Source organism: Allobosea sp. 67-29, from assembly GCF_001898115.1.
Classification (GTDB): domain Bacteria; phylum Pseudomonadota; class Alphaproteobacteria; order Rhizobiales; family Beijerinckiaceae; genus Allobosea.
The window spans coordinates 110711-151303 of the sequence record NZ_MKSQ01000019.1; the positions used below are offsets into that span (position 1 = coordinate 110711).

A 40593-nucleotide genomic window follows, 5' to 3' on the forward strand; every position below is an offset into this window, starting at 1 on the left:
GCCGAGGTAGCGGGCCGGTCGCCGTTTGCGAGCGGCGAGCCCGGCCCGCCAAGCCGGCGTCGCGGCCAATCCGGGGCCGCCGTCCCGGCCTGCTGCACCCTGCCGCAGCAGCCTGACCCTAGGATTTCGGAGCGGGCGTGTTCGAGACCACGAGCTGCAGACGCGGCCCCTTCTGCGGGGCCGGCTGGAGCGGCTTTCCGGACCTGATCCCGATGCGCCTGATCCTGGCGCGGCGAAACGCAACCGAGAGCTTGTTTCCTGCTTTCATCTGACCGCTTTCCGATGCCGCGCGAGCATCGTCGCAGCGCGCGGGCCCGGGCGCGCCCCTCATTTGATGGAGGCGCGGAATCTTTCGGCCGCCGTCACCATCCGAAGGCTCACCATTGCGGCCAGGTATCCGACAGACGGTAACCCGCCGGATAGGGATCGGCCGGGTCGAGCATGAGCTGGCGCGTCTCCGTGACCCAGGCGCTGCCGGTGATGCGTGGAACAACGGCCGCCGCCGTGCCGACCTGGGTGAGACTTTCGATCATGCAGTCGAAGCGCGAGCCGATGATCGAGAGGCCGACGAAGGGCTCGCCCACGGCAAGCTGGCCGCGCGCGTGCAGGACGGCCATCCGCGCCGAGCATCCCGTGCCCGTGGGCGAACGGTCGATCTTGCCGGGCCGGATGGCGACGGCGTTGCGACCGGTCAGGACACCGTCGACCCGCTCGACCGGCGCTGCGAACTGGCAGAAGGAGATGTGGTTCCAACCGGTGTCGCCGGGATGGGCGAAGCCCAGCTGCTCGTTCGCCGCCCGGGTGATCCGCATGCCGATCTCGGCGAGATCGCGCGCCTCGTCGGGAGCGATGGCGAAGCCCAGGGCCGGCGCGTCGACGATCACGAAGCTGTCGCCGCCATAGGCGATGTCGACCGCGAGCGTGCCGAGGCCCTCGATCTCGAGAGCGGCGTCGAGCTCGGTCGCGAAGGAGGGGACGTTGCGCAGGCTGATGCTCTGCGCCTTGCCGTCCCGGCAGGCGGCGCTGATGGCGATGAGCCCGGCAGGCGCCTCGAGCACGAGCTCGGTCGTCGGCTCCTGCATCGGCACGATACCGGTATCCAGCAGCACCGTGGCGACGCAGATCGCGTTGGAACCCGACATCGGTGGCGTGTCGGCCGGCTCCATGATGATCCAGCCCATCCGGGCGCGCGGATCCTTCGGCGGCACCAGCAGGTTGACGTGGCGGAAGACGCCGCCGCGCGGCTCGTTCAGCACGAAGTTCCGCAGAGTCTCGTCGCGCGCGATGAAGCGCGACTGCTCCCACAGCGTGTCGCCCGGCGGAGGAGCGACACCACCGACGATCACGTCTCCGACCTCGCCGGCGGCGTGGCAGCCGACGACATGAACGATCCTGCCGCTGCGCATGGGCACCTCCTGCATGGCTGAGCGAGCCATGCTATTCGGTTTGCCGCCGGCTCAGAAGTGGCTTCAGGCGCGCCTGCAGCCGGTTTCCGGCGCCGTTCCGCAGGCGTTTCGCTGCCGCTCCTCCAAATGAATGAGGCGTGGCATTCTGGCATCGGGTGCAATGTCGGCACCGGTGTCGGGCGGGCGGCGATGACGAGCGATCCAGCGATCAATCCCTATGACGCGGTGGCCTATCCGGGGCACTCCTTCGCCCAGACGCATCCGGCGCGCCTTGGCACGATCGCGCATTTCCACGGCATGCGCCCGGCTCCGCCCGCGGCAATGCGGGTGCTCGAACTCGGCTGCGGACGGGGCGGCAACCTCATCCCGATGGCGGCGCAGTATCCGGAAAGCCGCTTCCTCGGCATCGACCTGAGCGGCGATTCGATCCGAAAGGCGAACGAGGCTGTGACGGAGCTCGCGCTCACCAACATCGTCTTCGAGCAGGCCGACATCCTCGCGCTCACCCCCGAGATCGGCATCTTCGACTACATCATCGTCCACGGTGTCTATTCCTGGGTGCCCGATCCCGTGCGCGAGCGGATCATCGCCCTGTTCGGCACCTTGCTGGCGCCTCAGGGCGTCGCCTATGTCAGCTACAACGCCCTGCCGGGCTGCCGCTTCCGCGATCTGGCGCGGGACGTCATGCTGTTCGAGACGCGGGACATCGCGGATCCGCGCGAGCGGGTCCGCGTCGCGCGGGCGGCGCTGAAGGCCTATGCCGAGGCGAGCGACCCCGACAGCTATCACGGCGCCATCCTGCGCCAGCGCGAGAAGCAGATCGAGGACACGCCGGACAGCGTGCTCTACCATGACGATCTCAATCCGATCGCACGGCCCTTTGCGCTGCACGAGGTGCTCGCGGCGGGCGAGCGTCACGGGCTGCAGTTTCTCGCCGAGGCTTCCTTTCCGAACCCGTACGGAGCGGCGAAAGGGCCGGCGCAGCGGATGCTTGCCGAGATTCCTGCCGATCCTCCGCTGGCACGCGAGCAGGCGCTCGATCTGCTGATCGGCCGGGCCTTCCGCGAGACGTTGCTGTGCCGCGGCGATATCAGGCTGCGTCGCGGCATCGGCGCCGGGTCGCTGGAACCCTATTGTCTCGCTGCCGATGTCCGGCCGGTTCGGGAGAGCGAGGAGGAACGCAAGCCCGGCGTCGAACGCTTCGCGTTCCAGGAAGGCGTGAAGCTGTCGGTGGATCTGCCAGCCTGCAAGGCCGCGCTCGGCATTCTCGGCGAGGCCTGGCCGGCGAGCATTGCCTATCCCGATCTCATGCGGCGGTCGCTCGATGCCGCCGCGGCCGAGGCCGCTGCGGGTCTCGACCGGGAGCGCGAGGCCGCGCGGCTCGACGAGGCGCTGATCGCGATCTTCAAGACCGGCCTGCTCGACGTCCGCCTCGTGGCCCCGCCGCTCGCCGCCAGCCTCGGCGAGCGGCCCGTGGCGAGCCCGGTCGTCCGCTGGCAGGCCTCGACCTCCGCCGAGGTCACCGATCTGCGCCATCGCACGGTGATGCTCGACGGCGTGCTGGTCCGGAAGTTCGTCTGCCTGCTCGACGGTTCGCGCGACCAGGCGATGCTGCTCGACGAGATGAACAGCTTCCTCGACGAGGCGCGGGCGGCCGGGCCCGCGGCGTCGGGGTTGCCCGACCGGGTGACGGAGGCGGAAGTCGCGATGCATCTGCAGGACGTCGTCCGGCTCGGGCTGCTGCATGGCTGACGATTGTCGCCCGCAGCCGGGAAGCATAACCTTAGGTTACATGAGGAGAGGGCGCGGTTCGTCGGGATGAGCGAGCGCTTCCGCCAGTTTCAGATCGCCTTTCCGGAGGAGGCCTGCCTCGCCGCGCTGATGCGCCTGCGCCATGGCGGCACCGCGATGGCCTGCCCGGCCTGCGGCAGGCCGGCGATCTTCGAGGCGCGCCCGAAATTGCGGGGCTTCGCCTGCAACCACTGCAATTACCTGATTCACCCGGCCGCCGGCACGCCGCTGGAGAGCCGGCGCACCGCGCTGCAGCACTGGTTCTTCGCGGTGAAGCTGACGGCGGAACAGCCTGGCAAGGCCGCCGCGACAGCCCTGACGCGCGAGGCGGGGCTGCCCCAGCTTGCGGCCAAGCGGATCGTCGACGAACTCGCTGCACTCGGTGCCGCGGGCGAGCCGGCCTGGCTTGCCGGGCTGAGGCGGCTGGTCACCGGCGAGAGCGATGCGACATCCCCCGGCGCAGCCGCCGTTCCGGCCCTGCCGCCTGCCCCGGAGCGCCCGGCTCTCCGACCCGCTCCATCGACGGCGGGACCGCCAGCAGCCGCGCCGCGCGGCATTCCGGCGGATGTCCCGCCACGTCCCGCGTCGGCCCTGGCCCCCGCTGTAGTAGTGCCCGCCGGGTCGCCGCAGCCGCAGCGAACCGCCGCCGCGAGCCCATCGGTTTCCGATCCGCCCGCGGCACCGAAGAAGGGGCCTTCGGGCCGGATGGCGATCGTGGCCGTGGCCGTCGGCGTCGGCTGCGTCGTCGCGGCGGTGGTCGGGCTCGCCTATGCGCGGCTGCAGCAGCAGGAGCCGGCCCGGGACGAGGCCGAGTTCGCCGCCGACCGGATGATCCCGTCGCTCAAGGACGCGCCGGCGCGGCCGTCCCTGATCCTGTCCTCGGTCGAGCAGGACCTGGAGGGAGCCCGGCAGGCCGCGCAATTCGCGCTCGACAACGATCCCTCGCTGGCCAACATCAAGCCGCAGGAGGAGGCGCCGACGCAGCAGGTTCCGGTCAACCAGCTGCAATTGCCCTCGAACATCCTGCTGGTGCCGCCCAAGGCCGGCGGGATGCCGGGGGCGGGACCGGTCTCTCCCAGCGGCGCCCCGCAGCCGCCTCCGGTCATATCCAGCGGCGATCCCGACCAGGTGCTGACCTTCGGCCCGATCAAGATCCGCCGCCACCTCGTCGACACCATCGTCCGGGCCAGCAAGGTCGTGGGCGCCGACCCGACGCTGCTGATGGCGGTCGCCGACAAGGAATCCTCGTTCTCGACGGCGGTGAAGGCGCAGACCTCCTCGGCGACCGGGCTCTACCAGTTCATCGAGCAGACCTGGCTCGGCGTGATCTACGAGTTCGGCGCCAGGCACGGGCTCGCGGCCGAGGCCAAGCTGATCGGCAAGTCCGGGCGGCAGTTCGTCGTCACGGATTCGAGCCAGCGCCAGCGCATCCTCGACATGCGGCGCGAACCCTATATTTCGGCACTGCTGGCGGCCGAGATGCTGAAGCGCGACACGCTCAGGTTGGAGCGGGCGCTCGGCCGGCATCTCACCGGCGGCGAGATCTACCTGATCCATTTCCTCGGGCCGGATGCGGCACAGACCTTCATCGAGACGATGGAGGAGCAGCCCGGCGTCAAGGCGGCGGAGCTGCTGCCCAAGCCGGCCCAGGCCAACCGGCCGATCTTCTATGCCGATGCCGGCGGCGAGACCAAGACGCTCTCGGTGTCCGAGGTCCACAAGAAGTTCAATGACATGATCAGGATCAGGCTCGATCGCTACAGCGCGGTCCGGCCGACAATGGGGCCGGGGATCGCCCGGCCGCAGCCGAAGAAGTGAAGAGTTTCAAGGACTGCCTCGTGTCGCAGGCAAACCCGTCTGTGGCGTTTCATTCCCCGCCGGGGCCGGGGCTTGGGAAGGAGTGGTGACCATGGCGGGCAACCGTTTCGAACAGGTCGATGAACCGCAGGCGGATGCGATCACGCTCAGCCTGTCCGAGCGCGGCGGCGAGGCCTATGGCCGCGTGCATTGCCCGGCCGAGCTCGCCGCCGGGCAGCTCGTCAACGACTTCGTCAGCGACGAGATGGCGGCGAAGGATGCCTTCCGCACCGCGATCCGACTGGCGAACGAGATTCGCGCGCCGATCGTGGTGGCGGATGCGGCCGGCGTCTGGCAGGACGAATGGGGCGTGCTCTATCGCGAGATGTGAAGAGCGGGCCGCCTGTCCGCGAGGCGGGCAGCCGGCCTCGGCTCCCGTCTCACTCGATCCGGAAATACTTGATGCCGAGGCCGAGCTTCCCGGTCTGGCGGGCGAGATCGAGCTTGAGGTTCCTGAAGAACTCGGCGGCGGGCGCCGGGTTGGGGCCCGAGAGTGCCGGCAGGGGCGCCTGGCTGACGAGCGCGAGCACCGTCTGCGGCCGGGCTGCGCCGCCGGTCGATTCGAGCTTCAGGTTGAAGGTCACCTTGTCGCCCTCGCGCTTCATGAAGCTCGCGAGGTTGTAGACGAGGCCATCGTCGCCGATCAGCACGATGTCGAGGTTGAGGCCGCCGCCCGCCTCGACCGAGCCGTTCAGAACCTCGCCGCTCTTCATGTTGAAGTTGCCGATCTGCAGCTTGACGCTGCGGTCGATCGCGACGCCGGGCTGCCTGAGAAACTCGGCCATGGGGCATTGCGCGGTAGTCAGCGGACGCAGGTTGATCTGTGCCTCGAAGCCCTGCGCGGCCTTGAAGGCGCCGTCGAAGGCGACGAAAGGCTCGGTGCCGCTGCCGAAGCCTTCGAGCACCGCCTTGCGGTCGCCGATCTCGAGCGGCCACAGGAAGAAGCAGGAGCCGCCGTCATAGTCCCGGATATAGCGCTCGACCCGCTCCGCCGGCGTACGCGGTTCAGCCTCCTGCGTGCTGGTGTTCTCGACCGGCGGCGGCTGGCTGGTGCCGGTGACGGGAGGCTTCGGGGCGGGAGGTTTCGGCGCGGCAGGCTTCTCGGTGCTGGGGGACGGAGGCTTCACGGCCGGCGGCTTCTCGGCGCTGCCGATGGTCGGCGGCTTTGCCGGCTGCGTCGTCTCCGGGGCGGGTGGTGGCGTGACGGGCGGTGGCACGACCGGAGGGGAGGGCGGATTCTGCGCGGTGTTCTCGTTGACGGCGATCTGGCTGCCGGCGGGCCTCTGCTGCTGCGGTGCGGTCGCCGGCGTCGACGTCGACCCGGCGGATGCCGGCGGGCTTGCCGGTTCCTGGGCCGCTTTCGGCGGGTTCAGGGTGCTGTTGCCCGGTGCGGGCGTTTCGGGCTTCGTCTCGGTCAAGACCGGGGCGCTGGTTGCGGAGGCAGCCGGCCCGGCGGCAAGGGGCTGCTCGGAAAGCGCCGGCGGGTTGTCGGCGGACAGCCTCGCCGCCTGCTCGCTTTTCCCCGGCCCGAAGACGGTCCAGGCATAGAAGCCGCCGCCGGCCAGCAGCGCGAGCGCGGCAATTCCGGCGACGAGCGGCAGGGCCGAGCGCCTCGGCGGATCGGAAGGGGAGCGAGCGGCGGCTGCCTTCCTTCCGGTCGTGGCCTGCGGCTGCCAGGCGGCAACCTCGGCCATGTCGGCAGGGCGGTTTTCAGGGTCGGGCGCCAGCATCCGCGCCAGCAATGGACGCAGGCCGGGGTCGACCGCCGACAGATCGGGCAGGCGGCGGCGCTTGTCGAGGATGTCGGCCTGCGAGCCGCCCATGTCGAGCGCGCGCCCGGTCAGCGCCTGCGCCAGCACCAGCGCGAAGGAGTACATATCGGAGCGGCCGCTGACCTCGCCGCCGTAGAGGCCGAGCTGCTCCGGCGAGACATAGTTGTACTTGCCCGCAAAACCCGAGCCGATCACCGTGCCCTCGCCGAGGATGCTGGAGCGGGCGATGCCGAAATCGATGATCTTGGCGCGCGAGGGGTCCCCGCCCGGCAGGATGATGTTGTCCGGCGAGATATCGCGATGGATGATGCCGAGCCGATGGGCGGCATGCAGGCCCGGCGCGACGCGCTGGCGCAGCACGTTGGCCTCTTCGGCCGTCAGCGGCCGCTCCTTTATGCGCTCGGAAAGCGGCTGGCCGTCGACGAACTCCATCGCGAGATAGGGCGTCTCGCTCACCGGGTCGATGGCGAAGACGTAGTAGCGGACGATGGCCTCGTTATAGAGGTTGTGCAGGGCGGCCGCCTCTCGCCGGAACAGGGCGAGCACGGCCTCGTCGCGCGCCATGTCGGGGCGGATCATCTTGATCGCCACCGCGTCACCGGTCTGGATGGCGCGGCCGCGATAGACTTCGCCCATGCCGCCGACGGCGATTAGGCTCTCGATCTGGTAGATGCCGTTGAGAGTCGTGCCGATGCGGGCGTTGGCGCGGGGCGCAAAGACGGTGCGCTCGGAGTCGTCGCTCATGACGGTGTGCTCCCTGGCGTGCGCCGGTTCGGCATCCAGCGTGTGCGCTCGGCCGTGCCTTGTCGATAGCGGACGATGATGACCGTGACGTTGTCGCGCGCGCCGCGCTCCAGCGTCAGCCCGAGCAGGGCGTCGCAGGCCGCCTGCGCGCTGCCGGCCTCGAGGGCGCCCAGGATCTCGGTGTCGGCGACATGCTCTGTCAGCCCGTCCGAGCAGAGGATGAAGACGTCGCCATCGGCGATCTCGCCGCTCTCGATGTCGAGCTCGGGCATGTCGTGGACGCCGATCGCATGGGTAATGACGTGCCGGCGCGGCGAGCGCTTCGCCTCGTCGGGCGTCATCAGGCCGCGATCCACCATGTCCTGCACCTCGGTATGGTCGCGCGAGATCTGGGTGATCTGCCCGGCGCGGACGAGATAGATGCGGCTGTCGCCCGACCAGACGCAGGCGAAGTGACGCTGGTGGACGAGCAGCACGACCAGCGTCGCGCCCATGGTGGCGCCACGCCGGCGGATCTCCTCGCGCAGCGTCTCGTTCGCCTTGAGCACGCTGTCCTCCAGCATGGCGAGGAGGTCCGATGCCGAAGCGGCCGCACCGACCCCTTCCAGGGCGGCGACCACGGTGGCGCTGGCGAGGGCACCGTTCTCATGGCCGCCCATGCCGTCCGCGACGGCCCAAAGGCCGAGCTCCGGGCGCAGGATGAAATTGTCCTCGTTGGCCTTGCGCACCTTGCCGGTGTGGCTGATGCAGCCGGTCTCGAAATCGGAAGTCTCGCGGGGGACGTCGTTCATGGCGCAACCCTCAGGAGCTGGCGCGTTCTGGTTCGAGATGGGCGTCGAAGCGGCCGGTCAGCAGCCCGGAGAAAAGGTGCGGGTCCGGCAGGGCCTGGCCGGTCAGCGCCAGCGGCTCGAAATTCGGTCCGCCCACGGTCCAGACATAGCAGGCATGGGCATAGGCGCGGGCGTGATCCTCGATGCGCAGCGCGGTGAGCCGCTCCGGGAAGCTGGAGCCCGTCGCGGCGCTGACGATGGTGCCGTCGGAGAGGCGGACCATGTCCTGCGGCGGGGCGGCAAGGTGATGGTCGTCGGGGATGGGCAGCGAAGCCAGCCGCTGCGCGACCGCCTCATAGCTCGCCTGCGGCTCGAGCGCCTGCAGCAGAAACTCCTCGATCGCCTCAAACCACCTGTCCTGCGGATCGAGCTCGGGCGGCGGGATCGCAGCGCCCGCACCGGCGGCGGCGAACACGGTGAGCGGGAAATAGCGGCCGACACCGTCGACGGAGGGCATGAACGCGCCGGCGACGGTCTGCCCACCATGCGCCCTCCCGAGCCAGAAGCGCCAGATCGGCGCGTTGAGATAGGCCTCCTGCCAACGTTGGCCGAGTTCGAGCCGGCTCGCCGTCAGCCCGCCCTGCAGCCATTTCTCGTAAACGGCGAGGAAGCCGGAGGGGGCGTTCAGCGCGATGAAGTCGCGCTTGGCGGGAAGCTTGCCGAAAAGGCCGCAGGACACGTGTCAGATTCCGGAAGGGCAGCGGATTTCCCGCAGCGCCGGCAAGATCAGCGGGTTCTTGAGCGAGCCGACGCCGAAGGCGTAGCCGACCTGCCGGCCGCCGGCATTGAGCGTGAAGCCGACATTGTCGCCCTGCTTCAGCACCGAGCCGGCATCGAGCAGGCGGAAGAAGGACCAGGTGCCGTCCTTCTCGAAGAGCTTGGCCTCGCCTTGGGGAGCGGACGAGCCGGACGAGAAGAAGCCGCCGCCGAACATGCCCCCCGAAGCGTTGCCGCCGCCGAGCGTCAGCGTGATCGCCGTCTTGCCAACGCCGCCGCCCGGCCACATCACCGGAGTCGGCGTGTTGACGCCCTGCTGGCTGGCGACGGTGAAGCCGTTGATCTCCAGCTTGGCGCTCGAAGCGTCTGCGGACAGGGCGGTCGGTGTCACCACCATCTGGAAGGAGGGCAGGTTGCCGCCGGTCGGGAAGAAGGCCTCCTTGATCTCGCTGGCGCGCTGGAACTCCCGCAACGTCGTCGGCGATAGCGCCCGGGCGACGCGGCTGTCGACGCGCCAGTTCCATTGCGGCTTGGAGGTATCGACGAAGGGCTCCAGTCGCTCCTTGTAGAACTTGTCCATGATCTGGCCGGGCGCGAACAGGCGAGCGAAGTCGGCGAGGGGCACGTCGCGGGCGCTCGCCTTGGTGAAGGGGTAGCGGTTGGTGACGATCTCGTTGCAGACGCCGGTGACCTGCTCCGACAGGGCCTGCCTGAGCAGCGCGACCGTGGCGCCGGTGGCATCGCCCTCGAAGTCGTTGACCGCCTGGACGATCATGCCGTCGAAGGGCGCGGGATAACGTGAGGAATTGGCGCGCAAGGTCGCGATCAACGGCACGAGCGCGGCATTCGCAGCTGCCGACTGGGCCGGATTGGTCGCCGCGGTGGCGAGGTTCTGGCTGATCTCGGAGAAGGTCTGCAGCAGCTGGTCCACCGGCCGGCGGCCGAGATCGCCGTCGACGAGCACGTGGAAAGGCTTGAACTGCGCCTCGATATCGGCGCCGAGCGAGACGTCGTTGCCGCCGGCAAGCACCCGGTCGACGCCGGCCGAGGCCATCGGCAGGCTGGAGCCGAGCCGGCCGAGCGCCTGGCTGGCACGCTGGTCGAGCGTCTGGGCGGCCTGCTTGGCTGCAGCCTCCGTTACGGCCTTCTTCGCGTTCGGGCGCTCCTTGGTGAGCTGCGTCTCGTCGCGGATCGATTCGAGGATTTGCTTGAAGGGCGATGTCGCGGCCGAGATGGCGCTGAGCGCGACATAGCGCGGCTTGTCGGCGTTGAGAGGCCTGAGCTTCAGCCGCTTCAACGTCTTCTGCCAGGTCGCGACATAGTCGCGGCTGTAGAGCTTCATCAGGTCCTGGAACAGCGTGGCGTATTGGGCGGTGATCGCCTGCTGGTCGGCATTCTCGCCCAGCACCCAGCGCTCCTTCTCGATCCGGTCGCCGATGTCGCCGAGCCGGCCGATGAAGGCGTTCTGGAAGCCGTCATAGGTGTAGAAATAGGGCACGCGGATCTGGTCGAGATCCTCTCCGCTCACGCCCTCGAAAACCAGCCGCACGTCGGAGCCGCCACGCTGCGAGGCGACCCAGTCCTTCGCGCTGTCGCTGCGCGACTGTGTCCGGAGGAGCTCGTAGGCCCGTTCGGCGATGCTGAGGCGGCGCAAAGTACGCTGGCTCTGCTCGATCAGCGACTGGTTGAGCTTGACCACCGGCTCGCTGTCGCCCTCGTCGAGGTCGAGCATGGCGGTGAGGTGCTCCTCCAGCGCCTCGCGGCCCTTGGCGTTGGCAGGGCCGGGGAAGAGGTTCTCGGCCCAGTCGAGCCGCATCCAGGAGGTGACGAGGTCGCGGTCCATCTTCGCCTGGCCGCCGATCATCATGTAGACCTTGAGCGCCTCGTAGACGAAGCCGGGATTGTTGGCCTGCTGCTCGAGCTGCTCCTCGAGCCGGAAGATGATGCGCGGGCGCAGCATCCGCTCCAGCGCCTGCTGATAGGTGATCTCGGTCGCGTTCTGGAGGCGCTCGCGCTGGCTCAGTCCGAAGGTGGCGAGGGTCGGTGTCGGCTCGCCTTGCGTGGCATAGCCCGTCGGCATGTTCCTGAGCTTGTGCAGCAGCGGCAGGACGCGGCTGAAATTGCGGTCGGAGATCGTGGTTTCCTGCAGCACGGGCGCGGCGGCGCTGCGGTAGTCGGCGAGACCGTAATTGGTCGCGGTGATCAGGTCGCTGTTGCGCGAGAAGCTCGTCCACCACAGGCCGAGCGCCGCCAGCGAGACCAGCGCCACCGCCGTGAAGCCGGCGATGCGCAGGGCTGTGGAGCGGCGGGCGGCGCCGAGATCGGTCGAGACCCAGCCGGACTCGCCGATGACCACCTTCTGGATCAGCTCGGTCAGGAAATAGCTCTTGCCCTTGCCGGAGTAGGAGGCCGCGCCGGCATGATCCGAACCGAAATTGCGCGAGAGCGCGCCGATCAGCTGGTCGATCGGCGTGCCCTCCTGCGTTCCCGAAGTGAAGTAGAAGCCGCGCAGCGTCGCGTTGGCGTGGTAGCGCGTCGGCTCGAAGACGCGGGTCAGGAAATCGACGATGGAGCGCTTCAGCGTCGCCATCTGGCTCGGGAAGCCGAAGATCTGGGCGCGCGCGGTCGGGTTGTGCTCGTCCTGCAATCGATCCGGCAGCCGCTCGTTCAGCCGCTCGATCAACGCGTCGTATTCCGGAGGCACGTCGCCGATCATGTTGCGGGTCTTGTCGGCGGTCTGGAAGGTATGGCCCCAGACCATGCGGCGCTGCGGCTCGGTCAGCGCGCCGAAGAACTCGTTGAAGCCGGCGATGAGGTCGGCCTTGGTGAAGACGGCATAGACCGGGAAATCGACCTTCAGGCGCTCATGCAGTTCGAGCAGGCGGGCGCGGATCGCGTCGGCATGGGCGGCGATCTCCTCGGGGCTCGAGGTCAGCAGGTCCTCGACGCTGATCGCGACGAGGACGCCGTTGATCGGCTGGCGCGGGCGATTGGTCTTGAGCAGGTCGAGGAAGGCGAGCCAGCTCGATTTCTCCGCCTTGGTGTCGGTGTCCTGCGTGGTGTAGCGGCCGGCGGTGTCGATCAGCACCGCATCCTCGGCGAACCACCAGTCGCAATAGCGCGTGCCGCCCGAGCCGGCGACGGCCGAGGGCGTGGCGCCGCGGGCCAGCGGGAATTTCAGGCCGGAATTGACCAGTGCCGTGGTCTTGCCGGCGCCGGGCGGGCCGATGATGACGTACCAGGGCAGGTCGTAGAGATAGTCGCCGCCCTTGCCGCGCGCGCTCTTCAGCGTGGCGAGCGCGTCCTTCATAGCGCTGGAGAGGGCGGCGCCGTCGCCGGTTTCCTCCTTTTCCAGTGCCTCGGTCAGCGCGGCGGTGGCCTTGCGGCGGCGGATGACGAGGATCGCGATCCAGGCGAGCGCGCCGAGCATCAGCAGCACGGCGATGGACAGCCGGACCCAGAAGGACTCGAACGGACGGACCTCGCCGAAAGCGAGGAAGGGACCGCCGAACCAGATCAGCGCGGCGAGCGCGAGCCCACCGATCAGGATGGCGACGATGCGGAGCCAGGTGGCGAGGTTCATGCGCGCCCCCTCAGTTCTGCCGCTGGATCAGGATTTCGACGCGCCGGTTCTGGGCGCGGCCGGCGGCGGTGCTGTTCGGCGCGATCGGCACGTCGGCACCCTTGCCTTCGGTGCTGATCCGGTCCGGCTTGCTGAGCTTGGCCTTCAGCAGGTCGCCCACCGCCTTGGCCCGGGCCTGCGAGAGCACGACGTTGGAGGGGAAGCGCGCGGTGCGGATCGGCACGCTGTCGGTGTGGCCGACGACCTTGACCGCACCGCCCTCCTGTTCAAGCACGGCGGCGATCCGCTCGATCAGCGGCTGGAATTCGCTGCGCACCGCCGCCTGGCCCGCCTCGAACAATGCGATGCCGGCCAAACGAACGATGATGACGTTGGGCGTGACCTGGCAGGTGATCGGCGGCTGCACCGCGGCGCAGACCTTGGGCGGCTGCGGTGGCGGCGGGGGAGGCGGCGGCGGAGCCGAAAACACCTTGCGCATGATGCCGATCTCGCCCTTGGGATGGACCGAGAGCAGGGCGGTCGAGGCCGCCTCGGCATTGCCTGCAAGCAGCGCGCGGAAGACGAAATAGACGCCGAGCAGGGCCACGGCCGCGATCGCTGCCACCGACCAGACGGGCACCTTGAAGCCGGCGAGCGCCTGCGCGATCGCCTGTCCGCGCCAGCGCGGCGAGAGTTCGGGGTCGGGCTGCTTCACCCGGCGCAGCGTCTCGAACAGGCTGCGCTGGATCATCTGCAGGTTGTTGGCGCCGCCGGCCGAGGTCCGGTGGATGCCCTGGAAGCCCAGTGCCAGGCAGGCATGCATCAGCTCCAGCAGGTCGTAGTTGACCGACGGGTCGGCCTTGGCCTTGTCGAGCATCTCGAAGAAGCGCACGCCGCCGATGCGCTCGCCGAAGAAGCGCGAGAGCATGCTGTACTGCGTCCAGACATGGCGGTCGTCGCCGGGGATGTTCTGGACGATGTCGTCGGCGCTGGCAGCGATGACGTATTTCGCGGTCTGTGCGGCTTCGTGCGAGACGCCGGCGGCGCGGACTTCGTGCTCGAAGGCTTCGATGGAATCGCCGACCTGCCCAAGGAGCTGGGCGAAGGGCGCATTCGAGAGGTTGGCGCGCATCCGTCCGAGCAGCAGCAGGAGCGGACCTGCGGCGCGCAGCAGCGGGTTGGCGTTCGGCGTCAGCAACTGGTCGCGGCGGGGCAGGGACTGGCCGCCGGCCGGAGGCGGCGGAGCCTGCCGCTGCGGGATCGGCGCCGGTTGCGACATCCATTCGTCGCCCGTGCCGGGCACGCCGGGCGAGGGCACTTGCGGTGGCTGATAAGGCTGGGGCGCCTGCGGCGCGCCCGGTGCGGGCGCGGCGGGAGCGGGCGGCAGGGGCGCGCGGCGCCCGCCGGGGTTCGGCCTGATGATGGTCCGCTCGGAACGGCCGAACGGGTCGGAAGGCGAACCCGGGTCGCTCATCGCCTGCCCTCCAGAACGGCCCAGAGCTCGAGCTCGAGATCGGGCCAGTCACCGGAAAAATGCATGCCGATCGAACTCGCCGTGCTGAACTCCGGCCAGAGCGGCGAGGTGCGGTCGAGATAGAAGTATACATGATCCGTGAGCGCGCGGATCTGCGGCGGCGGCGTCGGCAGATGGACGAGGTTGATGCCCGGCAGATGGGCATGGACGATCTCGTTCATCTTCGTGTTGGGGCCGACCTTGAAGAGCTGCGGGAACTGCGCCTGGATCTCCGTCAATGGCCGGCGCGCCGCGACTTCGAGAACCAGCGTCGCGTTGCGCACGAGGCTGCGGTCGCGGATCGTCGACATGAAGGCGTTCTGCGCGCGCTCGACGATCTCCAGCCGGATCGCCCGGCGGCCGAGATTGGCCGAAAGGAAGTCCTGGATGTCGCGCACCACCGGAGCGAAGCAGTTCTCCAGATCGTCGTGATCGTAGGCTGGATAGTCGCGGGCGCGGCGCTCGGCCGTGGTGAAGGTCGCAAGCTCGCCCGCCAGCGCCGCGAAGGTGGTGAACAGCCGCTCGGGATGGACGAAGCGCGAGCGGCGCATGTGCTTCAGAACCGGGATGTTGCGGTTGAGGAGCTGGAGCACGAAATAATCGGCGCTCTGCAGGCCGCCGCCGGCCGTCGGATCGGCGGCGTAGCGTGCGAGCTCCTCCAGCTTGTTGTCGATCCAGCCGATGACGCGGTCGAGCCAGCCTTCGATCACGGGATAGGCCGAGCAGACCAGCACCGGCGGAGCGAATTTCTCGTCGAAGAGCACGGCGCGGTCGCGCACTTCGAGGATGCGGCCCAGCGCCAGGCCGACATAGCCGGCCTTGGCGGTCTTGCGCAGTTCGAGCGCCAGGCGCGGATGGGCGACGTCGATGTCCTCCTCGGTGCGCAGCGAGGCGGTCGAATCGATCAACATCTCATTGGCCGGGAGATAACGGCTGGCCGAGCCGTTCAGCGCGTCATCGACCTCCCGCGTATTGGCGGCGGCAAGCGGCAGCGAAAGCCAGACGAGCTGGCCGGCGGCGTTCTCCGGCACCTCGATCGCGGCCGGCAGCGGCGAGTTGTCCGGCATCGCGAAGGGCGTGCCGTCCGGCATCACGCCGACCGCGCGGCGCAAGCCGATGCGGCTCTGCTGGGCCAGGTCGCGGTCGATCTCCAACACCGAGAAGCCCCAGGGATAGGGCGTGACGCTGCGGACGCGGCTTTCCAGCAGGTTCTCGAAATAGCGGTCGCTCTGCTGGAAATGATGCGGCCTGAGGAACAGCCCTTCCGACCAGACGACCTTGCTGTACCACGACATCCCGGTCTCGCTCACTCCAAGGCAGGCATCTTGAGTTTATCCGGGACATGTCCCAGCGTCACCAGCCGAAATGCTAGCGTCACGCGCGCGAGGCGCCGTCATTGACTTGAAGGATGCGGCTGGCGGAGTTTCGCGGCAGTCGTCAGGGAAGCGAGCCTGTCCACCGCCGGAGGCGATCATGCCGAAAGGTCCTGCCGCACGTGTCACCGACCCGGTCGTCCACCCGCTGCCGGGCATCCTGCAGCCGGGCCCCGGCAGTCCGAACGTGCTGATCGGCAACCTGCCGGCCTGGCGCGGGGTCCCGGCCGCGGCGGCCGCCGCGATGCAGGCGGCGAAGGCTGCCTCGGACGCGACGCTGCAGGCCGCTGCCGCCGCGACGCTCGCAGCCGCGGGCACTCCTGGCGCGCCGGCTGCTAAGGCGGCGGAGGAAGCGGCCAAGACCGCGGCGCTCTCGGCGATGAGCTCGACGATCACGGGTGGAGCCGGAGGCGCCGACATCCACAACTGCCTGACATTGATGCCGCCGCAGCCGCACGGACCCGGCGTGGTCATCGACGGATCGCAGACGGTGCTGATCAACAACCTTCCGGCCTGCCGCATGGGCGACACCATTCTCGAGGCGCTGGGGCCACCCAACAAGATCATCATGGGCCTGCCGACCGTGATCATCGGCGGATGATGACGAACTGATTCAGGAAGGGCGCATAAGTCGTTAATGCTGAATCCTTTTTCCCGGTCGAGAAGACGCGCCGAAGGCGAGGCCGGTGCCGGCGATCCGCCGCGGCGATGCGTGCGGCTTGACCGGCGCGGGACCGGGCGCCAAGCCGGACCTGCCTCCACCGAACCCTGAAGGATTCGCCATGACCATCGAACGCATCGGGCTGACGGCCCGCTGGTGCGACGCCGCCATCTTCAACGGCATCGTCTTCCTGGCCGGACATGTGCCGGAGAAGACCGAAGGGCGCCCGCTCGCCGAGCAGACCGAGGAGGTGCTGGCGCTGCTCGAGGAGACGCTCGCCGATGCCGGAAGCAGCAAGGAACGTATCCTCAGCGTCCAGATATTCCTGACCGACATCGGCCGGATCGGCGAGATGAACGCGGTCTGGGACAAGTGGGTGGCGAGAGGCCACGCGCCCGCCCGCGCCACCGTCGAGGCGAAGCTGGCCTCGCCCGGCTACGGCATCGAGATCACGGCGGTGGCGGCGAAGCGCTGAGCCGCCACCGGCCAGGCCAAGGTTATTTGCCGCCGCGGTCGTAGCACTCGGCGAAATAGATCATGAAGGCGTCGACGAGCCCGTCCTCATAGGGGGCGGTCTTGGCTTCCCAGCGCGCGACATAGGCATCCCACATCTTCGCCTTGCGCGAGCCGATCAGCCCGCCGATGCCGCCCTCCGGCGCGGTCGACTCCGCGACGGCCTGCGGGTCAAGGTCCTCCACCAGCATGCGCAGGGCGTGCTGCATGGCCGAATAGGTCTTGATCTGGTGGGCCTTGAGGTCCCGGAAGCTCTCGTCGAAAGCGCGCCTGGCATCGAGATAGCCGCTGCGCGGCTGGCCGAAGATCAGCTGCAGCGCATCGTCCACCGTCGGCGAGAACTTCAGGGGATTGTTGTCCTGCGCCTGGATCATCGTCTGGTTGGTGCTGCGGGCAATGCGCTTGCTTTCGGCGCGGGCCGCGAGCAACCCCTTCAGCTCCTCGGCAATCAGCCGCATCAACCCGCCGAGCTGCTCGGCGAAGGCGCCGGGATCCTGCATCGCCAGCGCCTGCGGCGAGACCCCGGCGCCCTTGGCGAAACGCTGCATGAACTCGCCCATCGAGATGCCGGCGGGGGCGTTCGACGAAGCAGGACCGGAAGGGGGAACAGGCACTGCGGCCGGCGCGGCCACGGGCTCGACCGGCGCCGTTTCGGGCGCCGGTTCTGTCGCGGGCGGCTCGTCCCAGGGGTTTGCCGCGACGGGGCCGCTGGCGGTGGGCCGGCGCGGCGTGGGAATCGGCGCCATCGGCTCTGGCGTCGGGAGCGGAGCCGGCTGCAACGGCGCCCAGGCGAAATCGTCGCCCTGAGGAGCGGCCGGTGGTGGCGAAGATGGCCAGCCGTGCGAGGGTGCCACAGGCGGGGCCGGCTCCGCCGCCGGCGTTGGGATGTCGGCCGCCCAGTCGATGAAGCTGGCATGGACCGGCCTGGCATGGCTCGGCGGCATCAGGTCCCGGCGGGCGATCGGCGGCGCGGCCTCCTCGCTCGGGGCCCAGAGCGATTCCGGGCTGGCGGCGTAGGGAGGAGGCGCTGCCGAGGCGGCCTGCGCCGAAGCCTGGCCGGCTTCCTCGTCGATGGTCACGGCGATGATGTAATGGCCGATCTCCAGCCGGTCCCCGTGCTGGAGGCGATAGGGCGACTGCACGCGGTGCTCGCCGCCATTGACATAGGTGCCGTTGGTGGAGATGTCGCGCAGCCACCAGGCGCCGTCGCGGAAGCGGACTTCGCAATGGCGGCCGGAGACGGCGCGGGACGGATCGGGCAGCGCCCAGTCGAGATGCTGGTCCCGGCCGATGTCGAGACCGCGCCCGCCGCTCGTCGTCACGCTGAGCGGACCGCCGTCGGGCAGGGAGGTCTCGTTCTCGATCGTCAGTGTCAACGCCATCGCACAGGTCTCGTTCCGGCTTGCGCGTCAGCGCCTGCCGGCCTCGTCTTCGGCCAAACGAATGCACGCTTCGACGCAGGCGCGCAATGCGCCTTCGCGATCGCGCGCCGGCAGGCGGTTGATCGCGTTGAGCACGGCGATGCGCGCCATCTTGGCGGTCAGGTCCGACGGGGTGGGGATCGGGTGACCCTCCGACATGCTGCCGCCGGAGTAGCCCGCGGCCCAGGCCACGAAGGTGCCCGGCCGCGAGCGGTCGCCGGACTGCGCCTGCCGCAGGGCCTCGAAGCGCGTTCTGTCGCCCGGTTCCCGCACCCAGGCTTCCGCGGCGGCGAGCCCAGGGTCCTGCATGCCGGGCGGCTGCATGGAGCGCACCGCCTGCAGCGCCCACCATACCGCCTCCCGGCGCGGCAGCAGAAAGGCGCAGAAGCCGGCGGCCTCCATCGGCGCCGGCCCCTTCAGCAGCCTTGCGAGAAAGCTCAGCGGGGGCTCCGTCGTAGGCGGCATGGTGACCGCCTGATGGGCGGCGGGGTAGGTCTCGAACACTTCGCGGGCGGTGCTGAAGCGCAGGCGTGACATGACGGCTCCGGCTAGTTGATCGTCACCATCGGGGCTTTGACGACGACAGTGCCGTCGCTCTTCACCTCGGTCATGGCCTGGCTGTGGATGGTGATGGTCGGCGATTTGATCTCGATGCTGCCGGGCGTCATCTTAATCGTGCTTTCTCCGACCTTCAGGTTGATCTCGGTCAGGGCCTCGACGTCGAGCTTGCCGTTCTGGATGTCGAGCTTGTCGTCGCCGAGCTTGAGCGTCGTCTCGCGCGAATAGCTGCCGCCCTGGAAACGCTCGCCGATTTCGCGCGTCTCGATGTTGTTGACCGTGACCTTGTGGTCCTTCTCGGCCCGCATTTCGAGGACCTCGTTGTCCTTGAGGTCCTCGAACTTGATCTCGTTGTAGGTGTCGGGGAAGCCGGCATGGTCGGTTGATTCCGACTTGAGGCCGGATTGCGTCTTGTTCGCCGGCAGGTCGTAGGGCGGCTTGTGCTGGTCGTTGACGACGGCGCCGACGACGAGCGGCAGGTCGGGATTGCCTTCGATATACTCGACGATCACCTCCTGGCCGATGCGCGGGATGACCTGCCCACCCCAGCTCTTGCCGGCCCACATCTGCGCGACACGGGTGCGGCAGGAGGTCGAGCCATCCTCGCGGTCCCAGTGGAAGCGCAGCCATATGCGGCCGTATTCGTCGACGTCGATGTCGCCTTCCTCGCCCTGGTTCCTCTCGCCGACGACCTTGGCCGTGTGCGGCCCGTAGACCTTCGGGCGCGGGGTGACGAGCGGCGCGCGGAAGCGCCGGTCGCTCTTCTGCAGCTCGAAGGAGCCGTTGTAGAAGGCCTCGTCCTGCTGTCCGGAGCGGTAGCTCTGGCCGCCGAGCGAATGCTTCGCTCGGACGACGAGATATTCCGCGTTCTCGCCGCCCGAGGGATGGTCGCCGAGCTTCATCAGGGCGCCGGGATAGAGGCTGGGGGATTCGCCGCTCGCATAGCGGCGATCGTCCTTCGCCTGCTCGGCCTGCGCCCTGACGCGGGCGAAATGCTCGCCCTGGTCGCGCTTGGTGTAGCTCGCCGGATAATCATAGGCCTCGTAGGACTTGGCCTTGGCGAAGCCTTCCTCGGCGCGGGCCGTGAGGTCGGACTCCGATTTCTCGAAATCATAGTCCTTGAGCTCGACCTTGCCGGTGCGCAGCCGCCGGATCGTCGACCATTGCGTCAGATGCTCGACATCGGCGCGCGGAAACCGGCTGCCGGGCGGCACGAAGGCGAAGATCGAGCTGTCGCCGTCGAAGCTCGACTCGGCGCTGGGCATGACCTCGTCATGGCCCGAGCGGGAATCGCAGAGCACCAGCTTGTGGTCGCCGTCGCCATGCTTGAAATAGTAGTAGATGCCGTACTGCTCCATCAGGCGCAGCACGAAATCCAGATCCGTCTCGCGATACTGCACGCAGTAGTCGATCGGCTGCAGCGTCTCGCTGGTGCGATCGTCGAAGCTCGCCGAGCCTTCCTTCTTGAAGATCTCCTTGATGATGTCGACGGCCGTCTTGTTCTTGAAGATGCGGCAGTCCGAGCGCTGCGAAAGCAGCCAGAGCCACGGCCTGAGCGTGAAGCGATAGACGTGGAGATCGTCCTGCTGGCCGAGCCACTGCGCATCGACCAGCGTACCATTCAGGACACGCTCGTTCTTGTTCTTGAGCGTGAACTTGATCGAGCATTTCTCGCTCATGATACTTTGCAGGTCGGCATTCTCAGTTTTGCTGATGGCGTCGACTTTATAAGTAAACAGCTCGCTCAGAGCCTCATCCGCGTCGAAGCGGATAAGAGAAAATTCATCTTTGCCGGCTGGCGTCACAAAAGATGCAATTCTCTGTTCTTGTCCTGGATTTGAAGGCATCAACGAAACCTCTCGTCGATTGAACCTGAATTGCCCTTGACGTAACTAACTCTCAGAGTCATCGTTGACTCCTGAAGTCTTCATTCGCCGAATGGCATACCTCATCGGGAGGGCTCCCATGCGCAAGCAAACCGCACTCGTTGCATTCGTCGCTCTGACGGGCTCGATGGTTCTCTCCATGGCCGGTGGCGCCGTGGCGCAGACCTACAAGGCCGACGACATCATCAAGCATTTCCAGCCCGGCGTCGCGCCGAAGCCGGCCGCAGGCGTCACCCGCGGGCTGTGCATCGGCACCGAGGCCGAATGCGCCAAGGCCGGTCACGCGGTCGAGGTCGCCAAGCCGCCGAGCGCCTTCGATCTCGTGGTCAAGTTCAAGTACAATTCCGACGTGCTGGAGCCGGAGGCGAGGGTCAATCTCGACGAGTTCGCCAAGGCCCTGAAAACGCCGGAGCTCACCGGCAAGACCTTCATGGTCGAGGGTCATACCGATGCGGCGGGCACGCCCAGTTACAACATGAACCTGTCGGAGCGGCGTGCGGAGGCGGTGGTCCGCTATCTCGGCGAGAAGGGCGTCAACACCGAGAACCTGGTCGCCAAGGGCTTGGGCCAGACGCAGCCGCTGGTGGCTGATCCGCTCTCCGGCGACAACCGCCGCGTCGAGACCCGCCTGCGTACCAACTGAGGCGCGGGCGGCGGACCGGGCAGGGTGCCGGCCGCCGCTTCGCCTAGCGAGCAGGGGCATTGCGGGGAGAGGCATGGCCGCACTGAATTTCGTGGAGCTGTCGAAGCCGTTCGTGGAGGACGGTCCCTGCGGGCCCGATCTGGAGGACGACGTCGATTTCATGAACGTCACGGCGCGGCTCGAGGTCGCGCTGCCGACCGCGTATTTCCGCCGTGACGACGAGGGGCGGCAGGTCGCCTTCGACCGCACGAGCATCGAGTTTCCCGCCGCCTTCGCCGATCTGGGCAAGCTGATGGCTCGCTCGCAGGACCTGCGGCTGTTCGTGCTCGCGGCGAAGCTGTCGATCCTCAATCGCGATGTCGGCGGCTTCGTCGACTGCCTCTCAGCCATGGCGGACATCCTCGGCGAGAACTGGGATGCGGTCCATCCGCGCGCCATGAACGGCGACGTCATCATGCGCGAGGTCGCCCTGCAGGGGCTCGACGAACTGCCGACGGTGGTGCTGCCGCTGCAGCACGCGCCGCTGTTCACCAGCCGGCGGATCGGCGCCTTCATCTTCCGCAGTCAGCTCGTCGCCACCGGCGAGACGAAGCTGGTCGAAGGCGAGCAGCATCCGGATGCGGGGGCGATCCAGGCGGCGCTTGCCGAAGTCGATGTCGACGAGCTGGCCGCCATCCTCGCCCGCATCAACGCCGCCCGCGATGCGCTGGCGCGCCTGCGCTCGACCTGGCTGGAGAAGGTGGGCGTCGATCATCCGCTCGGCTTTCCGCGCCTGGCGGCGCTCCTGGACCAGATCGCCGGCTTCCTGGACGCTGCGGCCGCGCGGCGCGTGCCGGGCCATCAGGCCGCTGTGGCAGCGCCGGCGGCGAACGATGCGCAGAACCCGGCAGCCAGCGCCCCGAGCTTCGGTCCCGGCAGCCTGTCGAGCATCATCCAAGTGAAGGATACGCTTGCCGCCTGCCTCGGCTACTTTCGCAGAACCGAGCCGTCGAGCCCGGCTGTCCTCCTGATCGGGCAGGCGCAGCAGCTGATCGGCAAGTCGTTGATCGAGGTCATCCAGATCATGTTCCCGGACCATATCGACAAGGCGGTTCTGGAGATCGGCGAGCTGCGCCGGTTCCGGTTGCCGCTGGAGCGCCTGCCGGCGCCCGATGGGTCCGAGGCGGGAGACGGCGAGGAAGGCTACGCCGGCGGTTCGGACGATGCCTACGAGAGCGACGGCGCGTACGGGAGCGAGAGTGACGGCGAGGCCGCGGACGATGCGGAAGCGGCCGTCACGGAAGAAGAGGCTCATCCCCCCGGCGAGCCCGCGGTCGCGGCGATCGTGATCGGTAACCGCACCGAGGCCGTCAGCGCGATGAAGGCGGTCGCCGCCTTCTACCGGCAAGTGGAGCCGTCGCATCCCACTCCGCTCCTCATGGACAAGGCCTGTGCCCTGGCGCAGCATGATTTCATGTCGCTGCTCGGCAATATCCTACCCGAGGTGGCGCAACTGCCGGAGTCCGACAGTTAGGACAGAAGGTGGCGATTGATTTGAACCTCTCGTGGCGATGACGAGACTATATCGAAGAAGCATGAAGTTCTATAGAGTATCGCGCTGCGTCAGCGCGGTCGGATTTCCAGAGGGGCATGCATCATGGCCGGAGATTCAGGGCAGAAGTTCATCCGTCGCAACAGGCCGCCTCGGGTGCACATCACCTACGAAGACCCCTACAATGCCGAGCAGAAGATCGAGCTTCCCTTCGTGATGGGGGTGATGGCCGATCTGTCGGGCAACGCCTCGGCGGTTGAGAAGCCCGAGATCTCGCAGCGCAAGTTCCTCGACTTCGACATGGACAATTTCGACCAGCGCATGGCCGCGATCGAGCCGGCGGTGAACTTCAACGTCCCCAACAAGCTCGGCGAGGACGAAAACGAGAAGCTCTCGGTCGCGCTGAAGTTCAGCAAGTTCGAGGATTTCAACCCGGCTGCCATCGCGCGCCAGATCCCGGCGACGGCCAAGCTGCTGGAGGCGCGCGAGCAGCTCGCCAACCTGCTGCGCTACATGGACGGCAAGATGGCGGCGAGCGACCAGATCAAGGCGCTGCTCGCGGATCCGCAACTGATGGCGGCGCTCAAGGACAAGCTCGGCAAGGGCGACAAGCCCGAAGGCGAAGCGCAGAACTGAGACGGGGCGCGGGCCCGCGTTGCGGGCCCGCAGGCGGCGAAGCGAACGAGGCGGCAATGGCAGCGGAAGCACAGACCCAACAGCCCGGCGGGGCAGCAGTCGAGACGCGCGAGATCGACGACTTCTCGTCGATCCTGAAGCAGAGTTTCAAACCCAAGACCGAGCGCGCGGCGACGGAAGTCGAAAACGCCGTGGCGACCCTGGTCAACCAGGCGCTGGCGGATTCGACCCTGATCAAGGGCGACGTCATCGACACGATCGAGGAGATGATCGCCCGGCTCGACGCCAAGCTGACCGAGCAGATCAACGAAGTAATCCACGCGCCGGAATACCAGAAGCTCGAGAGCGCCTGGCGCGGCCTCAACTACCTCGTCTTCAACTCCGAGACGGACTCGCAGTTGAAGATCAAGGTTATGAACGTCTCGAAGAACGAGCTCTACCGCAACCTCAAGACCTATCCCGGCGCGCGCTGGGACCAGAGCCCGCTGTTCAAGCAGGTCTACGAGCAGGAGTTCGGCCAGCTCGGTGGCCAGCCCTTCGGTTGTCTGGTCGGCGACTATCACTTCAGCCACACGGCGACGGATGTGCAGCTCCTGCGCGATCTCTCCAAGGTCGCCGCCGCGGCCCATGCACCCTTCTTCGCCGGCGCCGATCCCAACCTGATGGGCATGGATGCCTGGACCGAGCTCTCCAACCCGCGTGATCTCGGCAAGGTCTTCGACACGCCGGACTATGCGGCCTGGAAGGGCCTGCGCGACGCCGCCGACTCCCGCTATGTCGGCCTTTGCCTGCCGCGCGTGCTCGCCCGCGTGCCTTACGGCGCGAAGTCCGAGCCGGTCGAGGAGTTCGCCTTCGAGGAGGATACCGACGGCCACAAGGGCGACAAATACGCCTGGATGAACGCGGCCTATGCCATGGCCGTCAACATCAACCGCGCCTTCAAGGAATATGGCTGGTGCACGCGCATCCGCGGCGTCCAGTCGGGCGGCGAGGTCCTGAACCTGCCGACCCATACCTTCCCCACGGATGATGGCGGCGTCGATCTGAAGTGCCCGACCGAGATCGCGATCAGCGACCGGCGCGAGGCCGAGCTGGCGAAGTCGGGCCTGATCCCGCTGATCCACCGCAAGAACACCGACAAGGCGGCGTTCATCGGCGCGCAGTCGCTCTACAAGCCCAAGGCCTTCTCCGGGCCTGACGGCGTCGCGGCGACAGCCTCCGACAACCTTTCCGCGCGGCTGCCCTACATGTTCGCGGTCTCGCGCTTCGCGCACTACCTGAAGTGCATGGTTCGCGACAAGATCGGCTCCTACAAGGAAAAGGAGCCTCTGCGCCGCTGGCTGCAGGAATGGATCACCGAGTACGTCGACGGCGATCCGGTCAATTCCAGCGAAGAAACGAAGGCCCGGCGCCCGCTTTCCGACGCGCGCATCGACGTCTTCGAGGACGAGGAGAACCCTGGCTACTACTCGGCCAAGTTCTATCTGCGGCCGCACTTCCAGCTCGAGGGCATGGATATCGGCCTGAGCCTGGTGTCGCGACTGCCAGCTCCCAAGCAATGACCGTCACCTGAGCGATAGGTGACGGCAACAAGAGAAGTCTTCGGCGTGCCTGCCGGTCGAGGCGGCGCGGCAGGAGAAGTGCGCCCGTAACCCGCTCGCAGGAGCGAGCATTCCAGTCGTTCACATTTTTCGGAGGCAATTATGGCCAGTGATTTTCTGCTCGAGATCGACGGCGTCAAAGGCGAAGCGGTCGACAGCAAGATCAAGGACTCGATCGAGGTCCAGTCCTTCTCCTGGGGCATCAGCAACGCGGGCTCCTTCGCCATGGGCGCCGGCGGCGGCGCCGGCAAGTCGAGCTTCCAGGACGTGCACTTCACCACGCATACCAGCAAGGCCTCGCCGACGATCGCGCTGTTCTGCGCCAACGGAAAGCACATCTCCAAGGCGACCCTGCACGTGCGCAAGCAGGGCGAGGACCAGCAGGAGTTCTACACGATCACGCTCGAAGACCTGCTCGTGTCGAGCTACGCCTCGGGAGACGCTGCCGGCGGCAACGGCATCCCGACCGACCAGTTCTCGCTGAACTACGCCAAGATCAAGTTCGACTACCGGCCGCAGAAGAAGGACGGCACGCTCGATGCCCCGGTTCCGATGAGCTGGGATCTCAAGGCCAACAAGAAGTAAGCCAGGCCGCGCCGGCTCCGGGACATCCGGGGCCGGCGCGCCCTGTCCGGCGACCGGAAATCCATGGCCGATCCCGTTTCGAAGAAGCGGCTGCGCCCGCCCCTGATGTTCGCATTCCGCGAGGCGCATCTGGAGAAGGATGCGAAGGCCGCGCTCGACCTGCGGGGCGAGGGCGGCGAGCGCGTCATCGCGCAACGGCGCGCGGCGCCGCGCGCCGCGATCACCGAGCCGAAGCTGCGCCGCGAGATCGGGCTCGACCTCGATGCGCTGGTCAATACAATCAACTTCGCCTCGGCCGTCGACCTGTCCGGCCTGGAGCATGTCCGCCGCTCCATCCTGAACCACGGCTTTCCCGACATGACGCGGCTGTCGATCGACGAGCACCGCGTCGACGTGATCCGCGAAGACCTCACTGCGGCCCTGATGAGCTACGAGCCGCGCCTGATCCGCAAATCGATCGCGGTCGAGCGGGACGATTCGCTCGACCGCGCCGAGCTGAAGGTGCGGTTTCTCGTTCGCGCCGATCTCAACTGCGAGCCCCTGAACGTGCCGGTCGAGTTCGTCGCCGATCTCGAACTCGACACCGGCAAGATCGCGATCAAGGGACGCTGATGCGATGAACCAGGAGTTTCTCGACCTCTACAATCAGGAACTCCGGCTGTTCATGGAACACAGCAAGGAGTTCGCCGAGGAATATCCCGGCATCGCCGAGCGGTTGGGCGGGCTGGTCGGAGAGCGGATGGACCCGATGGTCGGCGGACTGCTGGAAGGCGCTGCCTTCCTCGCCGCGCGCGTCCAGCTCAAGCTGAAGCACGAGTTTCCCGAGTTCACCAACAATCTGCTCGAGCAGTTCCTGCCGAACTATCTCGCGCCGACCCCCTCCGCCCTGCTGGCCGGGATCACGCCGCTCTATTCCGACCCGGCCCTGCGCGAGGGCGTGCGCATCCCGCGCGGCGCCTATCTCGACGCCAGCTATCTGGAGCGCGAGCGGCGGATCGCCTGCCGCTACCGGCTGGGACGTTCCGTCACGTTGTGGCCCTTCGAGATCACGGCGGCGGAGTATATTCCGACGCCTGGGACCTTGCAGGCGCTGGGCCTGCCGATCGGCGGGCGTGCGCTCGCAGGCCTGCGACTGACGCTGACCCATCGGGTGATGGCGGATGCGGAGCAGGAGCCGACACCGGCGCAGGCGCTGAAGAATCCGGCGAGCTGGTTCGCCGGCTGCCGGACCAAGGAGCTTCCCGTTCACCTGCTCGGCAACGAGGCGGATGCGGTTGCGCTCTACGAGCAGCTGTTCGCGAACTGCATCGGCATCCACTTCCGGCATCTCGACGCGTTCGGCGATCCGGTCGTGACCCCCGGCGACGCCTGTCGCCTGGAACAGGTCGGCTTCGACGAGGACGAGGCGCTGTTGCCGACGGATACACGGGTGTTCCGCGGTTTCGAGCTCTTGCGCGAGCTCTTCTGGTTTCCGCACAAGTTCATCGGCTTCAAGCTCGCCGGGCTCGGTGACATCCTGCCGAAGCTCACGGCCAAGACGGTCGAGCTGATCTTCGTCTTCGACGAGATCAATACCCGGCTGCCCGGCGCCGTGCGCAAGGAGATGTTCGCGCTCTACGCCGCACCGGCGGTCAACCTGTTCGAGAAGTCGGCCGACCGCATCCCGGTGAAGAGCAACCAGCACGAGTTCCACGTCGTGCCGGACCGGAGCCGCGCGCTTGACTACGAGCCGCACAGCATCCTTTCCGTCCATGCCCACTATGCCGGCGGCCGCGACAAGCAGCCGGTTCACCCGCTCTATTCGTCGCCGGAAGGGGCCTCTCCGGTCCATGGGCTGCACTACACGCAGCGGCGGCTGCCGCGGCGGCGGTCCTCGGCGGAGCGCCGCCAGGGCCGGGTCTCCGACTATACCGGGACCGAGATGTTCATCTCGCTGGTCGAGCCGGCGGGGGTCGACGACAACCACTCCGTTGCCGAATTGAGCGTGCGGGCGCTCTGCTCCAACCGGCACCTGACCGAACATCTGCCGACCGGCGTGGGCGGCGCCGATTTCCGGCTGATCGACAACGTCTCGCTCGATGTCTCCTGCCTTGCCGGCCCGACGCCGCCGCGCGAGCCGGTGGTCTCGCAGCTGCGCCTGCGTGCCGAGACGGCCTCGACCGGCGTGGTGACGTGGCGATTGATCAACCTGCTCAGCCTGAACCAGCTCGGCCTCGTCCAGCGCGGCGCGGGAGGCAACGGCGAGGCCCTGCGCGAATTGCTCTCGCTCTTCGCCGATCTCGCCGACAGCGCCACCGAGCGTCGCATCCGGGGCATCAAGGAGGTCGACAGCCGCCCGGTCGTCCGCCGCTTCCCGCAACGGGCCGGCACGGGCGCGGCGCGCGGGCTGGAGATCACCGTGCTGCTCGACGAGAAGGCCTTCGAAGGCTCGGGCGTCTTCCTGCTGGGGGCGGTTCTCGACCGCTTCTTCGCCGAATACGCGGCGATGAACCATTTCGCCCAGACGGTGATCCGCACGGTCGAACGCGGCGAGGTCATGCGGTTTCCGCCGCGAGCCGGATCGAGGCGCATCCTGTGAGCGAGGAAGCCGCACGCTCCACGGAAAAGGCCGCGAGCTACCAGGCGCAGCTCGAAGCCGAGCCGTGGCGCTTCGACTTCTACGCCGTGCTGCGCCGGCTGGAGCGCAGCTTCCCGGAACGCGGGCGCATCGGCGCTGTCGCGTCGCGGCAGGAGGAATATGTCGCGCTGGGCGAGCAGGCCTTCCTCGACTTCCCGGCCTCGACGATCGCCGCGGCGGACCGCGATGCGCAGGGACGGCTCAGGCTCTTCGTGAAGTTCCTCGGCCTGCTCGGCCCGCAAGGCGCGCTGCCGCTGGCGACGACCGAGGAGAGCTATCAATGGCAGATCGCGCGGGACGACGCGTTCCCGCGATTCCTCGACATCTTCAACCACCGCTTCCTGCAGCTCTTCTACCGCGCCTGGGCCGATTCCCGGCCGATCGCCCAGCACGACCGGCCGGATCTCGACCGCTTCGCCGCCTATATCGGCAGCATGATCGGGGTGGGCTCGAAGCCCTATCTCGATCGTGACAGCGTGCCCGATGCCGAGAAGCTCGCCCATGCCGGGCTGATCGGCGCCCAGGCGAAATCGGCCTCGCGGCTGCAGCGCTTCCTGGCGGGGCTGTTCAAGGCTCACGTCGAGATCGAGCAGTTCGTCGGCATGCGCCTCACCTTCGATCCGGCGGACCGGACGCAGCTCGGCGCAGGGCATTGCACGCTCGGCGCAGACGCGCTGCTCGGCGCCAGCGTCTACAGCGTCGAGGACAAGTTCCGCGTGAAGATCGTGGCGCGCGACCTTGCCGAGTTCGAGCGCTTCCTGCCCGAGGGAGACCGCTGCGAACCTCTGGCGGATGCCGTCTTCCTGCATCTCGGTGAGCAGTTCGAATGGGATGTCGAGCTCGCGCTGCCGGTTGGCGAGGTCAAGCCGATGCGGCTCGGCCAGTCGGGGCAGCTCGGCTGGACCAGCTGGATGGCGCCGAACTGGACCATCGAGGAGGGCGCCCTGCGCCGCGACGCCCGTTTCCATCCCGCCGAGCGCATGCGCCTGAAACGCAGCCGCGCCGGCCAAAACTGACACCGAAGGGGACGACCATGGCCGATATCAGCCTCGAAGCCGTCACAGGCAAACTCAACCGCATCGGCTACGACACTTTTCTGCAGGCTCTCCGGCAGGCCAAGGGCGCCGGCAATCGCAATGTCGAGCTGGCGCATTGGCTGCTGCAGATCCTGCAGGGCAGCAGTAACGATCTGACCTTGACCGCCGATCACTACAAGCTCGACCGCGCCAAGCTGCTGATGGAGCTCGGCAGCGTGGTCGAGGGCTTTCGTCGCAACGAGACGGAGATGCCCGGCATCGCCAACGGTATCGTCGATATCCTAGACCGCGGCTGGCATTACGCGACGCTGTTCTTCGGCGAGACGCAGATCCGGACCGGGCACCTGCTGGTGGCGGCGCTGAAGTCGAACGATCTGCGCCGGGTGCTGACGGGCCTGTCAAAGGAATTCGCCAAGATCCCCGTCGAGGAGCTTGCGGCCGGCTACGGCAAGATCTGGGAGGGCTCGCAGGAGGAGAACCTGCGGCCGATGGACGGTTCGGGGCTGCGCGCCGCCGGTACGCCGGGCGCGGACGCCGCCGAGGGGCCGAAGGGCACGACCGCGCTCGACCGCTTCTCGCAGGACCTCACCGCCAAGGCGCGCGAGGGTGGCATGGACCCGATCCTGGGACGCGACGACGAGATCCGCCAGGTCATCGATGTGCTGATGCGGCGGCGCCAGAACAACCCGATCCTCACCGGCGAGGCCGGCGTCGGCAAGACCGCGATCGCCGAGGGCTTCGCCCAGCGCGTCGCGGCCGGCGACGTGCCGCCGCCGCTCAAGGGCGTGAAGGTCTGCGCGCTCGATATCGGCCTGATGCAGGCCGGCGCCTCGATGAAGGGCGAGTTCGAGCAGCGCTTGCGCTCTGTGATCGACGAGGTGCAGTCCTCGCCGACGCCGGTGATCCTGTTCATCGACGAGGCGCATACGCTGATCGGCGCCGGCGGGCAGGCCGGCACGGGCGATGCCGCGAACCTGCTGAAGCCTGCTCTGGCGCGCGGCACACTCCGAACGATCGCGGCGACGACATGGTCGGAATATCGCCAGTATTTCGAGAAGGACCCGGCGCTGACCCGGCGCTTCCAGCCGGTGCAGGTCGACGAGCCGGACGTCGCGCGCTGCTGCACCATGCTGCGCGGGCTGATCGGCCCGATGGAGAAGCATCACAAGGTGCGCATATCCGATGCGGCGATCGTCGCGGCGGTCTCGCTGTCCCACCGCTACATTCCGGCTCGTCAGCTACCCGACAAGGCGGTGAGCCTGCTCGACACGGCTTGCGCCCGCGTGGCGATCAGCCAGAGCGCGACGCCGGCGGCGATCGAGGATGCGCGCGTCGCCATCGCCTCGCTGGAGCAGGAGAAGGCCGCCCTGACCTCGGATGCCGATCTCGGCACCGACAGCGCCAAGCGGCTGGAGGAGATCGCGGGCGAGATCGCGGCGAAGCAGGACAAGCTGACGGCGCTCGAAGCCGCCTGGGCGAGCGAGCTCGCCATCGTCGAGGAGATCAAGGCGCTGCGGGCCAAGCTCGGCGAGAAGGCGCCGGGCGGCGAGGCGAAGACCGAGGCAGCCAAACCGGCCGCCGAGGGCCAGGCGGAGGAAGCCGCTCCGGCGGAGGCGGAAGTGCCGCTCGCCACGGCCGATCCCGAAGACTCGCGCGCCGCGCTCAACGCCAAATTCGCCGCGCTCAGCGAGATCGATCCGGCCAACCGGATGATCTATGCCCATGTCGACGAGCAGTCGGTCGCCTCGGTCGTCTCGGACTGGACCGGCATCCCGGTCGGCCGGATGGTCAAGGACGAGATCGAGACCGTGCTCAATCTCGCGGAGACGCTGAACAAGCGCGTCGTCGGGCAGGGCCACGGCATCGGCATGATCGCCAAGCGGATCGAGACCAACCGCGCCCGGCTCGACAACCCCAACAAGCCGATCGGCGTGTTCATGCTCTGCGGCCCTTCCGGCGTCGGCAAGACCGAGACGGCGCTGGCGCTGGCTGAAGCTCTCTACGGCGGCGAGCAGAACGTCATCACCATCAATATGAGCGAGTTCCAGGAGGCGCATACCGTCTCGACGCTGAAGGGCGCGCCTCCCGGCTATGTCGGTTATGGCGAGGGCGGGCGGCTGACGGAGGCTGTCAGGCGCAAGCCCTATTCGGTGGTGTTGCTGGACGAGGTCGAGAAGGCGCATCCCGACGTGCACGAGCTGTTCTTCCAGGTCTTCGACAAGGGCCAGATGGAGGACGGCACCGGCCGGCGCATCGACTTCAAGAACACGCTGATCATCCTGACCTCGAATGTCGGCACCGACGAGATCATGAACATGTCCGCCAACGGCGCGGCCAAGCCCGATCCCGAGGCGATGGCGGTGTCGCTCAGGCCGGCGCTGCTCAAGGTCTTCCCGCCGGCGCTGATCGGGCGGCTCGTGACGATTCCGTATTATCCTCTGTCCTCGGACATGCTGGCCGGGATCGTCAGGCTCCAGCTCGGGCGCATCGGCAAGCGGCTCAGCGAGAACCACAAGGCCGCCTTCGTCTATGACGACGCGGTGGTCGAGCACATCGTCGGCCAGTGCAACGACCCGGATTCGGGCGGACGCATGATCGACAACATCATCACCAACTCGATGCTGCCGGCGCTCTCGCGCGCGATCCTGAACCTGCAGCTCGAGAAGAAGCCGCTGACCGAGGCTGCGGTGACCGTCGAGGACGGCAGCTTCGCCTATCGCGTGGCGTGAACCTGCGGCGGCCCCGCTGCGACCAACAGCGGCCGGCTGCATCCCGCACCGCCGTCGGGGCGGCGCGGGCCGGTCGCATTTCGCCGAGGCATCGGTGCGCGGGAGAGTTTCGTCCGCGCCCGAGGTGCCGGCTGCATGGAGACGCCCGTGGCCCTGTCCGAATATGCCGACTGGTGGGACAAGCAGAAGCGCGAGACCGAGAAGATCCTGACCGAATGGGTGCAGGACAATCCGCAGTGGTGGGCCGTGACGGTCGCGACCGGGGTCCAGACCTCGATGGAGCTAGGTGCCGGCTTCGTCGACGTGCTGCGCTTCGGCGAGGGCATGGCACAGGGCGGCGTCAAGGGCTTCGGCAAGGACGCGCTGCGCCTGCTCGCCATTCTCGGCCCGCTCGGGAAGGCCGGCGGAATGCTGTCCCGCTTCGCGCATCTTCGGCAGATCCGGCTTGCGGTCCAGGTCGAGGGCGTCAACGGCCCCTGCACCTTCCAGGCCGTCAACAATGCGATGTCGATCCTGCGCGGCAAGAACTACTTCATCACCGTGAAGGACATGGCCAAGGCGGTCGGCAAGCCGCTGAGCTCGATCGGCACGGATTCCTCGGGGCTGCGCAATCTGGGAGCCCATGTCCATGAGGTGCTCGACTTCCTGATTTCGCAGGGCGTCAAGATCAAGCGGTTCGCCAACCCGCGCTCGGTGGACGAGGTCGTCCGGCTGGCCCAGGGCGAGAACGGCGTGACGATCTTCGCGATCCGCTGCACGACGACGCGCGGCGAAGTGATCGAGCACAGCGTCATCGCGGCGCGCGACGCGCTCGGCCGGATGCGCTTCGCCGATTATGGCGGGCGCTTCCAGGCGACGCTCGAAGGCCTGGTGAACTCCTTGGGTTATGGCGCGGTGGATTCGGCCGGAATCAGCCTGATGCGCGGTCAGGCGGTCGGCGCGGTGGACGGAATGGCGTTCACCAGCGTGCTGGAGCAGGGGCTATCGCTGCTGAAGGGCGTCGCCGTCGTCATCGAAGGCGTCACCGCCATCGAGACCGCCGACGGCATCGAGCTGGCTGCCCCGGTGGTGGTCGCCGCGACCTCGGCGCCGACGAAGCAGGACCCGGCCCCTGCGGAGATCGTCAAGGGCAGCTTCGCCGCCTTCAAGGAGCGCCGGAACGGCAGGCCCGTGATCCGCATGCCGGAGGTCGTCATCAAGGCCGGCGAGAAGAGCGCTCCCCGGCCCGACTATCTCACCGGGGTGCAGTTCCGGTTGAACGCGCTGGGGTTCGGGGCCGGCCGCGTCGACGGCATCAACGGACCGAAGACGACCCGTGCGGTGAAGCTCTTCCAGAAGAGCTATCCGCCGCTCAAGGTCGACGGCATTCCAGGGCCGAGGACCCAGGAAAAGCTGGTCGAGATCTGCGGCTTCTGAGATCCCGGCTTGGAAGACGGCTTGCGGAATTGATTCCGCTTTGCCGCGCAACCCTTTGACAAGGCAGGAAAAGGCTCAGGCAGCCAGCGCGGCCTGGTCGAGGATGAAGCTGTCGAGGGTCTCCCGCTCCCGGGGTGACAAGCGCAGGCCGAGCTTGCTGCGCCGCCAGAGCACATCCTCCGCGCGGCGCGCCCATTCCGCCCGCATCAGGTAACGGACCTCGCGCTCGTAGAGATCGGCGCCGAAATGGCGGCCGAGATCGGCGATGCTCTTCGCGCCAGCCAGGATGTCGCGTGCGCGGGTACCGTAGCTGCGGGCGAGCCGGGTTGCGGTGCGGCGCTCGAGCCATGGATGGGTGGTTGCGAGCTCGTCGACGAGGGCATCGAAGCCGCGCACCGGAAAATCGCCGCCGGGCAGCGCGCCGCTCGTCGTCCAGGCCGCACGAGCCGCCCAGGGAGCGTGTGGAGCCAGCTTTTCGAGCGCCGATTCCGCGAGGCGGCGATAGGTCGTGATCTTGCCGCCGAAGACCGAGAGCAACGGCGCCGAACCCTCCGGCGCATCGAGGGTCAGCACATAGTCGCGCGTCGCTTCCTGCGCCTTCGAGGCGCCGTCGTCGTAGAGCGGGCGCACGCCGGAATAGGTCCAGACCACGGAATCCGGCGTCACCGGCTTGCTGAAATACTCGCTTGCCGCAGCGCAGAGATAGGCGATCTCCTCCGGGGTGGCGGCGACATCGGCCGGATCGCCGCGATAGTCGCGATCGGTCGTGCCGATCAGGGTGAAGTCCTGCTCGTAGGGGATGGCGAAGATGATCCGGCCGTCGGCGTTCTGGAAGATATAGCAGCGATCGTGCTCATAGAGCCGGGGCACGACGATATGGCTGCCCTGCACCATGCGGACGCCGGCCCTGGCGTTGGTGTGGACGACGCCGTTCAGCACCTCTCCGACCCAGGGGCCGGCGGCGTTGACGAGCGCCTTCGCCCAGACGTCGGAGCGTCCCTGCGGCCCTTCGGCCGTCAGGTGCCAGAGACCGTTCTCGCGAGTCGCAGCTGCGACGCGTGTGCGGGTGTGGATCGCGGCGCCGCGCACCGCGGCATCCATGGCATTGAGCACGACGAGACGGGCGTCCTCGACCCAGCAGTCCGAGTATTCGAAGGCCTTGGCCCGATCGTCCTTGAGCGGCCGGCCGGCGGGATCATGGGCGAGGTCGAGCGTGCGGGTCGCGGGCAGGAGCTTGCGGCCGCCGATGTGGTCGTAAAGGAACAGGCCGAGCCGGAGCAGCCAGGCCGGGCGAAGGCCCTTGTGATGCGGCAGGACGAAGCGGAGCGGCCGGATGATGTGCGGCGCGATGGCCCAGAGCCGCTCGCGTTCCATCAGCGCCTCGCGCACCAGCCGGAACTCGTAATATTCGAGGTAGCGCAGGCCGCCATGGATCAGCTTCGTCGAGCGCGAGGAGGTGGCGCTGGCGAGGTCGTCCTTCTCGAACAGCACGACGGAGGCGCCGCGCCCGGCCGCGTCGCGGGCGATGCCGCAGCCGTTGATGCCGCCGCCGATGATGGCCAGGTCGTAAGGGGCCGAGGGGCTGGCGCCGAAGCCGGCCGCAGGCGATGTCGTTTCGGACGCCATGTGCAATCAAATCCCGATCGAACCCGCGAAATAGCTTGAGAGGGGGCTGTCCCGCAATGGCGAAGCAGGCCGCCTCGTTCCGGCTTGTGCGAAGCCGAGGGGCGATCCGGCGCGGCATCCGCTTGACGGACCCGCCGTCCGCTCTCCAGTGAGAGACGGCGTCGGACAGAAGCGGGGACGAGCGAGGGCATGCGACGGCGGGTGGAGACGACGGGAGCTCTCGACCGCGCCGAGGCGCGGCTGCGCGCCGCCCTCGAGATCGCCGGAGCGTCGATCCTCGCAGCCCTGTTCGGCGTCGTGATGGTCGCCGTCCTGCGGCGCTACCTCCTCGGCGGCGGCTTCGTCTGGTCCGACGAGCTCGCAACCTGGCTGTTCCTCGCGCTGGTCGCGGTCGGCGCGCCGCTGGCGGTGACGGGCCCGCTCGCGATGCGGCTGGACGTGGTCGTGAAGCTGCTGCCGGCCGGTGGCCGGCGGGTCGCCGGCCTGCTGGCGGAGGCGATCGCGTTTCAGGGAGCCTTCGTTCTGGCGATGGGCGGGGCGAGCGTGGCGATGCTGGTCGGCGGGTCCTCGACGGTGCTCGGCCTGCCGGAGTGGCTGCGTTTCGCCGGCTTTGCCGGCGCCGGCGGGCTGACGGCGCTGCTGCTTTTCCTGCACATCCGGCGCGAACGGACGCTGGCCGATGCGCTGGGCGCCCTGGCGCTGGGGCTCGGCCTCTACGCGCTGACGCGGCTGCACTGCGACGTCACCGTGACACCCAGCCTTGTCGCGACGCTGTTCGCCGGCGCCGGGCTCCTGCTCGGCGCGCCGCTGCCGGCGGCGTTGCTGGCGGGCGTCTCGATCACGGCGCCGCTCGGCGGGCTGATGCCGGAGCCGGCCATCGTCCAGACGGCCGTCGGCGGCGTCGGCAAGTTCCTGCTGCTGGCGATCCCCTTCTTCCTGCTGGCCGGCGAAATGCTGACCGCGGGAGGATTGGCTGAGCGCCTGATCCGCTTCGCGGCGACGCTGGTCGGCCACTGGCGCGCCGGGCTGGCACAGACCGCGCTGGTCTCCAGTGCGCTGTTCTCGGGGGCTTCTGGATCCTCCATCGCCAACGCCGCCTTCGGAGCGAAGGTCATGGCGCCGACGCTGGTGGCGCGCGGCTACCCACCGGCCAACGCGGCGGCGATCGTCGCCGGCGTCTCGATCCTCGACAACATCATCCCACCCTCGATCGCCTTCCTGATCCTGGCGAGCGCGACCAACCTCTCCGTCGGCTCGCTCTTGGTCGGCGGCTTCGTGGCGGGCGCGGTGCTGACGCTGGCGCTCGCGATCGGCATCCATCTCAGCGTGCGCGGCGTCGTCGATGCGGCGCCCAAGGCCAGCGCGGCGGAGCGGGGCAGGGCGCTGATCGGCGCTCTTCCCGCGATAGGGCTCGGCGTCGTGATCGTGGTCGGCATCCGCTTCGGGGTCGTCACGGTCACCGAAGCCTCTGCCCTTGCCGTTGCCTATGCCATCGCCGCCTGCCTTGCTCTGCGCAGTCTCGGCGTGCGCGGAGTGGCGGCGGCCTTGCGCAAGGCGGCGGGCGAATCCGCGGCCATCGGCCTGCTCATCGGCGCCTCGGCACCCTTCGCCTTCCTGCTCGCGGTCGACCAGGTCTCCGCACAGATGGCGGAGCTGGTGACGGCCTTTGGAGCGGGGCCCCTGGCGGTGACGCTGCTCGCCAACCTGGTGCTGCTCATAGCCGGGCTCTTTCTCGATATCGGCGCCGCGATCCTGCTGCTGGCGCCGTTGCTGCTCCCGGTCGCGGCGGCGGCAGGGCTCGATCCGATCCAGTTCGGCGTCGTGCTGGTGGTCAACCTGATGATCCACGGGCTGACACCGCCGCTCGGTATCCTGGTCTATGTGGTCAGCGGCATCATGGGGGTTCCGGCGAGCGCCGTCTTCCGTGCCGTCCTGCCGCTGCTCGGGGTGCTGCTGGCGGCGCTCATGGTCCTCTCGCTGGGCATGGCTGCGTGGCCGGCGCTTGCGCCCTGGGCCAAGGCATTGTTCTGATGCGGCTCATCGCCCGGCGCCCGCGCGCCGCAACCCGCCGTCCCGTTGCCGGACAGCCCCGGATCTGATGCCGATATGATCTACACCGACATCGCGACGCGGACCTACAATCATGGCTGGCGGCTCGACCCGATCATCCGCAGCCTGCTCGACACGGATTTCTACAAGCTCCTGATGCTGCAGATGATCCGGGCCTTCCACCCGGAAGTCCGCGTCACCTTCTCGCTGATCAACCGGTCCAGGCACATCCGCCTTGCCGATATCGTCGACGAAGCCGAGCTGCGCGCGCAGCTCGACCATGCCCGCTCGCTGCGCTTCACCAAGAAGGAGCTGATCTGGCTTTCGGGCAACAGCTTCTACGGCAAGACGCAGATGTTCTCGCCGGATTTCATGGCCTGGCTCGCCGATTTCCAGCTTCCCGACTACGATCTGCGCAAGGTCGACGGCCAATACGAGCTGCATTTCGACGGCCCCTGGACCCACACCACCATGTGGGAGGTGCCGGCGCTTGCCATCATCAACGAGCTCAGGGCGCGCCGCGTCATGCTCGGCCAGAGGCGCTTCTCGCTCGACGTGCTCTACGCGCGCGCCAAGGCCAAGATGTGGGACAAGGTCGAACGGCTGCAGAAGCTGCCCAACCTCAAGCTCTCCGATTTCGGCACCCGCAGGCGCCACGGCCATCTCTGGCAGCGCTGGTGCGTGCTCGCCCTGAAGGAGGGGCTGGGACCCGCCTTCACCGGCACCTCGAACGTGCTGCTGGCGATGGATACGGATCTCGAGGCGATCGGTACCAACGCCCATGAATTGCCGATGGTGCTGGCGGCGCTGGCCGATTCCGACGAGGAGCTGCTGCGGGCGCCGTACCGGGTGCTCGACGAATGGCGCCAGGTCTATGGCGGCAACCTCCTGATCGCGTTGCCCGACGCCTTCGGGACGCAGAGCTTCCTGCGCCATGCGCCGGACTGGGTGGCCGACTGGACCGGGTTCAGGCCGGACAGCGCGCCGCCGATCCCGGCCGGAGAGACGATCATCCGGTGGTGGCGGGAGCGCGGACGCGACCCGCGCGAGAAGCTGCTCGTCTTCTCGGACGGGCTCGATGTCGATGCGATCGAGCGCGTCTACCATCATTTCGACGGCAAGGTGCGCATGGCCTTCGGCTGGGGCACCGACCTGACCAACGACCTCGTCGGCTGCTCGCCCGATGGCTCGCGCGAGCTCGACCCGATGTCGCTGGTCTGCAAGGTGACGAGGGCCAACGGCCGGCCGGCGGTCAAGCTCTCCGACAATCCGGAGAAGGTCTCGGGCGAAGCGGAGGCCGTGGCGCGCTACCGGCGTGTGTTCCAGTAGCGCGGGCCGGGCCGATCAGCTCTTCAGGCCGAGGAAGTCGAAGGGTTTCGCCGGCACGAAGCGCTCCGTCGCATCGCCGGCGTAGGTGTGGTCCTGGTCGGGACCGAGCTCGAGCTTGCGCGTGCCGGCCGCCTTGGCGAAGTCGATCTTCTTGAGGTCGACCCAGAAGGTATTGGGTGTCAGCGCCGATTCGAAGAAATAGAGCTTGCGGCCGTGATCGGCCACGGTGCGCCAGCGCGTCGAGGAAATATTCGGCTCTTCCGGCGTGTTCAGGCCAAACGGCACGGAGACGTTGCGGATCACGCTGAAGACGCTGGCGACAGCCCGGTTCGGGTCGTCGAACTTGGGGATCGCGTTGACGTAGAACGAAGCGCGGGCGAAGCGGTCGGAGGCGCGATTGGTGCCGGGCAGCATCACCGTGCCGCCGATCTGCTTCCAGTACTCGTTCAGGGCGAGTTGCTTATCGAAGACCGGCGAGTTGGTCATCACCTGGTACTTGCGGTCGTGGTGTATGACCTGCTTGCCGCCGATATACTCGACGATGGCGCTGTCGCCGGTGGCATCGGAGAGGGAGAGGTGCAGCGTCGCCAGCCGCGTCTCGCCCGGAACGGCGTCGGTGACGATGGTGAAGGGCTCCTGGCGCAGCGCTTCGACCGCTTCCGCGACCGTCGCGAAATTGTCGAGCGCATATTGCGCCCAGGCGGCGATGGTCAGGCCCGGCTTCGAGCGCCCGTCGAATGCCGGATATTCCGATTCGACCAGCCACAGCAGGTTTGCCGACAGCCCGGCCTCGTTGAGGCCATCGGTCGTCGAGATATCGTAGCCTGAGGCGATGACGCTGCCGTATTTTGCCGTCCAGCGGATCGAGTTCGGGCCGGCCTCGCCGCTGCGCTCCACGCCGCGCGGCATGATCCAGAGATTGGTGGCGACGTCACTCTTCCAGTCCATCGAGCGCGCCGTGACGACCTGTCCGTTGGCGCCGAGATAGACGAAGCGCGTACAGGCTTCCACGGCCGATTGGCCGAGCAGGGTCGCTGCCATCAGGAGCGCTGCCAGGCGCTTCCCGGTCCGATGCCTTCCGCGAACCATTCATCGTTCTCCTGAAGCCTGCGACTAGAAGCGCATGGTAAGGCCGAAGGCCGGGCCGTGCTGGGTCACGTCCCAGCGAAACCGGCCCCGGCGGGTGAAATCCTCGGCCTGATAGTTCTGGTAGATCGCCCGGTAGCCCGCCCTGAGCACCGTCTCGTGTCCGAACAGCAGAGTCCGGTACCCCAGGTAAACCTGGCCCTGGAGGCTGTACTGCGACGGACCGGTCCCGCCTGCATCGGCCTCGGCGAACAGGTTCCAGCGATCGGTCAGATCAGCATTGATCCGCAGCCCGATGAAGGGGTCATACCAGTCGGAGCTCTTGCCGAAGCCGATGCCGAGGACGCCGATGTCGCCGGCGAGCTTGGTCCAGCGCACGCCGGCCGTCGGCTCGAAGGAGATCGTTCGCGGCCGTCCGAACACCGTGGTGCCCTCGAGCGCGATCTCGTGCAGCTTGAAGAAGACTCCGGCCGACAGCCGCGTCGTCGTGATGCCGACCGCGATCCGATGCCGGTACAGCTGCTCCGTCTGGCTGGTCTCGACGTATTGCCCGTCCAGATAGAAGCCGAAGCGCCCGTTCGTCGCCTCGACATTGCCCATCACGGCGATGTCGAGATGGTCCAGGATCTCCGAGAACGGCACGTCGATATGGGTCGAGACGCCAGCGAGCGAGCCCTTGCCCCGCAGCGAGGCCGCCCAGCCATAGGGGCTGACCAGCAGGGTCCAGCCGGGGATGAGCTCGGGCGCCCGCGCCAATTCCTGTGCGCGCGCCGACAGACCCGGCCACGCCATCGACACGAGGCCGCAGCAGATCAGGGTTGCGATTCCCGGACGCATTTCGCCGCTCCCTGCGATCGCCCGAGCTTAGCCGCGCGGGCTCCTTTCGCAAGGCTGGCCACGCCGGAATGGGGAAGGGTGGCGCCTCCGGTTGCCGCCTCGCGCCCGCTCGGCGCGAGCATTCTTGCATCGCCGCGCAAAAACCCCTAATGCGACCCGGTTTCAAGGCCCCGGAGGGCCGCCTTCGAGGACAAGGGTGTCATGGCCAAAGAGAAGTTTTCGCGGACGAAGCCGCACTGCAACATTGGAACGATTGGTCACGTTGAC

At 67.9% G+C, this 40593-nt stretch carries 30 protein-coding genes; 17 read left to right on the forward strand and 13 right to left on the reverse strand.

Translation table 11 applies throughout. From position 1 onward, the window contains the following. Positions 1-377 precede the first annotated feature (377 nt). The gene (locus tag BGO20_RS15335; protein WP_291664398.1) at positions 378-1406 is read right to left on the reverse strand and encodes a trans-3-hydroxy-L-proline dehydratase; all 1029 of its coding nucleotides are present in this window, start codon (positions 1404-1406) and stop codon (positions 378-380) included. A 189-nt stretch (positions 1407-1595) separates the two neighbouring features. On the opposite strand from BGO20_RS15335, the gene BGO20_RS15340 reads away from it, so the two are divergent. The 3 genes from BGO20_RS15340 (at position 1596) to BGO20_RS15350 (ending at position 5385) form a co-directional block, all read left to right on the forward strand. Next, positions 1596-3158: a methyltransferase domain-containing protein gene (locus tag BGO20_RS15340; protein ID WP_291664397.1), complete on the forward strand. Its 1563-nt coding sequence runs from the start codon at positions 1596-1598 to the stop codon at positions 3156-3158. Between the two features lie 66 nt (positions 3159-3224). After that, a complete protein-coding gene (locus tag BGO20_RS15345; RefSeq protein WP_291664396.1) occupies positions 3225-5015 on the forward strand; it encodes a transglycosylase SLT domain-containing protein in 1791 nt (596 codons plus the stop codon). 91 nt (positions 5016-5106) lie between these two features. Next, positions 5107-5385, forward strand: coding sequence for a hypothetical protein (locus BGO20_RS15350; protein WP_291664395.1), 279 nt, complete (start codon positions 5107-5109; stop codon positions 5383-5385). Positions 5386-5434: 49 nt separating this feature from the next. On the opposite strand, the gene BGO20_RS15355 is transcribed toward BGO20_RS15350, so the two are convergent. From BGO20_RS15355 to tssK, 6 genes are read right to left on the reverse strand one after another with little or no spacing between them, the layout of a single operon-like run. Next, a complete protein-coding gene (locus tag BGO20_RS15355) occupies positions 5435-7570 on the reverse strand; it encodes a serine/threonine-protein kinase (protein ID WP_291664394.1) in 2136 nt (711 codons plus the stop codon). Continuing rightward, positions 7567-8361 carry a PP2C family protein-serine/threonine phosphatase gene (locus BGO20_RS15360; RefSeq protein WP_291664393.1) on the reverse strand — a complete coding sequence of 265 codons (795 nt, stop codon included), beginning with the start codon at positions 8359-8361 and terminating at the stop codon, positions 7567-7569. The genes BGO20_RS15355 and BGO20_RS15360 overlap by 4 nt, the downstream gene beginning before the upstream one ends. A gap of 10 nt (positions 8362-8371) precedes the next feature. Next, positions 8372-9079 (reverse strand): type VI secretion system-associated protein TagF, encoded by a 708-nt coding sequence (gene tagF, locus BGO20_RS15365; protein WP_291664392.1) that lies wholly within the window; start codon positions 9077-9079, stop codon positions 8372-8374. A gap of 3 nt (positions 9080-9082) precedes the next feature. Beyond that, on the reverse strand, positions 9083-12700 hold the full coding sequence (gene tssM, locus BGO20_RS15370) for a type VI secretion system membrane subunit TssM (protein ID WP_291664391.1): 3618 nt from the start codon (positions 12698-12700) through the stop codon (positions 9083-9085). A 10-nt stretch (positions 12701-12710) separates the two neighbouring features. Next, entirely contained in the window at positions 12711-14153 is a 1443-nt protein-coding gene (gene tssL, locus BGO20_RS15375) for a type VI secretion system protein TssL, long form (RefSeq protein WP_291664390.1), read from the reverse strand. Further along, positions 14150-15487 carry a type VI secretion system baseplate subunit TssK gene (gene tssK, locus BGO20_RS15380; RefSeq protein ID WP_291664389.1) on the reverse strand — a complete coding sequence of 446 codons (1338 nt, stop codon included), beginning with the start codon at positions 15485-15487 and terminating at the stop codon, positions 14150-14152. The genes tssL and tssK overlap by 4 nt, the downstream gene beginning before the upstream one ends. Before the next feature lie 178 nt (positions 15488-15665). Between tssK and BGO20_RS15385 the strand changes: the two genes are divergently transcribed. Next, a complete protein-coding gene (locus BGO20_RS15385; protein WP_291664388.1) occupies positions 15666-16166 on the forward strand; it encodes a PAAR domain-containing protein in 501 nt (166 codons plus the stop codon). 181 nt (positions 16167-16347) lie between these two features. Then, complete coding sequence (locus BGO20_RS15390) at positions 16348-16701, forward strand: RidA family protein (RefSeq protein WP_291664387.1); 354 nt, start codon at positions 16348-16350, stop codon at positions 16699-16701. Positions 16702-16723: 22 nt separating this feature from the next. Here the strand turns inward: BGO20_RS15390 and tagH are convergent, their stop codons facing one another. From tagH to BGO20_RS15405, 3 genes are read right to left on the reverse strand one after another with little or no spacing between them, the layout of a single operon-like run. Next, positions 16724-18121, reverse strand: coding sequence for a type VI secretion system-associated FHA domain protein TagH (tagH, locus tag BGO20_RS15395; RefSeq protein WP_291664386.1), 1398 nt, complete (start codon positions 18119-18121; stop codon positions 16724-16726). A gap of 27 nt (positions 18122-18148) precedes the next feature. Beyond that, the gene (locus BGO20_RS15400) at positions 18149-18697 is read right to left on the reverse strand and encodes a DUF6931 family protein (RefSeq protein ID WP_291664385.1); all 549 of its coding nucleotides are present in this window, start codon (positions 18695-18697) and stop codon (positions 18149-18151) included. A gap of 11 nt (positions 18698-18708) precedes the next feature. Beyond that, positions 18709-20565, reverse strand: coding sequence for a type VI secretion system Vgr family protein (locus BGO20_RS15405; RefSeq protein ID WP_291664384.1), 1857 nt, complete (start codon positions 20563-20565; stop codon positions 18709-18711). Positions 20566-20683: 118 nt separating this feature from the next. On the opposite strand from BGO20_RS15405, the gene BGO20_RS15410 reads away from it, so the two are divergent. From BGO20_RS15410 to BGO20_RS15455, 10 genes are all read left to right on the forward strand, one after another. Then, positions 20684-21247 carry an OmpA family protein gene (locus BGO20_RS15410; protein WP_291664383.1) on the forward strand — a complete coding sequence of 188 codons (564 nt, stop codon included), beginning with the start codon at positions 20684-20686 and terminating at the stop codon, positions 21245-21247. Between the two features lie 73 nt (positions 21248-21320). Next, entirely contained in the window at positions 21321-22760 is a 1440-nt protein-coding gene (locus BGO20_RS15415) for a type VI secretion system protein TssA (protein ID WP_291664382.1), read from the forward strand. A 123-nt stretch (positions 22761-22883) separates the two neighbouring features. Further along, positions 22884-23414, forward strand: coding sequence for a type VI secretion system contractile sheath small subunit (gene tssB / locus BGO20_RS15420; RefSeq protein WP_291664381.1), 531 nt, complete (start codon positions 22884-22886; stop codon positions 23412-23414). Positions 23415-23470: 56 nt separating this feature from the next. Further along, on the forward strand, positions 23471-24976 hold the full coding sequence (tssC, locus tag BGO20_RS15425) for a type VI secretion system contractile sheath large subunit (RefSeq protein WP_291664380.1): 1506 nt from the start codon (positions 23471-23473) through the stop codon (positions 24974-24976). A 141-nt stretch (positions 24977-25117) separates the two neighbouring features. Continuing rightward, positions 25118-25600, forward strand: a complete 483-nt coding sequence (locus BGO20_RS15430) for an Hcp family type VI secretion system effector (RefSeq protein ID WP_291664379.1) — start codon at positions 25118-25120, stop codon at positions 25598-25600. Positions 25601-25663: 63 nt separating this feature from the next. Further along, a complete protein-coding gene (locus BGO20_RS15435) occupies positions 25664-26212 on the forward strand; it encodes a GPW/gp25 family protein (protein WP_291664378.1) in 549 nt (182 codons plus the stop codon). 4 nt (positions 26213-26216) lie between these two features. Beyond that, positions 26217-28178, forward strand: a complete 1962-nt coding sequence (tssF, locus tag BGO20_RS15440; RefSeq protein ID WP_291664377.1) for a type VI secretion system baseplate subunit TssF — start codon at positions 26217-26219, stop codon at positions 28176-28178. Further along, complete coding sequence (gene tssG, locus BGO20_RS15445) at positions 28175-29233, forward strand: type VI secretion system baseplate subunit TssG (RefSeq protein ID WP_291664376.1); 1059 nt, start codon at positions 28175-28177, stop codon at positions 29231-29233. The genes tssF and tssG overlap by 4 nt, the downstream gene beginning before the upstream one ends. A gap of 17 nt (positions 29234-29250) precedes the next feature. Then, entirely contained in the window at positions 29251-31983 is a 2733-nt protein-coding gene (gene tssH, locus BGO20_RS15450) for a type VI secretion system ATPase TssH (protein ID WP_291664375.1), read from the forward strand. A 147-nt stretch (positions 31984-32130) separates the two neighbouring features. After that, positions 32131-33399: a peptidoglycan-binding domain-containing protein gene (locus tag BGO20_RS15455; protein WP_291664374.1), complete on the forward strand. Its 1269-nt coding sequence runs from the start codon at positions 32131-32133 to the stop codon at positions 33397-33399. 75 nt (positions 33400-33474) lie between these two features. Here the strand turns inward: BGO20_RS15455 and glpD are convergent, their stop codons facing one another. Continuing rightward, positions 33475-35025, reverse strand: coding sequence for a glycerol-3-phosphate dehydrogenase (gene glpD / locus BGO20_RS15460; RefSeq protein ID WP_291664373.1), 1551 nt, complete (start codon positions 35023-35025; stop codon positions 33475-33477). Positions 35026-35214: 189 nt separating this feature from the next. Here glpD and BGO20_RS15465 point away from each other — a divergent pair, with 189 nt between their 5' ends. Both BGO20_RS15465 and pncB read left to right on the forward strand, forming a co-directional pair. Then, the gene (locus BGO20_RS15465; protein ID WP_291664372.1) at positions 35215-37056 is read left to right on the forward strand and encodes a TRAP transporter large permease; all 1842 of its coding nucleotides are present in this window, start codon (positions 35215-35217) and stop codon (positions 37054-37056) included. A 75-nt stretch (positions 37057-37131) separates the two neighbouring features. Then, on the forward strand, positions 37132-38403 hold the full coding sequence (pncB, locus tag BGO20_RS15470) for a nicotinate phosphoribosyltransferase (protein WP_291664371.1): 1272 nt from the start codon (positions 37132-37134) through the stop codon (positions 38401-38403). 15 nt (positions 38404-38418) lie between these two features. Here the strand turns inward: pncB and BGO20_RS15475 are convergent, their stop codons facing one another. Together BGO20_RS15475 and BGO20_RS15480 are read right to left on the reverse strand one after the other, a co-directional pair. Next, on the reverse strand, positions 38419-39444 hold the full coding sequence (locus tag BGO20_RS15475; protein WP_291664370.1) for a linear amide C-N hydrolase: 1026 nt from the start codon (positions 39442-39444) through the stop codon (positions 38419-38421). Positions 39445-39516: 72 nt separating this feature from the next. Continuing rightward, positions 39517-40326: a hypothetical protein gene (locus BGO20_RS15480; RefSeq protein WP_291664369.1), complete on the reverse strand. Its 810-nt coding sequence runs from the start codon at positions 40324-40326 to the stop codon at positions 39517-39519. Between the last annotated feature and the right edge of the window lie 267 nt (positions 40327-40593).

Excerpts from the sequence above, each read along its gene's own strand:
- BGO20_RS15335 (WP_291664398.1), bottom strand. The coding sequence starts at position 1,406 with ATGCGCAGCGGCAGGATCGTTCATGTCGTCGGCTGCCACGCCGCCGGC.
- BGO20_RS15340 (WP_291664397.1), top strand. The coding sequence starts at position 1,596 with ATGACGAGCGATCCAGCGATCAATCCCTATGACGCGGTGGCCTATCCG.
- BGO20_RS15345 (WP_291664396.1), top strand. The coding sequence starts at position 3,225 with ATGAGCGAGCGCTTCCGCCAGTTTCAGATCGCCTTTCCGGAGGAGGCC.
- BGO20_RS15350 (WP_291664395.1), top strand. The coding sequence starts at position 5,107 with ATGGCGGGCAACCGTTTCGAACAGGTCGATGAACCGCAGGCGGATGCG.
- BGO20_RS15355 (WP_291664394.1), bottom strand. The coding sequence starts at position 7,570 with ATGAGCGACGACTCCGAGCGCACCGTCTTTGCGCCCCGCGCCAACGCC.
- BGO20_RS15360 (WP_291664393.1), bottom strand. The coding sequence starts at position 8,361 with ATGAACGACGTCCCCCGCGAGACTTCCGATTTCGAGACCGGCTGCATC.
- tssM (WP_291664391.1), bottom strand. The coding sequence starts at position 12,700 with ATGAACCTCGCCACCTGGCTCCGCATCGTCGCCATCCTGATCGGTGGG.
- tssL (WP_291664390.1), bottom strand. The coding sequence starts at position 14,153 with ATGAGCGACCCGGGTTCGCCTTCCGACCCGTTCGGCCGTTCCGAGCGG.
- tssK (WP_291664389.1), bottom strand. The coding sequence starts at position 15,487 with ATGTCGTGGTACAGCAAGGTCGTCTGGTCGGAAGGGCTGTTCCTCAGG.
- BGO20_RS15385 (WP_291664388.1), top strand. The coding sequence starts at position 15,666 with ATGCCGAAAGGTCCTGCCGCACGTGTCACCGACCCGGTCGTCCACCCG.
- BGO20_RS15390 (WP_291664387.1), top strand. The coding sequence starts at position 16,348 with ATGACCATCGAACGCATCGGGCTGACGGCCCGCTGGTGCGACGCCGCC.
- tagH (WP_291664386.1), bottom strand. The coding sequence starts at position 18,121 with ATGGCGTTGACACTGACGATCGAGAACGAGACCTCCCTGCCCGACGGC.
- BGO20_RS15400 (WP_291664385.1), bottom strand. The coding sequence starts at position 18,697 with ATGTCACGCCTGCGCTTCAGCACCGCCCGCGAAGTGTTCGAGACCTAC.
- BGO20_RS15405 (WP_291664384.1), bottom strand. The coding sequence starts at position 20,565 with ATGCCTTCAAATCCAGGACAAGAACAGAGAATTGCATCTTTTGTGACG.
- BGO20_RS15410 (WP_291664383.1), top strand. The coding sequence starts at position 20,684 with ATGCGCAAGCAAACCGCACTCGTTGCATTCGTCGCTCTGACGGGCTCG.
- BGO20_RS15415 (WP_291664382.1), top strand. The coding sequence starts at position 21,321 with ATGGCCGCACTGAATTTCGTGGAGCTGTCGAAGCCGTTCGTGGAGGAC.
- tssB (WP_291664381.1), top strand. The coding sequence starts at position 22,884 with ATGGCCGGAGATTCAGGGCAGAAGTTCATCCGTCGCAACAGGCCGCCT.
- tssC (WP_291664380.1), top strand. The coding sequence starts at position 23,471 with ATGGCAGCGGAAGCACAGACCCAACAGCCCGGCGGGGCAGCAGTCGAG.
- BGO20_RS15430 (WP_291664379.1), top strand. The coding sequence starts at position 25,118 with ATGGCCAGTGATTTTCTGCTCGAGATCGACGGCGTCAAAGGCGAAGCG.
- BGO20_RS15435 (WP_291664378.1), top strand. The coding sequence starts at position 25,664 with ATGGCCGATCCCGTTTCGAAGAAGCGGCTGCGCCCGCCCCTGATGTTC.
- tssF (WP_291664377.1), top strand. The coding sequence starts at position 26,217 with ATGAACCAGGAGTTTCTCGACCTCTACAATCAGGAACTCCGGCTGTTC.
- tssH (WP_291664375.1), top strand. The coding sequence starts at position 29,251 with ATGGCCGATATCAGCCTCGAAGCCGTCACAGGCAAACTCAACCGCATC.
- glpD (WP_291664373.1), bottom strand. The coding sequence starts at position 35,025 with ATGGCGTCCGAAACGACATCGCCTGCGGCCGGCTTCGGCGCCAGCCCC.
- BGO20_RS15465 (WP_291664372.1), top strand. The coding sequence starts at position 35,215 with ATGCGACGGCGGGTGGAGACGACGGGAGCTCTCGACCGCGCCGAGGCG.
- pncB (WP_291664371.1), top strand. The coding sequence starts at position 37,132 with ATGATCTACACCGACATCGCGACGCGGACCTACAATCATGGCTGGCGG.
- BGO20_RS15475 (WP_291664370.1), bottom strand. The coding sequence starts at position 39,444 with ATGGCAGCGACCCTGCTCGGCCAATCGGCCGTGGAAGCCTGTACGCGC.
- BGO20_RS15480 (WP_291664369.1), bottom strand. The coding sequence starts at position 40,326 with ATGCGTCCGGGAATCGCAACCCTGATCTGCTGCGGCCTCGTGTCGATG.